Raw genomic sequence first — 56,898 nt, 5'->3', positions numbered from 1 at the left:
TTTCCGCAAGGCTGAATGCGCCTCGGACGATTCGCCTGCAGCCAGCACCAAGGCAACAGCTACAAAGCCGAAAACGACGGCAGCCGCCAATGATGATGATGGCGGCGGCCTCAGCATGAAAGAGTGCAGTGCCAAGTACCAGGCAGCAAAAAGCGCGGGTACGCTGGGCGGCATGAAGTGGAATGATTTCCGCAAGGCGCAATGCGCGGCGGGGACGGCGGCTGCGCCGGTAACGAAGACCAAGACGGCGAAGTCTCAAGCCAATGACAATGACGATGCGGGCGGTGGCCTGACGATGAAGGAGTGCAGTGCCAAGTACCAGGCGGCAAAGAGTGCAGGTACGCTTGGCGGCATGAAGTGGAACGATTTCCGCAAGGCCCAATGCGCCGCGGGTGCGTCGACTACAGCGGCCACGGCCGACAATGACGATGACAATTCGGGCGGCGGCCTGACCATGAAGGAGTGCAGCGCCAAGTACCAGGCGGCAAAGAGTGCCGGTACGCTTGGTGGTCTGAAGTGGAATGATTTCCGCAAGGCACAATGCTCTGCGAGCGCAACGGCTGCCAATGATGACGATGATTCGGCGCCAACCGTGGATAATGCCACCTATACGGATGATCCGCCCGCGCCCACGAGCGGGGCTCCGCGCGGCGTGGCTTTCCCGAGCGCCGTTGCTACCAAATACTCGACCGAAAGCCCGGGCAAGGCCCGGATGCATACCTGCCTCGACCAATATTATGCCAACAAGCAGAGAAATTCGCTTGGCGGCCTGAAATGGATACAAAAGGGCGGAGGATATTACAGCCTCTGCAATTCGCGGCTGAAAAGCTGATCAAAGCAGGAAAAAACGGGCCGGTTTCGGCCCGTTTTTTTGCGCGCTCGCCATATGTCAGGACGAAGTGAATCACCTTGCCTCCGGACAGGCTCACGGTTAGAGTGTTGTCACTGACAACATAGGGTGTGGCCATGGACGCCGTAGCAGAGTTCCGCAGCTTCAATCGTTTCTATACCAATGAGATCGGCCTGCTGGACAAGCACCTGCTGGCCAGCAATTTCTCCCTTGCCGAAGCGCGTGTTCTCTATGAGCTCGCCCAGGGCGGGAAGCAGACGGCCGCGGCGATCGGCCGGACGCTGAAGATGGACAAGGCGCATCTCAGCCGCATCGTCGCGCGGTTTGAAGCCCGCGGCATCGTGAATGTGAGCACTAGTCCCGAACATGGCCGGCAGCGGCTGATTTCGTTGTCGGCCGCAGGGAGGGCCGCATTTTCCGCGTTGGACAAGGGATCGCAGGAACAGATCGCGGCCATGCTCCTGCCGCTCGACGATGTTGCGCAGAACCAGCTGGTCGCATCAATGCGGCAGATCAGGAAGCTGATCGGCCGTGACGACGCGGATCCGGAACGCGTATCCTTCAGGAGCCTTCGGCCGGGCGATTGCGGCTGGATCATTCATCGCCAGACTGTGCTCTACCACACCGAATATGGCTGGGACTGGACCTATGAAGGGCTGGTCGCCGATATTCTCTCCCGCTTCATCGCCAATTACGATCCGGTCCGCGAGGATGGCTGGGTCGCCGAATATGACGGAGACGTCGTCGGATCGGTGTTCCTGATGCAAACCGCAGTCCCTTCGGTCGCAAAACTTCGTCTGCTCTATGTCGAGCCCAGCGCGCGTGGACTTGGCATTGGCCGCCAGCTGGTCGGCAGGTGCATCGAAAGGGCGAGGCAGTTGGGTTATGACCGACTGCAGCTCTGGACCAATGACGTGCTGGTATCGGCGCGCAGGATCTATCAGGCTGCCGGGTTCGAACTGGTCGGCGAGGAGAAGCATTACTCCTTCGGCAAGGACCTTGTCGGGCAGACCTGGGAACTGGCATTGAAGCCTTGATCGGCCGGACTCCGGCTGAAATTCCTATAGGATTTTTATTTCCGAACCGGGTCCATCATCTCGAATTCCTATGCGCATCGGCCGCATTATCCATCCCATCGGCGGCATGGCTTCGCGCCTGCCCGCCGTTTCATCCGTGCCGAAATGAAAGGCACGAGAAAAGGAGATGTCCCGATGGAGATACTCGTGCTCGCGATCGGTATTTTGTTTTTCATGCTCGCCTTGGCCTACGTCAAGATCTGCGAAATTCTCTAGGCGAAGGACGAGCCATGACCCTCGACTATATGCTTGGCGGCGCCGTGACGCTGCTCCTCATCGCCTATCTCACTTACGCCCTTATCCGCCCCGAGCGCTTCTGACGCGCTTGTGCAGGCCGAAGGCACTTCGAAAGCACTTTCATGACTCTCAATGGCTGGATCCAGATTCTCGTATTTTGCGGGATCATTGTCGTCCTTGTTAAACCCCTCGGCTGGTACATGACCCGCGTGTTCCAGGGCGAGAGGACCTTCCTTACCCCGGTTCTGCTGCCGGTGGAGCGCGCCTTCTACCGTATTGCCGGCACCGATGAGCGGGAAGAGCAGCACTGGACCACCTACACAGCGGCCATGCTGTTCTTCAGCCTCGCCGGGCTGCTCCTGCTCTATCTGCTCCAGCGGCTGCAGGGTTCGCTGCCGCTCAATCCAGCGGGAATGAGCGCTGTCGAGCCGACGCTGGCGTTCAACACTGCCGTAAGCTTCGTCTCCAATACGAACTGGCAGAGCTATGGCGGCGAAAGCACCATGTCCTATCTGGTCCAGATGGCTGGGCTGACGGTGCAGAACTTCGTTTCCGCAGCCACCGGCATTGCGATCGCGATAGCACTCATACGTGGCTTTGCGAGAACTTCCGGCAAATGCGTCGGCAATTTCTGGGTCGATCTGACGAGAAGCGTGCTTTATGTACTGCTTCCGCTCTGTATCGTCCTCACGCTCGCCTATGTCTATATCGGCGTGCCGCAGACGCTCGGGAGCTATGTCGAGGCGACGACGCTCGAAGGTGCGAAACAGACCATGGCCATCGGGCCCGTTGCGTCCCAATTGGCCATCAAGATGCTCGGCACCAATGGCGGTGGCTTCTTCAACGTCAATTCCGCGCATCCCTTCGAGAATCCGGACGCCATTTCCAATCTCATCCAGATGGTTTCAATCTTCGCGATCGGCGCCGCGTTGACGAATGTGTTTGGCCGCATGGTCGGAAACCAGCGCCAGGGTTGGGCGATCTTCGCCGCCATGGGAACTTTGTTCGTGGTCGGCGTCGCTGCCACCTACTGGAGCGAGGCCGCCGGCAATCCGCTGGTCCATGCGCTAGGGCTCGAAGGCGGTAACATGGAGGGCAAGGAGACCCGTTTCGGCATCGCGCTGTCGGCACTCTTTGCCGTCATCACGACGGCCGCCTCCTGCGGCGCGGTCAATGCCATGCACGACAGTTTCATGGCCATCGGCGGAATGCTGCCACTGATCAACATGATGCTCGGCGAAGTCATCATCGGCGGCGTGGGAGCAGGTCTCTACGGCATGTTGCTCTTCGTCATCATCGCAGTGTTCATTGCCGGCCTCATGGTGGGCAGGACGCCGGAATATCTCGGCAAGAAGATCGAGGCCAAGGAGGTCAAGATGGCCATGCTGGCCGTGCTCTGCCTGCCGCTCGCCATGCTGGGCTTCACTGCCATCAGCAGCGTGCTGCCGGCTGGCGTCTCCTCCATCGCCAATCCCGGCCCGCATGGGTTTTCCGAGATGCTCTACGCGTTCACCTCGGCAGCGGCGAACAATGGTTCGGCATTTGGCGGTCTCAGCGCCAATACCGCCTGGTACAACATCGCCCTTGGGCTAGCCATGCTGATGGGACGGTTCCTTGTGATCATCCCGGTCATGGCGATCGCCGGCTCTTTGGTGGTCAAGAAAACGGTTCCCGCATCCATGGGCACCTTCCCCACCCATGGTGGCCTGTTCATCGGCCTGCTGATCGGCGTGGTCGTGGTTATCGGCGGCCTGACATTCTTCCCTGCCTTGGCTGTCGGCCCGATCGTCGAACATCTCGCAATCGGCCTCGGCCAGACGTTCTGAGCGTGGCCATGTCCCCGCTGTCACGAACGGTCAATCGAAGCATGCAAGCCGGGGCGCTTGCCGCCCTTGCATGTCTTCCAATCCATCATTGGAGCTTCCCATGAGCCAGTCCGGTTCTACAAGTCTCATCGACTCGTCCATCCTCGTGCCCGCACTCGCCGGAGCATTCAAGAAACTCAACCCCTTCGTACTGGTCAAGAACCCGGTAATGTTCGTGGTTGCCGTCGTGTCGGCGCTGACGACCGTGCTTTTCGTAAAGGACCTGATCGTCGGCAGCGGCCAATCCGGCTTTTCGCTGCAGATCATCATCTGGCTCTGGTTCACCGTCCTCTTCGCCAATTTCGCCGAGGCGGTGGCCGAAGGGCGCGGCAAGGCACAGGCCAATTCGCTGCGCAAGGCAAAAGCCGATACGCAGGCGAAGCTCCTGAAGAGTGCCGAGGCCGCGGAGTTCACACTGGTGCCCGGCGCCTTGCTGAAGGTGGGCGATATCGTTCTCGTCGAAGCCGGCGACATCATCCCCTCGGACGGCGAGGTGATCGAGGGGATTGCTTCGGTCAACGAGTCGGCGATCACTGGAGAATCCGCGCCCGTCATTCGCGAGTCCGGTGGCGATCGCTCCGCGGTGACAGGTGGGACGCAGGTCCTTTCCGACTGGTTGCGGGTGCGGATCACCGCCGCCGCGGGCGAGACGTTCATCGACCGCATGATCGCGCTCGTCGAGGGAGCGTCGCGGCAGAAGACACCCAACGAGATCGCGTTGAACATCCTCCTTGCCGGCATGACGCTCATCTTCGTGCTCGCCACGGCGACGATACCTGCCTTCGCTGCCTATGCCGGTGGCTCTGTGCCCGTGGTGGTTCTGGTCGCATTGTTCGTCACGCTCATACCGACGACGATCGGTGCGCTTCTCTCCGCCATCGGCATAGCTGGCATGGACCGCCTCATCCAGTTCAACGTGCTTGCCATGTCCGGGCGGGCCGTCGAGGCGGCAGGAGACGTGGATACGCTGCTGCTCGACAAGACCGGAACCATAACGTTCGGCAATCGCCAGGCAACCGAATTGCTGCCCATAAAGGGCGTGACCGAGCGCGAACTGGCGGATGCCGCGCAATTGGCATCGCTCGCCGACGAAACGCCCGAGGGACGCTCCATCGTCGTCCTTGCCAAGGAGAAATACGGAATCCGCGCTCGCGACATGTCGAGCCTGAATGCGGTATTCGTGCCCTTCACCGCCCAAAGCCGGATGAGCGGCGTGGATGTGGAAGGTTCCTGCATCCGCAAGGGCGCCGTCGATGCGGTGCTCGAACATGCGAGCAGTTCCACGGCGTCGTCCCGTCCCGGCGGCGAAGCGGTCAGGGAACTGCAGTCCATCGCCGACAGGATCGCCAAGGGTGGCGGCACGCCGCTCGCCGTGGTGCGGGACGGAAAGCTCCTCGGCATCGTCGGCCTCAAGGACATCGTCAAGGGCGGCATTCGCGAAAGATTTGCCGAACTGCGCCAGATGGGCATCCGCACGGTCATGATCACCGGCGACAATCCGCTGACCGCGGCCGCCATCGCCGCCGAGGCAGGCGTCGACGACTTTCTTGCCCAGGCCACGCCGGAGAACAAGCTGTCGCTCATCCGGGAAGAACAGGCGAAGGGAAAGCTTGTCGCCATGTGCGGCGACGGTACCAATGATGCTCCCGCCCTGGCGCAGGCAGATGTCGGCGTCGCGATGAACACCGGCACCGTCGCGGCACGGGAAGCGGGCAACATGGTCGATCTCGACAGCGACCCCACCAAGCTCATCGAGATCGTCGGCATAGGCAAGCAGCTGCTCATGACGCGAGGTGCGCTGACGACCTTCTCGATCGCCAATGACATCGCCAAATATTTCGCGATCATTCCTGCGATATTCCTGGCTTTCTACCCGCAACTCGGCGCCCTGAACGTGATGGGCCTCGCGACGCCGCAAAGCGCCATTCTGTCGGCGATCATCTTCAATGCGCTCATCATCATCGCACTCATTCCGCTCTCGCTCAAAGGCGTGCGGTACCGGGCCGTGGGAGCAGGGGCCCTGCTGCGCCGCAATCTTCTGATCTACGGCATCGGCGGCGTCATCGTTCCCTTCCTCGGCATCAAGGCCATCGACATGGTCATCACCGGCATCGGCCTCGCATAAGGATACATCGCAATGTTAAAACAGATCAAACCGGCGATCGTCATGACGATCCTGCTTACAGTGCTCACCGGCCTTGCCTATCCACTCGGAATGACTGGCCTCGCGCAGGCGCTCTTTCCGCATCAGGCAAATGGCAGCCTCATCGTCGATCAGGGCGTCGTGACCGGCTCGCATCTCATCGGCCAGAATTTCACCAGCGACAAATATTTCCACGGCCGTCCCTCGGCCGCCGGAACCGGCTATGACGCGGCGGCCTCCAGCGGCTCCAATCTCGGACCGTCCAATGCCAAGCTGATCGACAGGATCTCCGCCGAAGCGGATGCGCTGAAGGCCGCCAACGGGCAGAGCAATATTCCCATCGATCTGGTGACGACATCGGCGAGCGGCCTCGATCCGCACGTCAGCCCGGAAAGCGCCTATTTCCAGATCGCCCGGGTGGCCAGAGCCCGCGGCCTGGAAGAAGCCGCGCTTCGCCGGCTGGTGGAGGGGAAAATCGAGCAACGGGAGCTCGGCTTTCTGGGCGAGCCCGTCGTCAATGTCCTGGAGTTGAACCGCATGCTGGATGGTCACTGAGCCATCGGCTGGTATATGGTCGGTGCAGTGTGCGGCCATTTGAAAGTTTTCGATGCCAGAACAAAGCCATCAGATGGATCGTAGGCCGAAGCCCGACGCCTTGCTGCAAAATGCAGGCAGCGAGGGGCGGGGACGGCTGAAAATATTCCTCGGCGCGGCGCCCGGTGTCGGCAAGACCTACGAGATGCTGACGGAAGGCAAGTCCGCTCTGGCCGAGGGGCGCGATGTCGTCATTGGAGTTGTGGAAACCCATGGCAGGAAGGAGACCGCGCAGCTTCTGAGCGGCTTCGAGATCGTGGGACGCGCTCCGATCCTCTACAAGGGGCATCGTTTCGAGGAAATGGACCTCGACGGCATCATCGCGAGGCGACCGTCACTGGTGCTTGTCGATGAACTCGCCCATACCAATGCGCCCGGCAGCCGCCACCCGAAGCGATACCTCGACGTCGAGGAACTCTTGGCGCGCGGTATCGACGTCTATTCCACGGTCAACATACAGCACGTCGAGAGCCTCGGCGATGTGGTGGAACAGATCACGGGCGTTCGGGTGAGGGAAACGGTGCCGGACACGATCATCGATCGCGCCGACGAAGTGGAAGTAGTCGATCTGACGCCGGCGGACCTGATCAAGAGATTGCATGAGGGCAAGGTCTATGTCCCGTCCAATGCCAAGCGCGCCATAGATAATTACTTCTCGCCCGGCAATCTTACCGCCCTGCGCGAACTGGCATTGCGGCGCACGGCACAGCGCGTCGACGAGCAATTGCTCACCCATATGCAGGCCAATGCCATATCCGGGCCATGGGCAGCCGGCGACAGGGTCCTCATCTGCGTGGACGAGCACGCTTCCAGCGCATCGCTGGTCCGGTACGGCCGGCGCTTTGCCGACCGGTTGCGCGCTCCCTGGGTCGCCGTCCATGTGGACATGGAAGGCTTCCGCGCGCCGTCGGAAGGGTCGGTGGATGCCATAGCATCCTGCCTGCGCCTTGCGGAGCAATTGGGCGGCGAGGCGGTGACATTGCTCGGCAAGAATGCAGCCGAGGAAATTGCCCGTTATGCGCGCGACAACAATGTCACCCACATCGTCGCGGGCAAGTCGGAAAAGCCGCGCTGGCGCGAATTCCTCATGGGTTCCGTCTCGCATGACCTGGTGCGCGTCGCCGGCGATATCAGCGTCCACCTGATCTCGGCCAATGATGCCGACCATGCGGCAAGGCCTGGGACGGCGGCCGCAGCGCCGCTCAATGCCAGCATGAAGCTCTCCTCCTACGCCCTGGCGGCAGGCACCGCCCTCGGCGCGCTGCTGTTCGGCCTGTTGCTCTCACGCATACTGGACGTGCGCAACATCGCGCTCGTCTTCCTGATGGCCGTCTTCACCACGGCAGTGCTTGCCGGCCTGTGGCCGGCCTTGTTTGCGTCGGTACTTGGCGCCTTGCTGTTCAACTTCTTCTTTCTCCAGCCGCTCTATACACTCGACATCGGCGATCCGGAGAGCGTGATCGCCCTTGGTTTCTTCTTCGGTGTCGCCGTGATCGCCAGCAATCTCGCGGCGCGGGTCCAACGCCAGGCAGCGGCGGCAAGGCAACGCGCGAGGACGACGGAAGACCTCTACCAGTTCAGCCGGAAACTGGCCGGAACGGGCGTTCTGGACGATGTTCTATGGGCGACGGCCTTCCAGATCGCCTCGATGCTGAAATTGCGCGTGGTGCTGCTTCTGCCCGAAGACGGCACCATCGCGGTGCGCGCGGGCTATCCTCCCGATGATACTTTGGACGATGCCGACATCGCCGCTGCGCGCTGGGCCTGGGAACATGACAGGCCGGCAGGCAGGGGCGCCGATACGCTGCCGGGCGCAAAAAGGCTTTATATCCCGCTGCGCACCGGGCGCGGGGCGGTGGGTGTCATCGGCCTCGACAGTGACCGTAACGGACCATTGCTGACGCCGGACCAGCAGCGGCTGCTCGACGCCCTGGCCGATCAGGCGGCCGTGGCCATCGAGCGCACGGAACTCGCGGCCGAGGCGGACCGGGCCAAGCTCGCCGCGGAATCGGACCGTTTGAGGTCTGCGCTGCTCACTTCGATTTCGCATGACCTGAAGACTCCGCTGGCCGCAGTGCTTGGCGCGGCGGGTACGCTCAAGGATTTCGATGGGGATCTCTCGCGTGAGGCGAAGGCGGAACTGATCACCACGGTGATAGACGAATCCGAGAGATTGAATCGGTTCATCGCCAATCTCCTCGACATGACGAGGATCGAATCCGGAGCGATGCGGCCAAATCTGGCACTGCACTATCCGGGCGACGTGATCGGCTCGACCTTGAACCGCGCCAGAAAGATCACGTCCCGGCATGAACTGGAGGTTGTCCTGCCGCAGGATCTTCCGATGGTGAACATCGATCCGGTCCTGCTCGAACAGGTCCTGTTCAATCTCCTCGACAATGCCGCGAAATATTCCCCTGCGGGCACGACGATCCGCATTCAGGCGTCCGAGGACAGGGAGCATGTGACGCTGCAGATCCTCGATGAAGGCAAGGGCATACCGCAGGCCGATCTTGAGCGCGTTTTCGACATGTTCTATCGCGTCGACAAGGGTGACCGCGTCACCGCCGGCACGGGCCTTGGCCTTGCGATCGCCCGCGGCTTCATAGAGGCGATGAACGGGACGATCGCCGCGACCAGACGGCCGGGTGGCCGCGGCACGGTCTTTACGATCAAGCTGCCGGTTTCGCCGGATTGGAACGAAGTGGAACATGTTTCATGACGAATAGCGCTGTGAAGATACTGGTCGTCGATGACGAACCTCCGATAAGACGACTGCTGACCGTCGGGCTTTCGGCGCAGGAATATGTCGTGGTGCAGGCCGCGAATGGTGCAGAGGCCAAGGAGGCGGTCCGCTCCGCCAAGCCCGACCTCATTCTTCTCGATCTCGGCCTGCCCGATATTTCCGGGCAGGAACTGCTCGCCTCGTGGCGTGAGGAGGAACTCGGCGTTCCGATCATCATTCTTTCGAGCCGGACCGACGAAAAAGGCATCGTCGCAGCCCTGGAGATGGGCGCCGATGATTACGTGACCAAGCCTTTCGGCATGAACGAACTGGCAGCGCGGATACGGGTTGCGCTGCGGCACCGGCTCCAGCAGCAGGGCGAAAAGCCGATCTTCGAGGCCGGTGGCCTCGCGGTGGATCTCGTCAAGCGGATCGTCAGGGTCGATGGCAAGGAAGTCAAGCTTTCCCCCAAGGAATATGACATCCTGCGGGTATTGGTCCAGCACGCCGGCAAGGCGCTCACCCACCGGTTCCTGCTGGCGCAGGTCTGGGGCGGCTCGACCGATGTGCAATATCTGCGCGTCTATGTCCGGCAGTTGCGGCAGAAGATCGAGAAATATCCGGACCAGCCGCAATATATCCTCACCGAGACGGGTGTCGGCTACCGGTTGCGGGAGGCCGATTCCTGACGCCGGCCCGCTATCGCACCCAGCACCAGCCGAAGACGCAACCCCTGATGACGACTTTCTGGGTTACGGCAAAGGGATGGTCTTCCGGCAACGCGATCCGGATCAGCCGGGATCGGTCGCGCGGCCGCAGCAGGTTCTGAAACTCCGCTGGAAGGGCATCGGCGATCGGCAGCACTCTTTCCACGGTTCCGGTCGAACGGTCGCTACCGCCATGCACCTCGATTCTTGTGCCTTTGGTAAGCGGAAACAGATACTCGTCAGGCAGATAGGCGAACAAATAGGCCTTTCCTCCATTGATCTGCAGCATTTCATCGCCGAGACGCACGACCTGGCCCGGCACAGGGATCTTGGAACCTACGACGCCCGTCACCGCGGCGACTATCCTGCCATCGCCATAGATCGCCTTCATCTTGCGAACCGCGTCGGACGCTATCTGCTGCGAGGTTTCGACGACCAGAAGCTCCTTTGCGGTGACTTGCGACTCGGCTTGAAGCTGGGCGTATCGTTCTGCAGCCCGGTAATTGGCGGTCAAAGCTTCATCCCTGCGGTTTGCGAGCACAAGTCCCCGCGTCGATACCCGATCGAGACGCAGGATCGCATCATTGCTTTCACGTGCCGAGCGCTCCGCCAGCGGCAACAAGGCCTGGTTCATCGCCAGCTTTCCCTGCAGTTCGCCGGCCCGAACCGCAAGCTCGCTCGTACGTACCGAAAGTTCGGCGATCTCCTTCACCATGTCGAACGAGGTAAGTTCGAGCAGCGGCGTCCCCTCCGGCACGGTATCGCCCTCGCTCACCAGCACCCTGTCGACGGTGGCAGGATAGCCGGCGGATACGATGTACCGCTCCGCCAGTACAATTCCATCGGCGGACAGGATGAACATGCCGCCGACAAGATAGTTTGCGAGCGAAAGCACCAGCACGCCCAGAATGAGAAGATAGATCGACCTGCTCAGCCGGCCCGATCCCTTTCGTTGCTGCCGATCCAGATTGTCGATGCGCAGGCGCTTGCGGATATACTTCATCGTTTCACCCCCTTACCATGCACGCACTTGGCGCACCTTTTCCGGCGTATAATTGTCGCGATGCGAGCCGAGGAAAAACCACTCGTCGATATAGGCCAGCAAGCGAACCGATCGCATGCCGTAGGACATGAAGATCGAATAACCCGGGAGGAACAGCAGATTGCGCCAGAAACTGGCGCGGCCCGTGGTCCAGCAAGCCAAGGCGAGCATGAACGCGTCCAGAACCAGCAGCGCGATCTGCATCGCAATCAGTATCGGAATGGCAAGCGTGCCAAAATTGATTACGAGCCAGGCCATGTAGATGGGGAAAATCACCGCGCTGGCGACGCTGAAGGCGAGAAAATCGCACTGGTGAAAGGCTTCAGCCGCGCTGAACCTGCGGTCGAACGGATTGAGCAGCCGCCGGTGTTTCCTGAAGCGTATCCAGACCGCATCGCGCTCCCAGCGCAGCCGCTGCCTGATATAGGCGTAGAAGGTCGCCGGCACGTCCGTATAACACACGGCACCCGGAACATACCCGATGCGCCAGCCGGCCCTGCGCAACCGCAGCGTCACATCGAGGTCCTCGCCGCCACCGACATCCAGCCCGCCAACCTCGTCGAGCGCCGTCCTGCGAAAGGCGCTGAAGGCGCCGGATGCGCATGTTATCTGGCCTATCGCCGCGCTGAAACGCTTTCCGACCGAGATGGATTCCAGATACTCGATTTCCTGAAACTGAGTGACGAGACTGACCTCCGCATTGCGTGGCGCGATGTCGCCGCAGGCTGCTCCGATGCGCCCGTCGGCGAAGGGTTCGAGCAGACGTTCGATGGCGAAACGATCGAACGAACAGTCGCAGTCGATATTGATGATGATGTCACCGCGGGCAACCTCGCAGGCGAGGTTGGTCCCGCTCGCTTTGCCGCCGCGGATTCCCGTAGAGAGAATGCAGGTTCCGAGGCCATTCTTGACCATTTCCCTGGCGATCCTGTTCATTCCGTCCGTCGAGCCGTCGCTGACGATGACGATCTCGAAGTCGAGAAACGACTGCTCCATCAGGGAGTTTACGCATGCCCCGATCGAGTCGGCTTCGTTATGGCCGATAAGCACGACGCTGACGCTGGGTGATTTGCAACGGGCAGGGGTGCCAGTGCCGTTATCGAGACGTCGCAGGCTCACCGCGGCAATCACAAACGGCACGACATATCTCGGGATGTCGAATATCAGCGTATACCAAAAGACGGTGGCCAGGCTCGATCCGGTTTGGGCAAGTAGAAACGACAGGCCGAATTCAAGGTCGTTCACGGCAGCGCGTCTTCTCGTGTGCCCCACAGGACGAGCAATGTGGGGTTCAACTTGTCCGACAGAACGGATTCGGCATGGTCGAGGGCCTCGCGCAAATAGGCAGTGAAGCCGGCGACGTCGCGCCCCGGAAACAGCACATATTCCCGCTCCGGCGAGGAATAGACGGATGCCACGTCGCCAAGGACGCCCTGGAGATTGTCCGCAAGCAGCTTGCGCATCGAAATGAGATTGATCTCGCCGCGAGCCTTCAGCACCTGTTCGCGGCTGCCATATTGCACCTCCACCAGCATGAAATCCGCGGCAGGTCCGCTCAGGGAAGCAAGCTCGGTGATCCGCCTCTGCAGTTCCTCCGGAAGATAACGCATCTGTGCAATCGGAAACCGATTTGCGTCCTCGCTATCATTGGCAAGCAGAATGTTGGCCTGATGCGACAGGGAATAGGAGAAGACGTCCGATATGCTGACCGCGTCTCCGCCGACATGCATCCCGCAATCCTGGCAGAGAAAACCGATGGAAGGCTCGGAAGTGGTGTTACTGCACCGGCCGCATAGCTGAACATGGCCCGGCTTGTCGTAATCCTTGCCGTAATGGCGCAGTTGCTGGCTGCATTTGGGGCATATGAGCGCCGTTCCGCGACGGAAGCCCGCCTCGGGACTGAGCTGGGCGCAGCTATAGTGATGGATCAGATCCGCTTCCGATAGTTGCGGCGATTGGCAGGTCGGACATTCCTCCCTTACCGTCAGGCGATGGGACTGGCATCCATCGCACTTGTAGTATCGGTCGAAGAAGTTGCGCTCGAGCCAACCCTTGTTGGCAAGCGCTTCGGCCACCATCGTCGCAGAGGCTGTATTCGAGAAGCCTCTGTAGACGTAATAATAGGGCGAGTTCGGCTGCCTGATCGGCACAAAATCTTCCCCGGAGACGAAAAGATAGGCCAGCATCCGCACTGCTGGTGTGGTAGGCGACTGAAACCTGCTCGATAGCCGGGCTCGCTGGTCCCGGTATCTGCTGAGGCAACTGGCGGTTTGGACCCATGATTTGGGACTGGCCAGGTTGAAGTCCACGTCAGCAGCCAGGCACGGCTTGCCGGAAACATTCACCACCGGCACAAGAAACAAGCCCCGTGCGCTTCGAAACTTCTCAAGGCTGGACGACTGCCGCTCACTGGTCAGCAGAATCGCATCGATGTCACCATTGTCGACGACCGAGAACACATCCCGGAGGTAGCGCGAATGAGGGATGACCGTATCGGGATAGGCTGCTACCCGAGGCGTACGCAGATTGAATTGCTGCCATATCGACTGGCATCGGTCCACGACCGGATGAGGTTCTGTGAGCGGCCGGCTGTCCTGCGGCGCAGTATTTTCCAGCAGGGATATGTTGCTGTTCGACACGACACACCTTTTTATGCTTTGGCGAGCCAAAGGAAAGTATAATATGATGTATAAGCGAAATTATTCTTACTCAACTACCTTGAATAAATAAGCGCCCGCTCAAAGTCTGTGTCAAGCGGCATGTGGCAGAGTCAATATATTTGTGCATCGACTGTAGTAATTAGTCATTACGCTATTGATGATGCTTGGGTATCGTTAAATCGCGCGATTGAAATGCCAGATGAGCAAACGGCCGAGGGCGCGGGGGAGAAGCCTGGAAAGCTACTCCCCCGCTGCTTCGTTCAGGGCCAGCTGTGTCCAACTCTTGTCAGGCAAAGAGGAAATCTTCGGCCGTCAACCCGGTCTCGTGGACCTGGATAGAGTCGTCGTCGCTCAAGGCAATCTGGGTGTAGTCATCGGTGACGGTGATCCTGCCTTCCGCCTCGAGCTGTGCGAAGCCCGAGAATCCGTAATCGGCGATGTCGAGGACGTCGCCGCTTCCCGCCTGAAAGCCGACGACGCTGTCATTGCCGCTGCCGGAAGCGAAGACGAATTGGTCGATGCCGCCCGTGAGGTCATCGCCGCCATTGCCGGTGATCCTGTCATCGCCGGCTCCGCCTGTCAGAATGTCGGCGCCGTTCGAACCGACGAGGGTATCGTCGCCGGCTCCCCCAATAAGAGTATCGGCCTCGTCCGAGCCGGTGAGATTGAAGCCGATGCTGGCATTGGTCGAGGCGCCGGCATCGAATGTGGCGCTGCCGTGGCTGGAGTAGACGATGGTCCGAAGGCCGGATTCCGCCAGGTCGCCGGAGACAGTGATGTGGTCGCCCTGCCCCGTGCCGTCAATGCTGATGCTCTCGATATTGCTGACGCGGGCGCCGTCGATATCGATCGAGGAACCGTTCCCCGTAATCGTGGTATTGAGGGCATATATGCTCCCAAATTCCAATTCATCGGTGCCGCCACCGCCGTCGAGCACATCCCTGCCGTCGATTGGCATCAGGACAATCCGGTCGTCTCCACCGCCGCCGAGGAAGGTGCCGTGACTATCAAAACTTGCAAATTCGATATTGACGCCGACGGCGTTGCTGGCATCCACGTCGAAGCTGGCTGGCGGAGGAGCATTGCCGCCCTCCCTGTCGATCGAGATCGTATTGACGCTTCCGAGCGAAAAGTCACCGGCGATCGTCACCCCGGCATCCTCGTGGAAAGCAAGGTCAATGAGCTCGACCGACTGCAGGGTGGCTCCGTTGACAATGGTAGCCTGTCCAGCGGCAGTGATATCGAAGGGTGGAAATTGAAACGTTTCGTAATACGTGTCAGTCAGATAGCCGCCGATGACGTGATCGCCCGGGCCGACATCGTCCAGGCTGAACCGGTTGATGGCCCATTGGCCGCCGATCAACGTGTCATCGCCGCCATTGCCTCCCCTCAAATGATTATGGTGAGGCTCGCCATCATTGCCGTTCAGCGTGTCGTCGCCGCCAAGGATGATATCATCGCCGTTCCCGCCGGAGAGGTCGTCAGAGCCGTCGCCGCCATCGATCGTGAAGTCGCCATAGCTGCCGTAGTTACTGGCGCCGACGTTATCATCACCGGCGCCAGTGTATATGTGGCCGTTTGCCCATCCGCGAGTGGCTTCGCCGTCGCCGGTATAATCCCGGTGGGCGCTTACGATATCGACGTAGTCGTCGCCCGCCCCGGTGTCGATGCGTATCTCGTTGCTCCAATCACCCGTATTGCTGTCGATGCCGAGCCTGATATGGTCATCGCCGCCGCCGGTCGTCACCTCGGCCCGCTTCACACCGTCGATATCGATGTCGCGGTCGGCATCGCCAGTCAGGTGCACCCACGCATCGACGAAGTTGGAGACCCTGAGCGCCGAGCCCGAGAACTCCGAAATCTCGATGTTCTTGATGGTATTCCAGGCCCGGTTCAGCGCGATATCGACGCTGTCGTCGTCCTGCCAGTCGATGCTGATCGCCGAAGCGCCCGTGTCGGGATCTTCGCCGACCTGGGTTTCAGGAAACTCGACAAGGCCGATCTCGGTGTCGCCCGCGTCGGAATCGAAACTGCCTTCGGCCGATCGAACCGGGTTCGGATTGACCGCCGTCGTATAGGTATAGCTTGTGGCGAAATCCCTCCAATAGGCACTATGTGAAGTCTCGTCGGGTATCCACCCCGGCCTCTCGGACGTTGACGACAGGTTGAGTTCTATCCTGGCCATGAAATCCTCCTCCCGGATCTGATCAAGTCAAAATCATTCCTCCGCCGCATGCCGCCAGATATCGCTGCCGTCATATCCAGCAGAAATTGGCGGCGTTTTCAAAATAAATGCGGATATCTATCCGTAGTGAACTACAAAAATCAGGATCGGCCAATCAATATCTTTATACATATATTGTCGGCAAAGTATCCATAATATGCTTTGAAATTTTATCTTGGTTGAGCTGCTGGACCTATGTCGAAATTATGAATGTGTACAATCGAGATTTCAGTGCTAACTTGATTAATCTGTAGACGCCGGTTCCATTTCACGAGCTCAATGTTCACTGAGGAGAATGAACAATGGTCGCTTTACCGAAAAATTCCCCGTCGACCGATTCCTACCTGATGGATGCCAATCCGACCGACGACCGTTGGTGGGAAGCTCAATTTGGCCTGTCATCGACCTTTGCAAGGACCAGTACTGCCGCGCCGGCTGCAATCATCGACGGCACCGAGGGAGACGACTCTCTTGTTGGCACCGCTGGCGAAGACACGATCAATGGCTTCGGCGGTGACGATTTCCTGGATGGCGGCAGCGGCGACGATGCGCTTTATGGCGGAGACGGCGACGATTGGCTTACAGGCGGACGCAATCAGGAGGGCGAGGGTGACCTGCTCGATGGTGGCGCAGGCAATGATACGATCCTTGCCGGCTATGGCACGCTCATCGGTGGTGCCGGCGACGATATCCTGATCAGCGGGCAGACGTCACTGACCGGCGGCTATATTCCGGGCAATGAGCGGGGCGCCTCTATTTCCGGTGATGAAGGCAATGATCTGATCATCGGAACTGCCGTCGATGACGAACTCGAGGGCGGGGAGGGCGATGACATTCTGCTTGCCGGCGCGGGGTATGACAATCTCGAGGGTGGCGCAGGCGCAGACGTGCTCGACGGCGGCGAAAGCGACAATGATCGCGCCATCTACAGCAACTCAACGGCGGGCGTGCGGGTCGACCTGGCGACAGGGACCGGCCACGGCGGCGAGGCGGAGGGCGATTCCCTTCGCAATATCGAACGGGTGCGCGGCAGTAGCTTCGACGACACACTCATCGGCAACGACAAGGGCGTCGTTCTCGATGGTGAGGATGGCAACGACTTCATCCGCGGTGGGGCCGGTCACGACGGATTATATGGCGGATACGGGGACGATTTCATAGAAGGCGGAGCCGATGACGACCATATCGATCCCGGTGTCGGCAGCGACACGATCGACGGCGGTAGTGGCAGCGACACGATCCGGATTCTCGGCTTCTATTCGATTCCCGGCGAAGAGGCGATCCAGCATGGCGGCGTAACCGTGGATCTTGCCGCCGGCACCGTCATGCGCGGCAATTTCCTGGAAGATACGATCAGCAATGTGGAAAACGTTGATGCCACCACGTCCGTCGCTGATACACTGATCGGCAATGCGAGCGACAATACATTCTGGGGCGGCGAAGGGGCCGACTATATCGACGGCGGCGCTGGCGTGGATACAGTCCAATATTCCGGTGACTCGTATAATGAGCGTGGAGTGGTGGTGAATCTCAATAGCGGCCTCACCATGGGCGCAGACGCCGAGGGAGATATACTTGTCGGCATCGAGAATATCCTCGGTAGCCCCTTTGACTATGACAGCCTGGTGGGCACGGATGGGGCCAACTATCTCTCGGGCAATACGGGGCGTGACGAACTGACCGGACTCGGTGGGAACGACAGGTTGGAGGATTCCAATGGCGGTGACTATCTCAATGGCGGCGACGGGGCCGATACTTTCGTGTTTGCCTCCAATTGGAACAAGGTGAGCACGATTGAAGACTTTCATTCCGCCGAGGGCGACAAGATCGACCTCAGCGGCTTTTATGGTCACTACACCAATGACGAGCCTCTCGACCTGACTTTCGTCGGATATGGCGGTCTCAGCGGCAATGCCGGTGAAGTTGCCCTCGTGATAGAAAAGACCATGACCACTGTCATGATCGACGAGGACGGCGATGGCGCATCCGATTTCAATATCTGGCTCAGTTCCATCCTCGAACCGACGATCACCGAGGGTGATTTCATCTTCTGACGCCTGTCACCTCCGAGGGAGCGAGCGGTGCCGCGTCAGTTAGAGCGCGTGCCCGCTCTCATCGTCGAACACGTGGACGAGGTCCGGATCGATCGTCACGGCAAACGGCGTTCCCACCCGCAAGGCGGTGTCTCCGCTTACCAGGGCGGTAACCTTGCTTGCAGCCATGTCGAAAAGGACATGGGTGTGTGCCCCCGTGGGTTCCACCAGCAAGGTCTCGCCGCGCAAGACGCTGCCTGTGCCGGACAGCGACAAATGTTCCGGACGAAGGCCGACCTTGACCGATCGTCCGCGCGCCAGCCCTTGTTTTGCGGCTACGCCTATGACGGTTCCGTCGCTCAGGCGCACGCATGGCGCGCCGTCGACGCCCTCGACCACACCTTTCAATACGTTCATCGAAGGCGAGCCGATGAAACCTGCGACGAAGAGGTTGGCGGGGTTGCGATAGAGGTCGATCGGAGCGCCCTGTTGTTCGATGCGCCCATGATTGAGCACGACGATCCGGTCTGCCAGGGTCATGGCTTCGATCTGGTCGTGCGTGACGTAGATCGATGTCGTCTGCACCTTCTGGTGTAGCGACTTGATTTCGGCGCGCATCTGGACGCGAAGCTTGGCGTCGAGGTTGGAAAGCGGCTCATCGAACAGAAAAACCTCGGGATCGCGCACCACGGCACGGCCCATGGCAACCCGCTGGCGCTGCCCGCCGGACAATTGGGAGGGCTTGCGGTCAAGCAGGTTTGTCAGATCGAGCATGCGCGCCGCCTCGGCCACCCGCGCGCTGATCGTTGCGGCCGATTCGCCTGACATTTTGAGGTTGAAGCCGATGTTCTGCGCCACCGTCATATGCGGATAGAGGGCGTAGGACTGGAACACCATCGCGATATTGCGCTCGCGCGGCGTCAAGCCGTTGACGATCTTGCCGCCAATCAGGACATTTCCGCTCGTGATTTCTTCAAGCCCGGCGATCATGCGAAGCAGCGTGGACTTGCCGCAGCCGGACGGGCCGACCAGCGCCACGAACTCGCTATCCTCTATCGAAAGCGAGAGGTCATGGATGACATCCAGCGTGCCGTACGCCTTTCTCAGATTGTGAAGTTCAACGGATGCCATGGGCGATGCTCCAACGATTGTCGATCATGATTTGACGGCGCCGGCAGTGAGCCCGGCAATGATGTGCTTCTGCGCGATGAAGAAGACGATAATCGTCGGGAGGATTGTCAGCGTGATGAACGCCAGCGCGAGCTGCCAGTTCGTGCCGTATTCGCCGCGATAGACCATGATCCCGAGCGGCCACGTGTATTTGTTTTCGGAGTTCAGCATGATCAGCGGCAGGATGTAGCTGTTCCAGCTGCCAACGAACGATATGATGCCCACGGTGGCGATTATCGGCCGGGCGAGGGGCAGCGAGATGTACCAGAAGAAGCGGATATAGCCGCAGCCATCGACGAAAGCCGCCTGGAACAGTTCCTCAGGCAGGTTCCTGAAATAGTTGCGGAACAGGAGGATGCTCATGCCAAGCCCGAACGCGACCTGGGGAAGTACGACGCCCCAGTAGGAATCGAGCAGTCCGAGGTCGCGTATCCGGATAAACAGCGGCAGGATTGCGGTCGCAGCCGGGAACATCAGCCCTATCAGAAAATAGTTGAGTAGAAAGCCCGAGCCGAAGAACCGGACATGGGCGAAGGTGAAGGCCGCCATCGCCGAGACGACAAGCGTGAGAAATACAGTCAAGACGGCAATGATCAACGAGTTGACCATCTGCCGCCAGTAGCGATCGCCGAACAGGATGTCCGTATAGTTCGACCAGTACCAGGTTGACGGCAGGCCGAACGGATTGGTGCGCAGTTCTCCGAGAGACTTGAAACCGCCGAGCGCTGTCGTGAGCAGCGGCACCAGCACGAGGACCGCAATGACCGACAATGCCACATAAAGATAGAGCTTGGTTGCCGTGCCTGGGCGTGTGGAGGAGGTAAGGTCAGTCATTGCGCATGAATATCCGTTTGTAGCCGAAGGCGAGGGTGACGCAGATGACGAAGAGCACCACGCCGACTGCGCTGCCGAGGCCGACCTGCATGCGGGTAACGCCATAGGTGTAGAGGAACGTCACCATGGTCTGCGTGGAGTTGGATGGTCCGCCGGCCGTCAAGGGCATGATCATGTCGAACAATTGCAATGAGCCGATCACCGCGAAAAATACCGAAAGACGCACAGTCGAGCCAAGGAGCGGCAGGGTGATGTGCCGAAACTTCTGCCAGCCTGTCGCCCCGTCGATCTCCGCAGCCTCGAGTACGCTCTTGTCTATGGACTGAAGGCCGGCGATGAACAGCATCATGTGAAAGCCGAAATATTTCCACACGATGACGGCCAGAACCGCATAGATCGCGAGATTGCGGTCAGCGAGCACATAGGGCGTTGCGATGCCGAGAAATCCCGACAGGGCGGCGAACAAGCCGTAATCTCCATCATAGACAAAGCGCCAGATGAGGCCTGCCGCCACATCAGCCAGCACGTATGGCAGGAAGAAGATGAGGCGGAAGACCACGACGCCGGCAATGCGGTGGGCCAGCATCATGGCCAACCAGATCGCCAGCGGTATCTGGATCAGTACCGAGACGAGGATGATGGTGCCGTTGTTCCACAAGGCCTGCGTAAAGGCGGCATTGTTGAACAGGACCTGGAAATTGCGGAACCCGACATATTGCTGCGGGAGCCCATAACCATTCCAGCGATACAGGCTGTACCATGCCGCTTCGCCCATCGGCAGGATGACGAAGATCGTGAACAACAGGATGGCCGGCGGCAGAAACACCACGAGCACGGGCAATCGGCCGCGCGCCAGCGGGTTTGCCGCCTTTCCCGTCTTTGGCAATGCCGCTGAAGGCAGCAATGTCGTTGATGCACGCAGTTCAGTCATGCTCATCCTACCTTTGGACATGTCGTCAGTCATGTTGCGACAGAGGGCAGATGCTGAATCAGAACTTCTCCAGTTCGAATGCGTCCTGGATCATCTGGGCGCCTTCTTCCGATGTCATCTGGCCGGATGTGATTTCGACCGAAACGTCGTTGACGACGCGGCCGACGGACGGGCCAAGGTCTTGGTCAAAGAAGTTCTGGTGCCAGGTCGAGGCGCCCAATTGTTCTGCAGATTGCCGCACCAGCGGATTGACGACGCCGTCCTCCGCTCCTTTGGCCACGGGGATGAGCATTCCTGCCTTGGCCATGACGCGCTCATTGTCGACATTCGTAAGGTAAGCCAGGAAATCGACGGCTTCCTGTGGTGCGTCCTTCGAAACGGCCCAACCATTGAGGCCACCAAGCGTGTCGGTTGCCGCGCCGGCGCCGCCTTCGACGACAGGAAATGCGAAGCGGCCGATGTTTTCCGGGTTAAGCCCCTTGCCATCGCCTGCATTGTTGCGCTGGTTGGCCTCGGTATTTTCGAAACCGAGGATCATTGCAGCCTTGCCGTCGCCGAAAAGGCCGAGCGCCTGGGGCCAGGTCGTGCCGAGATAGCCGGGCTGGAATGGCTCGAGCGCGCCGAGTTCGGCAAGCTGTTCGCCAGCCTTTATGATGGCGGGGTCGAGAAAGCCCTCTCCCTCGCCATTCTTGGCGGCGGTAAACACTTGCTGCCCGCCATTCCGCATGACGAGGTAGCTCCAGTAGAAATGCAGCGGCCATTTTTCGCCGCCACCTCCTGCAATCGGGACGATGCCGGCGGATTTGATCTTCCTGACCGCGTCGAGCAGGTTGCTCCAGGTCTTGATGCCTGCGGCATCCACACCGGCCTTGGCGAACTTCTCCTTGTTATAGAAGAAGCTGACCGTGCCCATTTTCATTGGCACTGCCCATATCTTCTCATTGAAGGTGAGGCCCTGCACAGCGGAGGGATTATACGTCTTCTCCCAGGCGGCGTCCTCGGCCTTCATCGAGGGCGTCAAATCCTTGAGCGATCCGGTTTCGGACTGCTGCTTCAACACGCCGCCACCCCAAGTGTAGAATATATGCGGTGCGTCTGGCGATTGCAGGAGCGTCGGCAGCTTTGCCTTGAATGCCTCGTTCTCCAGGAACTGCATCTGGATATCGACATTTGGATGTTCGGCTTCGTATTTCTTGGCGATGTCGTCCCAGATCGCCACATAGCGTGGGTCTATTTCGAGATGGAGCCACTTCACGACGGTCTGGGCGTTGGCCGCCGCGGAGGCCAAGAACAACGCCAATCCTGCTGCCGCAGCGCGCACGACTACACGCTCGCCCTTGCGGGCGATGCTGATCATCTTATTCATAACTTCTCCTCCCGAGAAATCAGATAATTTTTCCGTAGTGCGGATTAATTCAAAGCAATAGGCGTTGGTTGTCAACCTTAAATTGTCACAAATGGCTTAAACTGCTTGACAGGCAGCAGAGGGGTCCTGCTATTTATTCCGTAATGCGGCAAAAATATACCGATGCCGGATACTCCTCAACTGCCTGGTAGTTCCATGAAAACCGCCGATCCCGAACTTATGCGAGCGATCAATCGCTTCACGATATTGGATACGATTCGCCGCTTCGGACCGATATCCCGCATCGAAATCAGTGAGAGAAGCGAGCTGTCGACGACGACGGTGTCGGCGATTACGGCATCGCTCCTGGATGACGGACTCATCCTGACGCGCCATGAAGGCGATCTGCGGGATGCCGCCGTGCGTGGCCGGCCAAGGGTCATGCTCGAGCTCAATCCGGACGCAGCGCGCGTCGTGGGGGCCAAGATCGCATCGAACCGGATGACATTCGTCGTAACGAACTTCAAAGGTGAGGTGCTTTCGACATTGACGCTGGACCTGCGGGTCGATCGGCAGCCGATCGGTGTGATTGCCGACCTGATCGAGGATGGCGTAAGGCGATGCGTGGTCGATGCCGGCCTGTCGCTGGATGAGATCGATTCCGTATGTATAGGGTTGCCCGGCGTCATCGAGCATCGCACCGGCCGCGTGCTGACGAGCCCGGTGTTTCGGGATATCGATGTCGACTTCGCCTCCGAGATGACCGAGCGCTTGCGAACGGCGACCATCGTCGAAAGCGACGCCCACGCCATAACGCTTGCCCATCACTGGTTCGGCAAGGCGCGCGATCTGGACGATATGGTGCTGGTTTCGCTGGAGCGAACCCTTGGCCTCGGCGTGCTGCATCAGGGGCAATTGTTCCGGGGCGCCGGCGGTTTGAACCACAATCTCGGTGACCTTGTCGTCGGTGTCGGCCCCGGTGGACCAGTGCGATTGTCCAGCAAGGCGGGCGAAAGCGCCATTCTGGCAGCGCATCCGGCGGCAGGACGTTTTGCCGAGGCCATACAATTGGGGCGCGGAATGCACCATGCCCAGACTCTCATAGAAGCGGAAGATGACGCACTCGTGCGTGCCGCGGCCAGCGCTGGCGAGGCCGTGGGAACGGCGCTTGCCAATATCGTCACTCTGTTCGCGCCACCGCTCATCATCGTGGTCGGATCGAGCCTCGCATTGGGCAAGCCGTTTCTGCAGAGCCTGAGCGCCGCCTATATCCAGGCCATTCCGCCATCGCTCAAGAATGTGGCGGAACTGGTCTTCGATCATTCGCCAGAGGAAATATGGGCTCAAGGCGCCGCCGTTGTCGCGCTGTGCGAACTTTATGAATCGCCCTGGGGGACCACAGGCCCCGCACAGGGACTCTGATCTGTTCAGTTGTATCGGGAGGATATTGAGTGAAACCCATTGGTATCGGCATTATCGGCTGCGGCAATATTTCGAGCGCCTATCTGAAGGCGATGGCGTCCTTTCCGGTCCTGAACATCGTCGGTCTGGCCGACCTCAATGAGGATCTGGCGCGCAGCCGCGGTGCGGAATTCAACATTCCTGCCACGACGGTCTCGGCATTGTTGGCGGATCCCGATGTCGAGATCGTCGTCAATCTCACCGTTCCGAAAGCGCATGTCGCGGTCGCGCTGCAAGCATTGGACGCGGGAAAGCACACCTATTCGGAAAAACCCTTGGGCATCAATTTTGCCGAGGGCAAGCGCCTCGCTGACGCTGCCAAGGCCAGGAACCTGCGTATCGGCGCGGCGCCGGACACTTTTCTTGGTGGCGCGCATCAAACTGCGCGCGCGATCCTCGACGAGGGGGCAATCGGTCAGCCGGTCGGCGGTACGGCCACCTTCATGTGCCCGGGCCATGAGCGCTGGCATCCCAATCCGGACTTTTATTACGAGGTAGGTGGTGGCCCGATGCTGGATATGGGGCCCTATTACATCACCGATCTGGTCAACCTTCTGGGGCCCGTCAAGCAGGTTGCCGGCTTTGCATTCTCGCCCCGCAGCGAGCGCATCATCACCAGTGAGCCGCGCAAGGGCGAGCGCATACCCGTGCAGGTGCCGACCCATGTGGCAGGTGTCATGGCGTTTGCCAACGGCGCGATCGTGCAGATCGGCATGAGTTTCGATGTCGCCGGCCACAAGCATGTGCCGCTTGAGATCTATGGCACGGAAGGAACGTTGATCGTTCCGGATCCCAATCATTTCGGCGGGCAGATCGAATATCTGAAAAAAGGTGGAACCTTCGAGAACAGGGATACGCAACATCCCTACTCGGATGGCAATTACCGCTCGCTCGGCGTGGCCGATATGGCGCATGCGATCCGGTCCAACCGGCCGCACAGGGCGAGCGGATCGCTGGCGCTGCATGTCCTGGAGGTCATGGAGGCGTTTGAAAGAGCTTCACAATCGGGCCAGGCGACAATGATCAGTACCACGACGGAACGCCCGGCGCCGCTCGCAGATTCATTGATCGATGGAAAGATCGCGATCTAGCATTTCAGGAGGAAACACATGCGCGAAGCACTTATTGTCTGGGGTGGATGGAGTGGCCATGAGCCGCAGGAATGCGCCGAAATCATCAGGGAAATGCTGGAGACGGATGGTTTCAAGGTCTATGTCGAGCATAGTACCGAAGCATTTGCCGACCCTTCGATTCACGACCTCAGCCTGATCGTACCCATCATGACCATGTCGAAGATAGAAAAGGAAGAAGCCAAGAACCTTGCCGAGGCGGTAGAGAAGGGCGTCGGCATAGCCGGATATCATGGCGGCGCCGGAGATGCCTTCCGCGAATGTGTCGAGTATCAATTCATCATCGGCGGCCAATGGGTCGCGCACCCCGGCAACATCATCGACTACACGGTCAATGTGACGAAGCCGGACGATCCTCTGATGCAGGGGATCGGCGATTTCCCCTACAAGTCTGAACAATATTACATGCATGTCGATCCTTCCAACGAGGTCCTCGCAACGACGACGTTCAAAGGCGATCATGCCTACTGGATCGACGGCGTCGTCATGCCTGTGGTGTGGAAGCGCAAATATGGCAAGGGCAGGGTGTTCTATTCGTCGCTCGGACACGTCGCCAAGGAATTCGAAGTGCCCCAGATGCGAACCATATTCCAGCGCGGAGCGAACTGGGCCGCCCGCTGAAGCAGACGCAGCGAGGTGTGTCGCCGGGATCCCATTTCGGCTGTGATATCAGAAGGTTGTCGGGCCAGCATGGCGCGACACGAACACAGCCGAAATATTGTCTGGCGACCGCTACGCAAACGTCAAAGACTATGTGTTTCTTACGCTGCCTGGTCCTATCGGTGTTGCCTCATACACCGGGAACTTAGTCCTTATTGTTGCTTTCGTCTTCGTATGTATGTTGTTGGGCCACGCGCTGGAGCTTTACTGTGCAAGCGTGACGCGCAACCTCGGCTGCACGAGCGCGGTGGGAGTTTCCTTGGCCTATCTATTCGTACAGATGGGCTTTCCCTGGACCCTGTTTATCTATTGCGTTGAACTTTTTCTGACCATTAGCGTCATTGCCCTTTTAAGACTCGCGCTGCTGAAGTTTGCAGTCAACGATAGAAAAGTCCTGCCCGCGCAAGCGTAATACAAACAGCAAGGCCGCGTTTGCTCCATAATGATTGTGGGCGGGAGATAAGAGCTTTCATGAGGCGCTTGAAGGCCGTCGATGGTCGTCCCGATTTGAAATGGATGATTGACGAAAGTAGGTTGGCATTTGCGTAAGCTGCCCTGCGGTAACGGACCAAGTGCGGCTGAGAAAAAACCGACAGCGGACCACCGACAATATCCAGCGGTTCTTCAGCGCGATCAATGCTCACAGGCCTATAGCTTGCCGAGGCATCGTGAATACGAAAACAAGCCAGAGGTTCGGGCAGATGCAAAAACTTGCCAAGGGACGCCAACCTGAAAAAAAACTCCAGATCGGGCATTTGTCTCAGATCGGCTCGCCATGGCCCCACGCGCTCATAGGCCTCACGCAAGAAGAATGCCCCGGGTCCGGGCAGGCAGTGCAATTGCGCATACAGCTCAATTTCTGAATAATCGGGTGGCGTCACCAGTCCGGTGGTTTCTCCCTGGGCGCTCAAGATGTAAAAATCCGGATAAACAAGCACCGTGCCAGCATGGGTGAGCAACGCATCTACACAAAGTTCCACCGCCTTTGGCAATAGACGATCATCGGCGCTCAGGTAGGCCAGAATCGAACCGGAGGCAGCAGCCCAACCATTCTTCAAGGCAACACTTTGTCCCTGATTGGTTTGCCTGATGACCTGGACTCTGTCGGGAAATCCGGCCGCTATTTCATGTGAAGAATCGGTAGAGCCATCGTCAACGACGATGATCTCTACGTCGGTATAGGTTTGTTCGAGCAGGCTTGTTATTGCTTCGGCAAGATATCGTTCACAATTATAGACCGGGACCACGATACTCACTTTTGGTCCGCTCATTTAACATGCTCCGCAATCGCAACCAGATCATCGGCGATTGCACTCCAGGAATAGTTTCTCAGTACATATGCCTGCCATCGCCGGCCTTGTTGCCTGCGCTGGCTGCTTCCCAGCATTATCACCAGAGCATGCGCGATTGAAACAACCTCGCAATTACAAATCAGGCCGGCATCGACCTCTTCAATCGCGGACAAGCCACATTGATCGGTGGCAACAACAGGGATGCCTGCCGCCCCCGCCTCCAAAGCGACGAGCGACATTGCCTCGGCACGGGACGGAACGACGAGAAAGCTCGCTCCCCGATAGAGCTCCGTACGTTGCTGTTCATTGACAAAGCCGAGGAACCGGATGCGGTTGTTCAGCCCCAATTCTCGACTGCGAGCTTCGAGCGACGCCTGGAGCCCCAAGTCGGGCCCGGCCAGCAGCAGAGTGATCTCAGGATACTGCGGTGCCACTATCCCGAAAGCTTCGACAAGAAGATCAGGACCCTTTATATGCGCAAGACGCCCCATGAAGAGGATGTAAGGGGTCGCAGGGCTTTCCGCGGCCGGAGTTTCGGCGAGAGCAATGTTGCTGGCAATTGCACCATTCGGCAAAACTGATACGCGGTCTGCCGGGAAGTGGAAGCGGGCTAAGAGCTGTTGTTTCTCAAGCTCGGTAATGGCAATGATTTTCGCAGCCTTACCAAGCAGTAACCAGCCAAACAGTCGGTGGAAGAGCTTCGCCACATGGCGGGGCTCGTTTAAGAGGGCTAGTTCACCGGCAGCGCATAACAGGAACGGCCTGTTGCCTACGAAAGCGAAAAAGGCAGTCAGGACTGATAGCAGGTTCCAGTATCCCAGGATATGAACCACTTCGGCATTTCGCACCAAATTCCAAAGGCGCCACGGAGATACGAACGGTATCGTGAACTTCAGGCGCGTCGAACCCGTCACGTAGATCGACGCTCCAATCCCCGTCAGTTCTTTGACCAGCGAACCAGAATCGATCGTCGCGATGGAGCATTGATACCCTGCAGCAACCAAGGCTCTAGCCAATTGCCGAGTTCTTTCCGCTGTCCCCGCACCGCGCTCGCTGTCCAGTGAAACACAGGTAAGCAACAATTTCATTGGACAGCCCTGAGCGAGAGTTTCTCAAGGTACAGATCAAGCTCTGTCCCAAAATCGGGCCGCTTGATTCCAGCTCGATCCAATAGGTCGGCGGAGAAGCGTCGGCTGGGCAGGATTGTTGATTGGCCTCGCACTTTCAAAGCTAAACTTAAGCAAAATAGCGGAAGCTCGGGCACATTGCTTAAATCCGGCCTATTGCAGAAGCGCAGGATTTTTTCATTCATATACGCGAAGTTGTTGCGCTCGTCGTCGTCATCGGTGACGAGAAGCGTGCCGCTCTCGCTTGTAGGCGCCAACGCATACGCCACTGCAGACAGAACGGATGCCGCGCTGACCAGATGCATGCGGCGTCGGCCATAAAGCGCTTGTCTCAATCCGAGTTTCAATAAGGGCGCTTTTTGAGCCTCGTTGAAAAATGAAACGACGTTGCGTCCTCCATCACCGAAAACGGCACCCAATCGTAATACGGAGAGAGTAAGTGGAGATGCTCGAAGCAAATCCTCGATCTGACAGTGTTCTCGAGCGTAGGCGTTGTCCGGCATCGGCGCAGTATGCTCATCGATAAATTTGGCGGTGCTTCCGTTGTAGATATCGATGGAACTAAGATGAACGAAACGTTCGATGCCCGTCTTCGTCAAGGCGGACAGGGCAGATTTCGTGTAATCGAGGCACCAACCGCTGCCATCGGGCCGCAACATGTTGATGGCAACGTCAAGACTTTGCATCTTCGGCAGAGCCGAAAATGTATGTTCCTCGCGAGCATCAATTATGTTTACGGAAGCAGCCTCCGCCAGCCAGTCTGGTCTCGTTCTGTGAACGAGGTAGTGCAGCTCATAGCGGTCATCTGACGAGAAATGGGCAGCGAAAAGTCGCCCTAGAAACCCGGATCCTCCGAGCACGAGAATCTTGCATTTGGATGATTGGGTCATAGTGAAAAGACCCGCGCCGCGCCGCGTATAGGACGGTGTAGTCCCAGCACTGTGGGATCAATACCGAAATGCAGCCGTGCTCGATATGCAAAGGCCAGCATCTGCAGGATATTGCCTGCCGCCATAGCTGCCGCTAGGCCTCCCACGCCCAAATACTCCAATCCCAGGACGCCCAGTATAATTGTGAGAAAGCCTGCACCGAGAGTAATCCGCATGGCCGTAAGCTGTTGTCCGCCCGTCATCAGCAACACGCCCGCCGCACCACAAGCTGCGTGAATAACCTGGCCAAATCCGAGGATCGCAAAGATATAATATGCTTCTATGAAAGCGGGATTCCAAAAATCGATCAGAGGATAGCCGATCAGCAGAAAAGCGGAATAGCCTGCACCGGCCAGTAAAGCACTCGTTCTTGCCGTTGATGAAACCAGGTCGCACAATTCGCCGTTGCGCTCAGCTACCCTGTGTTCCACGGCCACCGGCGCCAAGGCGGAATTCGCAATGGCTAGTGGAAAAAGCAACAATGCGGAGATACGGGTTGCAATGCCATAGACAGCAACCTCCTGCGCGCCGTACCAGTGCGAGAGTAGGATTATATCCGCCTGCGACATCAAGAAGAGCACCAGCGAGCTCAAGAGATTGGGGAGCGACTTGGCTGTAAATGTGACAATTCTCTTCTTATGGAATGCTTTTCTTGGAAATCTTATGACTTTTTGATACACCAAAAGGATAGAAAGCATAAATACACCGGTTGAACCCACCAGTCCGCAGTAAAGCACTTTTTGAATCGAAGAATGCTCTAATCCGAAATATACTATAGAAACATATATTGGCACGAACAGACCTGATGACGTCATGATGATGTTCGCAGCGCCATATGATCGCAACGCCCGCAATATCTCACAGGAAATAGCGCTTTGAGCATTGAAGGCCGCGGTGAAGAATACACACGTCAAGATGGTATGTTCGGCTGGGCCGAGATCGCCGTAATAGAGAAAAATGGAATAGAGCCCTGTCAGTAGCGCAGATGTGAGAATTGAAACCGTAATGATTGAGGCGATAAAAAATCGTGCCTCCGCGAATTTGCTCTCTGCCACATATGCAGAGAGAAACTGCGGAACGGTGAACGTGAAACCGAGCTGAGCAATGGTGGACAAGGCTGCAATCGCGACTTGAGCTTGGAAAAATAGTCCTACTGCCGAACGCTCCAGAACCAGAGGCAACAGCAAGGAATTTGCAATTCCGCCGACAAGCAAAGCGATCCTGCTCGCAGCGACTGCTCCACGCGATTTGGTGAAGCTCAAGTCTTTCAAGCCGGCGTCGATCGCTGGAGATTTTTCTGATGTCATCGATCAGGATACTTCCACCGGCTGTACCGATTTTCGACCAGCCTCCTCGAGGATTTGTTCCAGGCGGTCCACGATGCGGGTGAAATCGAATTCAGCCTCGCTATATGCGCGCCCGGCTGCACCCATCTGCAATCGCCTGTCGCGCGGCATCGCCATGAGATTGCTAACAGCTTCAGCAAGTTTTGCGCTATTGCCGGCTGGACATGTAATCCCTGCACCGGCATCGCGAATGATACGAGCGCCCTCGCCATCGAGCATTCCAAGCAAAGGCACACCAGCAGCCAGATAAGCCTGAACCTTGCTCGGAACCGTCAGCGAGAGCAATGGCTGGGCCTTTAGCGAAACGAGGAGAGCATCGGCGGCGCGATAGAAGCGAGGCATCGCTTCCAAGGGATGACTACCCAGCATGCTCACCCTATGCGTCAGATGACGTTGTTCCAACTGTTGCTTCAACCAATCGGCCAATCTCCCGTCACCGACGAAATTCCAGTGCAGATCGTCACGATGAGCCAGGGACGAGATTGCATCAATTACGGTAGGGAAATCTTGTGCGTCACCGATATTGCCTAGGTAATAGACCTGAAAGACGTTTTTTCCCGCCTCTCTACCTGCATCTACGGCTCCATCCGCGGCCGGCGCCCAATTTGGCAGATAACTCACCGGCACATTGGCAGGCACTTGTTGCCTCAGGCGGGGTAGAATGGCTTGCGATTGGCCAAGCACATGGTCCGTGTGCCGATAAACCCAGGAAAGAAAGAGATCAACCCAGCGTAAGACCTTCTGCGATCGGACCACACCCATCGCCGCCAGCGTATCCGGCCACAAATCCTGAACCCAGAACACTGTGGGCGCACGCTTCAACCATCGTAGTATGACACTTGGCAATCCGATGGTCGCTGGCGACACCTGATAGACCAAAACCGCATCGAAAGGACGCCCCCGCAGCTTCCAGGCGCCGAGCATGGCTGCCGACATGGCAAAACTGAGATAGTTGGCGACGAGGCTGATCGAATGGCGACCCCGCGGCACAAGAGGCACTCTGACAATATCGACATCGCCAAGCTTGTTCCATTCATGCGGAGATTTCCGGAACCCGGCGAAAACCTTGCCGTCGGGATAGTTTGGCAGGCCGGTCAGAACGCATACGTCATGTCCCCGCCGTTCCAGTTCGACAGCGAGTTCATTGATGCGAAAATTCTCAGGCCAGAAATATTGGCTGAGGATCAGGAGGCGCATGCCTTCATCCCTTTCGCCAGACGTAGTTGTTCACATAACTCGTATAGCTGTGCAGAATGCGCAGCACCTTCTGCGAGACATTGTCCACGTCATAGTCGCGTACGAGACGTAGCGATCGCCTCTCTCCCGCGGGTTGCCGTTCCAAGATTGCCAGCCCTTGAAGCACCCGATCCAGATTCAGTCCGACCATCATGACTGTTCCTTCTTCCATGCCTTCCGGGCGCTCGTGGGCCTCACGCAGGTTGAGCGACCGCAGATTGAGGAGGGAAGTTTCTTCGGTGATGGTGCCGCTGTCAGACAGGATCGCTGTCGCGTTCATCTGCAACCAGACATAATCCAGGAATCCAAGCGGCTTCAACAGGCGCACGTTTGGCGCGAATTTGAGCTCTAATTCCTCGATGCGTTTGCGCGTGCGCGGATGAGTCGAGACGATGACTTTACACTCAAGCGCCAGATGATTGAGGATTTCCGCAAGACGGACCAGTTGGCGCGGATTATCGACATTCTCTTCGCGATGCGCACTGACCAGATAGAATTCACCGGCTTGCAGGTCCAGATCCTGCAGCACGGTAGAGGCTTCTATCCGTTCGCGATAATGGTTCAGCACCTCGCCAAGCGGGCTACCTGTCTTGATGACACGGTCGGGTGGCGTGCCTTCGCGCAGAAGATACTCACGCGCAATGTCGCTATAGGTGAGATTGATATCCGAAATTTGATCGACAATCCGACGGTTGATCTCTTCGGGAACTCTTTGATCAAAACTGCGATTGCCGGCTTCCATATGGAATATCGGAATCTTGCGTCGTTTGACCGCAATGGCTGCAAGAGCACTGTTCGTATCGCCGAGAATCAAAACAGCTTCGGGCATTTCCTTCTCCAGCAACGGGTCGATCGCGGAAATCACCCGGCCTATCGTCGCCGCAGGCGTTTCGCGGGCTGCGTCAAGGAAATGATCAGGCCTTCGCAATTGTAATTGCTGGAAGAACACTTCATTCAATTCGTAATCATGATTTTGACCCGTATGCACGATAGTGTGGTCGCAGAACTCATCAAGCAGCGGAATGATGCGGGATAGTCTGATGATCTCGGGCCTGGTGCCCAGGATTGTCATCACCTTGAGTTTCTTCATTGCTACGACACCGCCTCTTCGCGAACAGCGCTGTAGTGCCGAATGTAGTCTGAATGCATGTCTGCGATCAGCTTTTCCCAGCTAGGCGGACTATAGTTCAGTTCGTGTCGAAGGGGTTCCGAGTTCAGCGAGCGGTCCAGGCGGGGATGGTCACTGCGCAAGACTTGCGTTTGACGGCTGTAGGCAGACGCAATCAATCGAAGTAAGCGGTCCTTGTCGATTGGCGCGGCACTTAGGTGATAAAGACCGCACAAATCATCATGCGGTAAAATATAATTTTGGATTATATGTGCGATCTCGATCGTGGGAAGTCCCGAAAAGACAACTTGAGCATAACCTGAAACAGGTGCCTTGGCGCCGAGGAACCAGTCCACGAGACTTAGATGATTGGTCAACTCATGCCCGATCAGCGATGTCCGTATGGTCAGATGCCTGCCGTAATTTACTTCTCCGAGATATTTGGACCGGCCGTACAGATCGTCCGCATCGGCGTGGTCGGCTTCCCGGTAATCGCCGCGATCGCCCGCAAAGACACAATCCGTTGAGAAGTGGATCAGGCGTGAACCATGTGCGTTGCACCAACCCGCCAATTGATGAGGCAACAAGGCATTGATCGCGATAGCCTCCTCCACATTCAAGGACGATTCTCGCTGCTTGATAAGACCAACACAATTCAGAATGACTTCTGGTCTTATCGCATCGAGCGTAGCCAGGAGCGTTCCGCGGTCGAGAACATCAACATGGCCGTGCAAGGTGTCCACCCCATGCAAGGTCGCCGTATGGCTATCGGGCATGGTCGCACCCCCCCGGACCGTGCCATGAACCTCATATGTTGTATTCATGGCCAGGTGGCGGAAAAGTGTATGGCCGAGCATCCCACCGGCGCCCAGAACGAGAATTCTGGTCATGCAGCATCATCCATCGCTCTGAATTCACCCTTCAAAGCTTTTCTGACGACACTCAGCTTCAAAAGGAGGGACTTGGTTTCCTCCACGCTGAGTTGATCCGTGTTATCGGAACTATAGTCATCGGCACGGGTAATCTCCGAGTGCCCCTCTTCGAAGAATTTTGCATAATTCAGATCGCGGTTGTCCGGCGGGATCCGATAATATTTGCCGAGATCTTCCGCCAGGGCCATTTCCTCCCGGCTTAGAAGCGCTTCACTCCGCTTCTCGCCATGTCGCGTGCCCATTATCTTGTGCGGATAATTTGGCACGTCGAACAATTCGCACAAAGCTCGTGCGAGCGTGGCTAATGAGGCCGCCGGCGCCTTCTGCACGTAGATGTCTCCGTTCGAACCGTTCGTAAATGCGAACATGACCAGTTCGACCGCTTCTTCGAGCGTCATCATGAAGCGCGTCATGCTCGCATCGGTTAGCGTCAACGGTATTCGCCGTCGTATCTGGTCGATAAACAGAGGAATAACTGAACCGCGCGAGCCCATGACATTCCCATAACGGGTTGTGCAGATCATTGTCGCGGAATCGCCAAGCTCTCTTGCCTTGGCGCTTGCGACCTTCTCCATCAGGGCCTTGGAGATACCCATCGCACTTACGGGGTACACCGCCTTATCCGTACTCAGACAGACTACTCTGCGTACGTTACAGGTCTGAGCGGCATTGATCATGCACTCCGTGCCCAACACGTTCGTGCGCACCGCTTCCATCGGGTAGAATTCACAGGATGGAACCTGTTTGAGAGCTGCGGCGTGAAAAACGTAGTCCACGCCCCGTAGCGCTCCTACCAGACTGCCGTAATCTCGAACATCACCCAGGTAAAACTTGAGCTTTGGGTTGGCGTACCGAAGTCTCATGTCGTTCTGCTTCTTTTCATCACGACTGAAAATTCTGATTTCACCCAGGTCGCTGTGCAGGAAGCGGTCAAGCACCGCATTGCCGAACGACCCAGTGCCCCCCGTAATCAGCAAACACTTCTCTGCTAACATCGTCGCACCGATCTTATTAGACTTTATTCCATATATCACATTGTAAAATCATGCAGTTTTATACGTCTGCTGCAATAGCGTGTAAAAGTAAAAATGGCAACTGTCATAAACAAAAAATTATATTATTACATAATATATCATAAGTTGCATTGCATTGTGTCCACATCGTTACATTGTGGGATAATATACTTTAGTCTAAATAGATCGAGCGTCATGACCTGGACCAATCATGGGTAGTTCGTTGAAAATAGGCTTGGTGAGGACGATCAGAAGCAAGCAATTTACCAATCCGGGCGTCGTTGATGCCGCCATCGACGGCGCCCGTACGGCGCCCGATACAGAAAATTTCTGCCTTGCCGATAGAGTGGGGCGGCCCCCTGCCTGGGAGCGGATCGCCTCTGCGAGCATGCGCTGTCCGGCAAAATCATGGCGCACGCGGCGACCAAGGCTTGCCGAGCGGGAGACAGCTTCCTGCCCATGGCTTGATATAAATCTGTCAGGGGAAAACTTAACTGGCGGAGAGAGCGGGATTCGAACCCGCGTTACGCTTTTGACGTAAACACACTTTCCAGGCGTGCGCCTTCAACCACTCGGCCACCTCTCCACACTTCGCTCGGCATATATTTGCCAGGCGGGTCGACTTTCGGATATCTCCGCCAAAGGAGCACCGTCAACCACGAATGCTCTTGATATAAGCACGTAAAAATATGCCGCAATGGTTAGTCGGCGGCAGCCCGTGCGGCGCGCACTATAGCCAGAACACTCAACTGTTCAACTCTTATTTCAAATATTTTTGTAAGCTCGATGGAAGCTGTGTTCCGGCGGATGGCGAGGTTGGGTAAACCGCCAAAAACCGGTTCATTCGCCATGGATGAAGCGATAGGATAGAAGGCGTTGCCGCGCGGCGGTCATCGATCGGAGAGCATCAAGTGTTGCGACTGTTTCTAAGATTCCTTGCCTATATCAGCCTGAGCCTGGCGATCATCGCCGCTGTCCTCGATGCGGCCCGCTCCGTCGGTGCCTCGCATCTGGTGGTGACGCCGCTGCAGGAGAGCTGGCTTTCCATATCGGCGCCGTCGCTGGCCCTTGTGGAAACTGCGGTCAAGACCCATTTAAGTGCCATGATCTGGGACCCGGTAATGCTGGCATTGCTGCAAGTGCCGACGGTGGTCGTTTTTGCGTTCCTTGCCCTGCTTTTCTACATGGCAGGGTATCGTCGCACCGATAGCGTCGGACGGTTTGCCCGCTAGGTCCGGTTCCATCAACCCAACGGAGGCCGTCATGTCACTACTCAGCATGTTCGACAAGAAAACAGCAATACCGACGGCCGAACAGGCCTTGCCCGGCAAGGATACGCCGATCGCCACGGCGCAGCATCATTTCGTCAACGGCCGGCCGCTGAAGGGGCCATGGCCTGAAAATCTCGAAGTCGCCATGTTTGGAATGGGCTGCTTCTGGGGCGTGGAGCGCCTGTTCTGGCAGGTTCCGGGCGTATATGTGACGGCGGCGGGCTATGCCGGCGGCATCACCCCCAATCCGACCTATCAGGAGACCTGCACCGGCCTGACCGGGCACAATGAGGTCGTCCTTGTGGTATTCGATCCCGAAATCGTCTCCTATGACGAACTTCTGACGCTGTTCTGGGAAGAACATGATCCGACGCAGGGCATGCGGCAGGGCAATGATATCGGCACCACCTATCGCTCCGGCATCTATACGTTCAGCCCGGAGCAGCATGCGGCGGCGCTCGAAAGCCGTAATGCCTACCAGCAGGCGCTTTCGGCAAGCGGCCGTGGCCGGATCACGACCGAGGTCCTGGAAGCTCCGGAGTTTTTCTATGCCGAGGACTATCATCAGCAATATCTGGCGAAGAACCCCAACGGCTATTGCGGACTGCGCGGCACGGGCGTTTCCTGCCCCATCCCGCAGGGCGTGTCGCGCGCGATATGACGGGCGGCTCGCCGCCCCGACCGTTTTTTGACCGATTAGCAAAATTCCGCGTGAATTCTACACCTGGTCGTGCCAGATTGCATTCTGGCGCGAGAGCAATGGTGTGCCTCGGCTGAAATGCGATGCGAAAAGCACGCGCACTCAACAAAATGCAGAGGGGTTGCTCTCCAATGAAGCCTATTGTCCTTGGTCTCCTGGCCGCTACGGCCCTGTCTTTCCCGGCTTTCGCCGCGGATGACAAACCCGCCGTCATCTACGATCTCGGCGGCAAATTCGATAAGTCCTTCAACGAGGCGGCATTCAACGGCGCGGAAAAATATACCGCCGATACCGGTGTGAAATATCGCGAGTTCGAGATCCAGAACGAAGCCCAGCGCGAACAGGCGTTGCGCAAGTTCGCCTCGGACGGAAATTCGCCCATCGTCATCGCCGGTTTCTCGGCCGCTGCGGCGATCGAGAAGGTGGCCGGGGAATTCCCCGAGACCAAGTTCGTCATCATCGACGCCGAAGTCGACAAGCCGAATGTACGGTCCGTCGTCTTCAAGGACAATGAAGGTTCCTACCTCGTCGGCGTCATGGCGTCGAAGGCGTCGAAATCCGGCACCGTAAGCTTTATCGGCGGCATGGACGTTCCGCTCATCCGCAATTTTGCCTGCGGCTATGTCGGCGGCGTCAAGGCGACGAATCCTGATGCTAAGGTCATCCAGAACATGACCGGCGACACGCCTGCGGCCTGGAACGATCCGGCAAAGGGCGGCGAAATCGCCAAATCACAGATGGACCAGGGTTCGGACGTGATTTTTGCGGCGGCTGGCGGCACCGGAATTGGTGTGCTGCAGGCGGCGGCCGACGCGGGCAAGCTCGGCATCGGTGTCGATTCGAACCAGAATGGTCTCCATCCGGGCAAGGTTCTCACTTCGATGCTCAAGCGGGTCGATGTTGCCACCTATAATGCCTTCAAGGATGCCGCTGACGGCAAGTTTACCGCCGGTGCGAGCTATCTCGGGGTGAAAGAGGCCGGCGTCGACTATGCCGCCGATGAAAACAATGCGCCGCTTCTGACCGATGAGATCAAGAAGGCTGTCGAAGCGGCCAAGGCGGATATCGTCTCCGGCAAGGTCCAGGTGCACAGCTATTTCACCGATAATTCCTGCCCTTACAAATAAGGTCTGGCGCGCCGCGTGTTCTTGCAGGCGGCGCGCTTTTACAGGCAGCGGCGCATGACGCACGCGCCTGCTTCCTCGGCGCCGAGTTCCTCCAAGCGCTCCCAGCCCAGTCTTTCGTAATATTCGGGCTGGCTCGAATAAAGATAAAGCACATCTTCGCCCTGTCGGCGGGCGCTGTCTTCCACGGCTCTTGCCAGCGCTGTGCCGGCTCCCATCAGGCGCATTTCCGGCGCCACGAAAAGACTGGCGAGCCAGGGACGCAGATGGCGATGCGTCTCGAGGTCGCTTTCGATGAGCAGGCACAGGCCGGCCGGCGCGCCGGCGACGAGTGCGACGAAGGCCTGCTCGCGGCTCGAGGAGTCGAGCATGGCCATGAAACTGTCGATGGTCTCTTCCATGCTACGGCCCGCATCCCGGCCCCATGCCTCGTAATTCCAGCGCGCGCAGAGCGGAACGAGTTCAGGGTGATTTGCCAGACGATCGACTTTCACTAGGCCCATGGCGCTCGAACCTTCAGTAGTGGGGTGGCCGGGTGATGGGAATATCGGGCGCCGCCTGTTCCTCGAGGGCGAGAAAACGGTCGGTGAGGGCGTCGAGCTTGCGCTGCATGCCTTCCAGCAGCTTCCACTGATCGGCGATCTGCCCGGACATTTCCTCGATCGTGCGCTCTTGCTCGGTCACCAGGACTTCCAGCTGCGTCAGCCGTTCGCGATCATCCGCCAATTCCCTACCTCCCTGTGCAGCGGTTGGAATTCCGCCTTTCGCACGAGTTGACACGAGTTGCGCGATAGCATCAAGAGGTGCTAGCGGCAATCGGCGAATGAGGCGCGAAGATGCCTCGGCCGGGCCTGCGTCCAATCTTTTGTTTCTTGGGTGGAAAGAAAAATATCACGTGCTAGGGTCATCGCATCTTGGATAAGAAAAAGGCTGATCTACAGCGGATGGGGAAATGAGCGTTTCTGCTATTGAACTCATTGGAGTCGATAAGCGCTTCGGGGCTGTTCACGCCAATAAAGACATTCATCTGCGCGTGGAAAAAGGCACGATCCACGGCATTATCGGTGAAAACGGCGCCGGAAAATCGACACTCATGTCGATCCTCTATGGGTTTTACCAGGCCGATGCCGGGGAGATCCGCATCAACGGAGTGCCAGCGAAGATCACCGATTCCAATGCTGCCATAGCGCTCGGCATCGGCATGGTGCACCAGCACTTCATGCTCGTGGACAATTTTACGGTGCTCGAAAACGTCATGCTCGGCGTCGAGGGCGCGCCCTTGCTGACGAAGGGCATCGCCAGGACCCGCGCCGAACTCAGGCGGCTCGAGGAGGAGTATGAGCTCGACGTCGATCCCGATGCGCTGATCGAGGAACTGCCGGTGGGATTGCAGCAGCGTGTCGAGATACTCAAGGCGTTGTACCGGCAGGCGGATATACTCGTGCTCGATGAGCCGACGGGCGTCTTGACCCCGGCCGAGGCCGATCATCTGTTTCGTATCCTCGTGCAGCTGCGCGACCAGGGCAAGACCATCATCCTGATCACCCATAAACTGCGGGAGATCATGGCGGTGACCGACAATGTCTCGGTGATGCGGCAGGGCGCCATCGTGGCGACGCGCAAGACCGCGGAGACTTCGGCGGAAGAGCTTGCGGAACTCATGGTCGGCCGCCGCGTCCTGCTCCGGGTCAACAAGGGCGAGGCGAAGCCCGGCGATGTCAGGCTGTCGGTGGAAAACCTGACGGTGCGCGACAGTCGCGGCGTCGTCATGGTCGATAATGCGTCGTTCCAGGTGCGTGCGGGCGAAATCGTCGGCATTGCCGGCGTGGCAGGCAATGGCCAGTCGCAGCTCATCGAAACGATTGCCGGCATCCGCACGGCAGTCTCGGGGAGGGTGCTGCTGAACGGCCAGTCGATCGATGTCACCGGCGCGGCCGATCCTGCCGAGCTGCGCGATCGTGGCCTGGCGCATGTGCCGGAGGACCGGCACCATATGGGCCTGGTGCTGGCGTTCGAGGAATATGAAAATTCCATCCTTGGCTATCATGACGATCCGCTTTATCTGAACGGACCCTTCCTCGACATCGATGCGATCCAGGCGGATGCGCGCAAGAAGATCGAAAAATACGATATCCGCCCTTCCGACCCGGAAATGAAGACCGCCAATTTCTCCGGCGGCAACCAGCAGAAGATCGTTCTCGCGCGCGAGATGGAGCGCAATCCGGATGTACTCATCATCGGCCAACCGACGCGCGGCGTCGATGTGGGGGCGATAGAGTTCATCCATAAGCGGATCATCGAAATGCGCGATGCCGGCAAGGCCGTCCTGCTGGTATCCGTCGAACTCGATGAAATACGTTCGCTGTCGGACAGGATCCTCGTCATGTTCGCCGGACGGATCGTCGGCGAGCGCGATGCGGAGGCGGATGAGGCCGAATTGGGCTGCCTGATGGCAGGTGTTGAACAGTTGGAGGCGGCGGAATGACGACGCAGGCGTTGATCGTGATTGATGTTCAAAAGGCGATCGATGATCCGAAATGGGGCCGCCGGGGCCAGCCCGAGACGGAAGCCAATATCGGCCGTCTGCTGGCGGCTTGGCGCGCGCGGCGCTTGCCGGTCATCCATATCAGGCATGATTCAACCGACCCGTCCTCGCCCTATCGACCGGGCAGCGAAGGCAATGACTTCAAGAGCGAAGTCGAGCCCATTCTCGGTGAACCCGTGGTGGACAAGCGCACGAACAGCGCCTTCATCGGCACCGATCTCATGGATGTGCTGGACGAATTGCAGGTGCGCAGCCTCGTCGTGACAGGCGTCCTCCTCGAAAACTCGGTCGATGCGACCGTGAGGATGGCGGCCGGGCTTGGTTTCGAGGTGCTCATACCGGAGGACGCCGTCGCCAGTACCGATCGCACGGACCGGAGCGGCAAGGCCTGGAGCGCCGAGGAAGTGCACGCGCTGTTTCTTGCCGTTCTCGACGGCGAGTACGCCCGTATCACCACAGCCGATGCCGCCATCGAGGCGCTGCCATGAGCCAGCCATTCGCCAAACTGCCCGCCTGGGCCGATTACGGCCTTCTTCCGCTCATCAATCTCGTCGTAGCCTTTCTCGTTGCCGGGCTTGTGGTCCTTCTCGTCGGCGAAAGCCCGATCGACGCGGCCATACTGATGGTCAAGGGCGCATTCGGTTCCGGCGATGGCGTCGGCTATACGCTCTATTACGCCACCAATTTCATCTTCACCGGCCTTTGCGTCGCCATCGCCTTTCACTGCGGCCTGTTCAACATCGGCGGTGAGGGCCAGGCCTATATTGGCGGGCTCGGCGCGGCGCTTGTCGGCCTCAGCCTCGGCGACGTGCTGCCGTGGTGGCTTGCCTTTCCGCTGGCCATTGCCGCCTCCGCCATCGCCGGCGCCCTGTGGGCGCTGATCCCGGCATGGCTGCAGGCGAAACGCGGCTCGCACGTCGTCATCACCACCATCATGTTCAATTTCATCGCCGCCAGCATCATGGTGTCGATCGTGGTCAATTTCCTGCGGCCGGCCAATGTGCAGGCCCCCGAGACCAGGGTCTTCGGCGAAGGCGGGCAATTGCCCGGGCTTGGCTGGCTTCTCAACGGCATAGGGCTCGACATGCGGTCGGCGCCGCTCAACATCAGCTTCCTGCTGGCGCTGCTGGCGGCGTTTCTCGTCTGGGTGCTGATCTGGCGCACAAAGCTCGGCTACGAGATCCGCACGATGGGTTTCAGTCCCAAGGCGGCGCGCTATGCCGGCATCGGTGAAATGCGCATCATCATCATTGCCATGCTCATCTCTGGCGCCTTGGCCGGCATGATGGCACTCAACCCGGTCATGGGCGCCCAGCATCGCCTTCAGCTTGATTTCGTCGCCGGCGCAGGGTTCGTCGGCATTGCGGTTGCGCTCATGGGGCGCTCCCATCCGTTCGGCATCGTGCTTGCGGCCATCCTGTTCGGGATGCTCTATCAGGGCGGCGCCGAGATAGCCTTCGACATGCCCAATATCTCGCGCGACATGATCGTCATCATCCAGGGGCTGGTCATTCTGTTCGCCGGGGCGCTCGAACACATGTTCCGGCCAACGCTGCAGCGGATATTCCATGCTTTTGGACCGAAGGCGACGCCCATACAGCCCAATGCTGCCGCACCGGGGAGGCAGTGATGGAACTTTTCATCACGTTCATACAGCTTTTCGACATGACCATCCGCCTGTCGGCGCCGCTGCTGCTCGCCTGCCTGGCGGGGCTTTATTCGGAGAGAGCCGGCGTATTCGACATCGGTCTTGAGGGAAAGATGCTCGCAGGCGCCTTCGCCGCGGGTGCCGTCGCCACATGGTTCGGCTCCGCGCCTCTCGCTCTGGCGGCGGCGGTCGTTGTTTCCATTGCCCTCAGCCTCGTCCACGGATTCGCGTCGATCACCCATCGCGGCAATCAGATCGTTTCGGGCGTGGCGATCAATTTCATCGCGGCAGGCACGACGGTCATCCTGGGGCAGGCCTGGTTCCACCAGGGTGGACGTACGCCTTCGCTCCCCAACAGCGCCCGTTTCACGCCGATCAATCTGCCCGGGGCGGAGGCGGTGCGCGACGTCCCGATACTCGGGCCGATCTATTTCGAGCTCATTTCCGGGCATTCCATCCTCGTCTACCTGGCATTTCTGCTCGTGCCGTTCACATGGTGGGTGTTGTTCCGCACACGGTTCGGCCTGCGGCTGCGCGCCGTCGGCGAGAATCCCGCCGCTGTAGACACGGCCGGCATCTCCGTCTCCTGGCTGCGCTATCGTGCGGTGATCTGCTGCGGGCTCCTCTGCGGTGTCGCCGGCGCCTATCTGGCTGCGGCGCAGGGCGCAGGCTTTGTCAAGGACATGACGGCCGGCAAGGGCTATATCGCACTCGCGGCATTGATCTTCGCCAAATGGCGGCCGGTGCAGGCCATGTATGCCTGCCTGCTCTTCGGCTTTCTGGATGCGCTCGGCATCAGGCTCCAGGGGCAACCCCTGCCCTTGATCGGCGAGGTGCCGGTGCAATTGATGCAGGCCTTGCCCTATGTGCTCACCATCATTCTCCTGGCGGGCTTTATCGGCAAGGCGATCCCGCCGAAAGCGGGCGGCGTCGCCTATGTGAAGGAAAGGTGATCATGAGCAAGGATCTGTTCGACGCGGCCTATGCGGCCATGCAGAAGACCCATTCTCCCTATTCGCAATTTCCGGTTGGCGCCGCCTTGCGCACGCGCGATGGCCGCGTCTATTCCGGCTGCAACATCGAAGTGATTTCCTATCCGGAAGGCTGGTGCGCCGAAACGACGGCGCTTTCGCACTTCGTCATGGGCGGTGGCGGCGAAATCACCGAGATTGCGGTCGTCGCCGAAAAGAAGGCCAAGTGCACGCCATGCGGAGGCTGCCGCCAGCGTCTGGCCGAGTTTGCCGGACCCGAAACACTGCTGCACCTTTGCGACAATGACGGCATCGTCGAAACCTTGCGTTTGCGCGATATCTTTCCCTATGGGTTCGAAGCCGACGTGCTCGGGAAAGGCGCCGCATGATTTCGGCGGCAACCGGACATCTCATACAGAAATTGAATGGACTGGCGCCCCGGATAGCACTGGTGCTTGGTTCAGGGCTGGGCTCGCTGGTCGATGCAGTGGATGATGCCGTCCGCATTCCCTATGCGGAACTGCCGGATTTTCCGCATAGCGGCGTTTCGGGTCATGCGGGCGAGGTGGTCGCCGGTTATCTTTCCGGCAAGCCGGTGCTCATGCTCGCCGGACGCTCGCACTACTATGAAAATGGCGATGCTGCAGTCATGCGGCCGGTGATTGCCAGCCTCGCCGATCTCGGTATTGAAATGCTGCTGCTCACCAATGCGGCAGGCTCGGTGCGGCACGATCTGATGCCGGGAAGCGTCATGCTGGTCGATGACCACATCAATTATTCCGGCCGCAACCCGCTGATCGGCGAGGCGACCGACCAGCGGTTCGTCGGCATGACCACCGCCTATGACCGCAAATTGAGGGATGCGTTGCTGCTGGCGGCCGGCGATGTCGGCGAAAGGCTGGAGCAGGGCGTCTATATGTGGTTTTCGGGGCCGTCCTTCGAAACGCCGGCCGAAATCCGCATGGCCCGCATTCTCGGCGCCGATGCCGTCGGCATGTCGACCGTGCCGGAGGTGATCCTTGCCCGCTTTCACGGCCTGCGGGTTGCCGCCTGTTCGGTGATAACGAATTTTGGCGCCGGCATGACAGGCGATGAGCTCTCGCACGAGGAGACGAAGGACATGGCGCCCATTGGCGGAGCCAGACTGCAGAAGATAATCGCTGCATTCGTCCGGGACATGGGTTAGCCGCGGATGGTCCTGCCCCAGGAGATCATACGGCGCAAACGCGACGGCCATATGCTGGAGGCGAGCGCGATAGCCGCGTTCGTCGAGGGGCTGGGCTCCGGCCGCGTCACGGAAGGCCAGGTTGCCGCCTTTGCCATGGCGGTGTTCTTCCAGGGCATGCGGCGCGAGGAAACGGTGGCGCTGACGCTCGCCATGTTGCGCTCCGGCGATGTGCTGGACTGGTCGCATCTGCCCGGGCCGGCGGTGGACAAGCATTCGACCGGCGGCGTCGGCGACAATGTTTCGCTGATGCTCGCACCCATTGCCGCTGCCTGCGGCGCCTATGTGCCGATGATTTCGGGCAGGGGGCTGGGGCACACCGGCGGTACGCTCGACAAGATGGATTCCATTCCCGGATATCGCAGCCAGCCCGACAATGCGCTGTTTCGCAACGTCGTGCGCGATGTCGGCTGTGCGATCATCGGCCAGACCGCCAATCTCGCTCCGGCCGACAAGCGTTTCTACGCCATCCGCGATGTAACCGCGACCGTCGAATCCATTCCGCTGATCACCGCCTCCATACTCTCGAAGAAGCTGTCGGCCGGCCTTGGCGCGCTGGTCATGGACGTCAAGGCCGGAAGCGGCGCCTTCATGGCCCGAAAACGCGATGCCGTGACGCTCGCCGAAAGCATCGTCGCCGTCGCCGAGGGCGCCGGGCTGCCGACCACTGCCCTGCTCACGGATATGAACGAGCCACTGGCGCTTGCCGCCGGCAACGCCGTCGAGGTGCGCAATGCGGTGCGGTTCCTGACCGGCGAGCGACGCGATGCGCGACTGGAGACGGTGACGATTGCGCTGGTTGCCGAAATGCTGCTCTCGGCAGGGCTTGCATCGACGCAGCGAAACGCCTCCGCTATGGCGCAGGAGGCATTGAACAGCGGCAAGGCCGCGGAAATATTCGGCCGCATGGTCGCGGCGCTCGGCGGCCCGGCTGATTTCATCGAGCGGATGGATCATCATTTGCCACAGGCGCCAGTCCTCCAGGAGGTGAAAGCGCCTGCCGGGGGCTATGTCGCCGCCATCGATACGCGTGCTCTCGGCATGGCCGTCGTCCAACTTGGCGGTGGGCGGACCCGCCCGCAGGACCCGGTGGATCATGCGGTGGGCATCACCGCCCTCCAGCCGATCGGAGCGCGGATGGAAAAAGACGAGCCGATCGCCCTCATCCATGCGCGCAGCGAGGATGACGCCAGGCTGGCCGTTGCGAAAGTTCTTGCCGCCTATGGCTTTGCCGAGCGCAAGCCGCGATCGACCAGCCCGATATTGCGCCGGATATCAGCGGCGACGTAACGCGGCGTCGCGCTATTTCGTGCCGTACATCCTGTCGCCCGCATCGCCGAGCCCGGGGACGATATAGCCCTTCTCGTTGAGATGGCTGTCGATGGCCGCCGTGAACACCGGCACGTCCGGATGGGCCGTCGTGAAGCGCTCGATGCCTTCCGGCGCTGCCAGCAGACAGAGGAAGCGTATGTTGCTTGCGCCGCGATCCTTCAGTTTCTGGATGGCGGCGATGGCCGAATTGGCGGTCGCCAGCATCGGATCAACGACGATGATGAGGCGATTGACGATATCCTCGGGCGCCTTGAAGTAATATTCCACCGGCTGAAGCGTTTCATGGTCGCGGTAGAGGCCGATATGGGCGACGCGGGCTGCCGGCACCAGATCGAGCATGCCCTCAAGCAAGCCGTTGCCGGCGCGCAGGATGGAGGCAAAGACGAGCTTCTTGCCTTCGATGACCGGCGAATCCATCTCGACCAGCGGCGTCTGGATGCGGATATTGGTCAATTGGAGATCGCGGGTGACTTCGTAGCAGAGCAGGAGCGAGATTTCCTTGAGCAGGCGGCGAAAGCCTGCGGTCGACGTGTCCTTGTCGCGCATGATGGTGAGCTTGTGCTGCACAAGCGGGTGGGAAACGATTGTCACGCCCATTGAAAATCCCTCACTCTGAAATCAGTCCGACCTTAGCGATTGCTTGCTCCCGGCGCAAAGCATGCGTCGGCGGGACGCACAGTTTTGTCGCGCAGGAGGCAATAGCCTTCTGTTGATCAATCCTCTATGGTTCGCCGCGATAGCATTTCAGCAGGTGGAAGATGAACCAGCAACGCACCGGCGCCCATGGCGGCATGGAGACCTCGTTCGGCTTTCAGAACGTGCAGGACGGCGAAAAGCAGTCGCGCGTCAATGACGTATTCCACCGCGTGGCCAAGCGCTACGATTTGATGAACGATCTCATGTCGGGGGGGCTGCACCGCGTCTGGAAGGATTCCATGATCGCCTGGCTGTCTCCTTCGCGGACAGCGCAATGGAAGGTGCTGGACGTCGCCGGCGGTACCGGCGATATCGCCTTCAGGATCATCGAGGCATCGCAGCGAAACGCCCATGCCACGATCCTCGACATCAATGGTTCGATGCTCGAGGTCGGCCGCGACCGCGCCGAGAAGCAGGGATTGGCCGACAATACGCGCTTTGTGGAGGCGAATGCCGAAGAACTCCCGTTCGAAGACGGCATTTTCGATGCCTATACGATCGCTTTCGGCATCCGCAATGTGCCGCATATCGATCGCGCACTGGCGGAAGCCTATCGCGTGCTCAAGCCGGGCGGGCGCTTCCTCTGCCTGGAATTCTCCGAGGTCGAACTGCCTGTCCTCGACAAGATCTACGATGCCTGGTCGTTCAATGCGATCCCGAAGATCGGCAAGGCCGTGACCGGCGACGCCGACAGCTATCAATATCTCGTGGAATCCATCCGGAAGTTTCCGCGCCAGGCGGATTTCGCCGAGATGATCCGCCAGGCCGGATTCGAGCGGGTTACATGGCGTAATTTCACCGGCGGCATTGCCGCGCTGCATTCCGGCTGGAAATTGTGATCGTTGAATGAGTAGTTTCGCCGCAATGTTCCGGCTCGTGCGAGCTGGCTGGATATTGACCCGGGAAGGCGTGATCGCGGCCTTGCCCGCCGAAGGCCTGACCGGCCTGCCGGCATTCGGCCACCGCGTCGCCGGGCTCCTGGCAAGGCGCCGGGCCCGCACTGCCCGCAGGTCGGAACGTCTGTCGCGCGCGATCAACAAGCTCGGCCCGTCCTATGTCAAGCTCGGCCAGTTCCTGGCCACGCGTCCGGATGTCGTCGGTACCGAGGTCGCGGATGATCTGGCGCTGCTGCAGGACCAGCTCGATTTCTTTCCCATGGCCGCATCCGTGCGGGCCATCGAATCCTCGCTCGGGCGGCCCGCCGGCGATCTCTATGCTTCCATCGGAGATCCGATAGCGGCCGCTTCGATCGCGCAGGTTCATCCGGCTTTCATCGATACGCCGGAGGGGCAGCGCAAGGTGGCGGTGAAGGTGGTACGGCCGGGCGTGCGCCAGCGCTTCACCAACGACCTCGAAAGCTTCTTCCTGGTGGCGCGCTGGCAGGAACGCTACATGCCGTCTACGCGGCGCCTGCGCCCCGTGGAAGTCACCCGGACGCTGGCGCAGACGACCCGCATCGAGATGGATTTGCGGCTCGAGGCCGCGGCGCTGTCCGAGATTGCGGAGAACACCGCCAATGATCCCGGCTTTCGCATTCCGACCGTCGATTGGGAGCGTACCGGGCGCGACGTGCTCACGCTCGAATGGATCGACGGCGTCAAGATGTCGGATATCGATGGCCTGGTCGCCGCGGGCCATGATCTGTTCAAGCTGGCGGAGACGCTCATCCAGTCCTTCCTCAGGCACACATTGCGGGACGGCTTCTTCCATGCGGACATGCATCCCGGCAATCTGTTCGTCGATGCGACCGGCAATATCGTGGCCGTCGATTTCGGCATTACCGGTCGTCTTGGCAAAAAGGAACGCCGTTTCCTGGCGGAAATTCTCTACGGCTTCATCACCCGCGACTATGTGCGTGTCGCTGAAGTGCATTTCGAGGCCGGCTATGTGCCGCACCATCATGATGTGGCGAGTTTTGCCCAGGCCATCCGCGCCATAGGCGAGCCCATTCACGGCCAGCCGGCCGAAACGATCTCCATGGCCAAGCTTCTGACGCTGCTCTTCGAGGTTACCGAACTCTTCGACATGCAGACACGGCCGGAACTCGTCATGCTGCAAAAGACGATGGTCGTGGTCGAAGGCGTTTCGCGCACGCTGAACCCGCATTTCAACATGTGGAAGGCCGCCGAACCGGTGGTTGGCGACTGGATCCGGCGCAATCTCGGCCCGCAAGGCATATATGTCGATGCGCGCGAGGGCGTCGGCGCGGTGATGCACCTGGCACGGCAGCTGCCGGAACTGGTGGCTCGGGCGGATCGCCTGTCCAAGGAACTGGACCAGATGGCGCAACATGGCCTGCGTTTCGACGCGCCGACTGCCGAAGCCATCGGCCGCGCCGAGGCTCGCCATACGCGGTCGGGCCGTGTCGCGCTATGGGTGATTGCGGTTTGCAGCATCCTGATCACCTATTCGCTTTTATTCTAGGCAATTATCCCTTAGATTGATTGCATTGATTGCATAATCGCAATCACGAGCAGGAAAGTGCAATCAATGGCCAGCATCACTATCCGAAATCTGGACCCCGCGAGCAAGGAGCGGCTGCGCCGGCGCGCCGCTGCAAATGGCCGATCCATGGAGGAAGAGGCACGGCTGGTTCTCGGCGGGCTGGAAAGCGATCCCGTTCCGGCACATGCCGTTTCGCCGGCGGCGGGCAGTCTTGCCGGCAAGCATGTTCTTCTTATCATCGGCGGCGGCATCGCGGCCTATAAATGTCTCGACCTCATTCGCCGCCTGCGCGAGAAAGGCGCACGCGTCCGGCCGGTCCTGACGAAGGCGGCACAGGAATTCGTCACGCCGCTGGCGGTTGGCGCGCTCGCGGCAGACAAGGTGTTCAGCGAGCTTTTCTCCCGCGAGGACGAACATGATGTCGGCCATATCCGGCTGTCGCGCGAGGCAGACCTCATCGTCGTCGCGCCTGCAACGGCCGATCTGATGGCCAAGATGGCCAATGGACTGGCTGACGATCTCGCAAGCGCCGTCCTGCTGGCGACGGACAAGCGCGTGCTTGTTGCACCCGCAATGAATCCGCGCATGTGGGATCACCCCGCGACACGGCGCAATCGGGCCAGGCTGGAACAGGACGGCGTGTTCTTCGTTGGGCCGAACCGCGGTGAAATGGCCGAAAGCGGCGAGCGCGGCACGGGCCGGATGGCGGAGCCGCTGGAAATTCTCGCCGCCGTCGAGAACCTGATCGAGGATCGTTCGAAACCGCTCGCCGGCATGTCCATTGTCATGACCTCGGGGCCGACGCATGAGCCGATCGATCCCGTGCGCTATATTGCGAACCGTTCGTCCGGCAAGCAGGGCCACGCCATTGCCGCCGCGCTGGCGCGTCTCGGCGCGACCGTGCATCTGGTCTCGGGCCCGGTCTCCATTCCCGACCCGCTGGGCGTGGAGGTGACGAAGGTGGAAACCGCGCGCGAGATGCGCGATGCGGTGGAGCGTTTTCTGCCGGCCGATGCCGCAATCATGGTCGCGGCCGTCGCGGATTGGCGTACGGCGGACGCCGCCGGGGAAAAGATCAAGAAACAGCCAGGCCAGGCCGCACCCGCCCTGCAAATGGTGGAGAATCCGGACATATTGGCCGGTGTCGGCCACCACAGGCAGCGTCCGCGACTGGTTGTCGGCTTTGCGGCCGAGACGCAGGACCTGTTGTCGAATGCGCGCAGGAAGCTCGACAGGAAAGGCGCCGACTGGATCGTTGCCAATGATGTCAGCCATGAGACCGGAATCATGGGAGGCGACCGGAACATGGTCCGCATCATCACCCGCACGGGCGTGGAGGAATGGCCGGATCTGAGCAAGAAGGACGTTGCCGAACGTCTGGCGGCAAGGATCGCAGAAGCGCTGCAGACGGTGGAAGTCTAGCGCGTCTTCCGGCAATGCCGATGACTTCACAGCTTTGGATATCAACTTCAGACCAGGATTGCGCCATGAAGGAAACGCCGATTATCGAGACTGAAAGGCTTGTGCTGCGTGGCCACAGGCGGGATGACCTGGAACGGCTGCACGAGCTTTGGAGCCATCCGGTCGTCTATCGTCACATCTCTGGAGAGCCATCGTCGCCCGAACGCTCCTGGGGCAGGCTGCTGCAATATATCGGCATGTGGCAGGCGATCGGCTATGGCTTCTGGGCGATGGAGGAGAAGGCGACCGGCAGATATATCGGCGATGCCGGCTTCGCCGATTTCAACCGCGTCATGGAGCCCGCCTTCGGCGAGGTTCCGGAGATGGGATGGGTGGTCTCGCCGGAGGTCCACGGCAAAGGCTATGCCGTGGAGGCCTTGACCAAGATGCTGGAATGGGGAAAGGCCAATCTTGCCGCCAGAAGTGCGCGCTGCATCATTTCTCCCGACAATTCCGCTTCCATCAAGCTCGCCCGCCGATGCGGGTTCGAACCGATCGCCGAGACGAACTATCTCGGCGAGCCGGTCCAACTGTTCGAGCGTCCCTTGGAAGGCGTCCCGCTCAATCGACGATAGTCTGTCTGTATTGTGCCTCGACCTCGGCCAGCTTCTTCCAGAAGCCATCGACCTTCCGGCCGTTCAGCACGTCGATGAGGGCTGCCAGATGGCTGTGCCAACCACCGGATACACTGATCATCGCATCCCTGTGGGCGAGCCGGCTATGGGTGATGGTCAGCAATGTGTCCGTGCCCGAGGCGGCAAGTTCGAAGGTCACCTCGGAAGGCTCGCCCTCGCCCTGGGGCCAGGTCATGCTGAGCAGATGCGGCGGTTCATAACGCAATATCCTGCACCGGTTGACGTGTTTCTCATACTGCTTGTACTTGTCCGGCACCGTCTCGTCGGATATTTCGCCATTGTGGAAGGTCAGCACGACATCGCCGCCCACATGATCTGCCATGGGTCCCTCGGCCAGCCATTTCTTCCGCTTTTCCGAATTGACGATATAAGACCACACCCGATCCACCGGTCCCGGGAGCAGCCGTTCGATGCGAACGGTGCGCGGGGCGACCACGGCACCAAGCCGGTCATTTTCAACATAAGCGTCCATCTTCTGCTCCTATTTCTTGGGGTTCTGTGGCACCTTCGGTACCGTGGCATCTTCCTCGCGCAATAGAGCTTCGAGGTCGTCGAGGCGTTCGCTCCAGAAGCGCCTGTAGGTCGCAAGCCAGCGCTCGGCATCGGCAAGCCGGGCCGCTTCGAGTCGGCACAGATGCGTCCGCCCCTCGATCCGCCGCCGCACGAGGCCGGCGCTTTCGAGGACCTTGATGTGTTTCGACGCGCCCGCCAGCGACATGTTGAAGGGCGTCGCGAGGTCGCTGACGCTCTGCTCCCCCGGGATGAGCCGGTGCAGCATGGCTCGCCGCGTCGGATCGGCAAGCGCGTGAAAGATGACATCGAGATGAGGTGTGTTATATTCAACCATATGGTTTATTAACATGGCATCACCAGTTAGTCAACCGTTCGGTTTAATGTTCAGACTACCAGGAAGCCGCCGCCGAGCGGATCGTCTTCTTCGACGATGAATTCCGCTTTTCCGCTGTAATAGGCGTGACCGGAGACTCGGGCGGTAATCGCATCATGGGGTCCGGCTCTGGTCGTCGAGGCAACCATGCCGACAAAGCGTGAACCGACGATGCTTTCGAAGATGCGTGCCTGGCCCTCATAAATCTGTCGCTTGGCATTCATGGCGGCGAGGCGGGCGGTAACGCCGGAGCCTGTGGGCGAGCGATCCAGTTGCGCATCGGCGAAGATGCAGACATTGCGCGTAGGGCCCTCGTTCCAAACGTCGTTGCCGTCGGTGAGGATCGTACCATAGAGGAAGGCGAGGTCCGCATGGTCGGGATGGTCTAGCGGCACTGCCTCCCTGACGGCTTCGGTCACGGCGGTCGCACATTCGGTAAAGGTCTTGGCCGAACCCTCGCTGAATTCGAACCCGAACTGGCGGCAATCGGCCAGCGCGTAGAAGGCCCCGCCATAGGCGACATCGACGACAATTTCACCATGGCCCGCAACGTTGACGCGTATATCTTGCGCAAACAGGAAGGCCGGCACGCTCTCGAACGAGACGCTGCCCGACTTCCCATCCGCGACGGCAACCGAGGCGACGACCATGCCGCAGGGGCATTCGATATTAACCGTCGTTACCGGTTCCACCTTCGGAACCAGACCGTTGTCGACGGCGTAGCGGCCGAGCGCAATCACCGCATGGCCGCACATGGTGGAATAGCCTTCATTGTGCATGAACAGCACGGCAAGGTCGGCGCCGGGGAGATTTGGCTCGACCAGCAAGGCGCCATACATGTCGAAATGCCCGCGCGGTTCGAACATCAGGATCTTGCGCAGATGGTCGAGTTCCGCCTGCGCATAGGCGCGCTTCTCGAGAATGGTGCCCTTCGGCAGTTCCGGATAGCCGTCGACGATGATGCGCACCGGTTCGCCGCCGGTATGCATGTCCACGACCTTGAGCGGCTTGGTCAGCATCATGCGAGGCCCAGCAGGGACGGCAGTTTGCGCATGTCGTCGAAGAGAATGCCGCCGGCCTCCGCAAGTCCTTCGCGATCGGCATGCTCGTCACCGCAATAGGAATAGACCTTCATGCCGGCGGCGATGCCCGCATGTGTCCCGGCGACGCTGTCTTCGATCACCACGCTCTGCGCCGGGGCGAAACCCATCTCGCGGGCGGCATGCAGGAAAAGATCCGGAAAGGGCTTGCCGCGCGGTACCATCGAGGCGCTGTAGAGCACGTCCTCGAAGTAGCGGATCAGCCCGGTCTTGCCGAGCGTGACATGCATCTTCTCGACATTGGCGGACGAAGCTACGCAATAGCGCAGCCCTGCGCTCCTCACGGCGCCGATCACCTCTTCGATATGGGGTATGGGCTCGACGCCGTTCTCGAACATCACCGGTATGGCATCATACCAGCGCTGGACGAAATCATCGCCAAGCTGGAAACCCTGCGCCTCGACCTTCTCCTTCACGGCACGCATCGGCATGCCGCAATAGGACTTCCGAACCTCGGCAAAAGTCGTCTCGAAGCCCCTCTCGGCGAGCATCTTGACGAGGTGGTTGTTCCCGATCGTTTCGGTATCGACGAGAACGCCGTCGCAATCGAAGATCACCAGTTCCGGCTGTGGCATGTCTAGCTGTCCCCGTTCCGGGAGAAGAGGCCCTGCAATTCCGAATAGGCCACGCCTGAGCGGTTGAATTCGAACGTACCCTTGTCCAGCATCTCGCGGGCGGCGGTGTGCAGCGCGGTGAAGGCGGCCGTCGTCAGGCGCGAGCCGAGCGAGAGGCGGCTTATACCGATCTCTGTGAGTTCAGGCACGCTGAGCCCCGCAGGCGCAATCGTGCTGACGGGTTTCGATACGGCAGCACAAAGCTCGCGCAGGCGGGCCGGATCGGAAATGCCCGGTGCGAACAGCACGTCCGCTCCGGCTCGTTCGAATGCCTGCAGGCGCTTTACCGTAGCGTCGAAATCCGTGATGCCATGCAGGAAATTCTCGCAGCGCGCCGTGAACACGAAATCGCCCTTGAGGGCGCGTGCCGCCTCGGCTGCCGCCGCAACCCGCTCCACCGCGTGGTCGAAATCATAGATCGGCTTCGCCGCGTCGCCGGAAAAGTCCTCGATTGAACATCCGGCAAGCCCGGCTGCCTCCGCGGCGAAGATCGTCTCCGCGGCGCTGTCGGCGCTGTCACCCTTGCCCTTTTCGAGATCGGCGGAAATCGGCAGGTCGGTCGCCGCAACCATCTCGCGGCAGTGCTGCATCATGGCATCGAAGGGCACGCCGCCATCGGGCAATCCGCGCGAGAAGGCAAAGCCCGCGCTCGTGGTGGCGAGGGCCTTGAAACCAAGCGACGCGAGGTATTTCGCGGTGCCCGGATCCCACGGATTTGGCATGATGAGAATATCGCGCCCCTCATGCAGGAGCCGGAACGTCTTGCCTTTGTCCATGTGGGTTCCTCCCGACGATGATATTTACGAAGTCCCCGTAGAGCCGAAGCCTCCGCTACCGCGCGCCGTGTCGCTGGCATATTGACGTTCTTCGGTCTCGAGCTGCACGACCGGGGCAAGCACGATCTGGGCGATGCGCATGCCGCGTTCGATGTAGAATTCCTCGTCGCCATGATTGATCAGCAGGACCTTCACCTCGCCGCGATAGTCGGAATCTATGGTTCCGGGCGTGTTCAGGCAGGTGATGCCGTGTTTCAGGGCAAGGCCGGAGCGAGGGCGGACCTGCGCCTCGAATCCTTCCGGAATCTCGAAAATGAGGCCGCTCGGCACCAGTGCCCGCCGTCCGGGCAGCAACAGCAGCGGCCGATCCTCGGGGACGGCGGCGCGCAGATCCATGCCTGCGGAGCCGGCGGTTTCATAGCTGGGAAGGTCGAGGCCCGCGCCGTGCGGCAGGCGGACGAGACCGAGGGGTGGGCGAGTGGAATCGTTTGGCTGGGACATGGGACGAGCTTTTTCACCAGAGAGAGTTTCGGTCAACCGGCAAGTGGGCGCAGGATCGTTCTTTGCACATAATCTCTTTTTAACCGCTGATCGCTCCGACGGCGATTCCAAAATGCGGAATTCCGTTACCTCGGCACCGGATGATTCAAAGGTCGACGCCAGCACCCCCGCCTGATAGAAGGCGCCAAACCTTTTCCCATTGATCGAGCCGCCTTCATGTCCACTGCCGAGCATCCCGTATCCCGTCGCCGTACCTTCGCAATCATCGCCCATCCCGATGCCGGCAAGACCACGCTGACTGAAAAGCTGCTGCTTTTCGGCGGAGCGATCCAGCTCGCCGGCGAGGTCAAGGCCAAGAAGGATCGCATCCAGACCCGCTCCGACTGGATGAATATCGAACGCGACCGCGGCATTTCCGTGGTCACCTCGGTCATGACCTTCGAATACAAGGATTGCATCTTCAACCTTCTCGACACGCCCGGCCATGAGGATTTCGCCGACGATACCTATCGAACGCTGACGGCCGTCGACAGCGCGGTCATGGTGATCGATGCCGCCAAGGGCATCGAAGCGCGGACGCTCAAGCTTTTCGAAGTCTGCCGCATGCGTGATATTCCGATCATCACCTTCATCAACAAGATGGACCGGGAGAGCCGCGATCCCTTCGAGATATTGGACGAGATCGAGCAGAAGCTGGCGCTGGACACCGCACCCATCAACTGGCCGATCGGCCGCGGCAAGAGCTTTGCCGGAACCTATAATCTGCAGGACAATACGGTGCGGCGCCGGGACGAGGAAGTAGCGGCGACCAAGGTCAACGGTCCGGAAGCGGACGCTGCCTCCGGCCTCCTGCCGGCCAATGAACGGGAAGCCTGGATCGAGGAAGCCACCCTCGGGCGCGACGCGTGCAATCCCTTCGACCTGCAGGCCTTCCGCGAGGGCCATCTTACACCGGTCTATTTCGGCTCGGCCCTGCGCAATTATGGCGTGCGCGAACTGATCGATGCGTTCTGCGATTACGGCCCGAGCCCGCGCGCACAGGACGCCGACACGCGCAAGGTGGAAGCCACCGAGGAGAAGATGACCGGCTTCGTGTTCAAGATTCAGGCGAACATGGACCCCAATCATCGCGACCGTATCGCATTTCTGCGTGTCTGCTCGGGCAAGCTGTCGCGGGGCATGAAGGCGAAGCTGGTGCGGACGGGCAAGCCCATGGGACTTTCGGCGCCGCAGTTCTTCTTTGCCCGCAGCCGCCAGATCGCCGACGAGGCCTGGGCCGGCGACGTGGTCGGCATTCCCAATCACGGCACGCTGCGTATCGGCGATACGCTGACGGAGGGGGAAGACCTTCTGTTCCGCGGCGTGCCCAATTTCGCGCCGGAAATCCTGCGCCGCGTTCGGCTCGACGATGCGATGAAGGCGAAGAAGCTGCGCGAGGCGCTGCAGCAGATGGCGGAAGAGGGCGTTGTCCAGCTGTTCCTGCCGGATGACGGATCGCCTGCGATCGTCGGTGTCGTCGGCGCCCTGCAGATCGACGTCCTCACCGAGCGCCTGAAGGTCGAATACACTCTGCCCGTCGGTTTCGAGCCGGCGCGCTTTACCGTGGCCCGCTGGATATCGGCGGATGATCCGGCCGAGTTGCAACGGTTCATCAACACGCATCGCGCCGACATCGCGCATGATCTCGACAATGATCCGGTGTTCCTGGCGCAGAACTCGTTCTCGCTGTCCTACGAGGCCGAGCGCTGGAAAGCCATCCGCTTCGCAGCGGTCAAGGATTATCAGGTGCGCGAAAAGGCCGCCTGAATGGGCGCATCGCTGTCCGGCAGCGATGCGCTCCAAGCCTACCGCAATTCGCGCCGGAGGATCTTGCCGACATTGCTCTTCGGCAGTTCATCGCGGAATTCCACGGCCTTGGGACGCTTGTAATTGGTCAGCCGCTCGGCGCAGAACGCCTTGACCTGTTCCTCGGTGAGGGACTTGTCCTTGCGCACGATGAAAAGCTTCACCGCCTCGCCCGAATGTTCGTTGGGAATGCCGACGGCGGCAGCCTCGGCGATGCCGGGATGTTCCATCGCCACTTCTTCGATCTCGTTCGGATAGACGTTGAAGCCGGAAACCAGGATCATGTCCTTCTTGCGGTCGACGATCTTCGTGTAGCCGCGCTCATCCATATATCCCATGTCGCCGGAGCGGAAATAGCCGTCATCGGTCATGGCGCGCGCTGTCTCGTCGGGCCGGTTCCAGTAGCCGGCCATGACCTGCGGACCCTTTATGCAGATTTCGCCCACTTCGAGC

General features: G+C 59.4%; 53 protein-coding genes and 1 tRNA gene (2 of these 54 cut by a window edge). 27 read left to right on the top strand and 27 right to left on the bottom strand.

Annotation, left to right across the window (positions count from 1 at the left end; translation table 11 throughout):
* The 8 genes from M8997_RS08040 to M8997_RS08005 all read left to right on the top strand — a co-directional run.
* Positions 1-832, top strand: the 3' portion of a protein-coding gene (locus M8997_RS08040) for a hypothetical protein (RefSeq protein WP_371929537.1). 152 nt of this gene lie to the left of the window's left edge; 832 of the gene's 984 nt are visible here — the last part of the coding sequence; its start codon lies off the left edge, out of view; its stop codon occupies positions 830-832.
* 134 nt (positions 833-966) lie between these two features.
* Positions 967-1,887, top strand: a complete 921-nt coding sequence (locus M8997_RS08035; RefSeq protein WP_250018998.1) for a helix-turn-helix domain-containing GNAT family N-acetyltransferase — start codon at positions 967-969, stop codon at positions 1,885-1,887.
* A gap of 269 nt (positions 1,888-2,156) precedes the next feature.
* Positions 2,157-2,246: a K(+)-transporting ATPase subunit F gene (locus M8997_RS08030; protein WP_250018997.1), complete on the top strand. Its 90-nt coding sequence runs from the start codon at positions 2,157-2,159 to the stop codon at positions 2,244-2,246.
* 39 nt (positions 2,247-2,285) lie between these two features.
* A complete protein-coding gene (gene kdpA, locus M8997_RS08025) occupies positions 2,286-3,989 on the top strand; it encodes a potassium-transporting ATPase subunit KdpA (protein WP_250018996.1) in 1,704 nt (567 codons plus the stop codon).
* Between the two features lie 100 nt (positions 3,990-4,089).
* Complete coding sequence (kdpB, locus tag M8997_RS08020) at positions 4,090-6,153, top strand: potassium-transporting ATPase subunit KdpB (RefSeq protein ID WP_250018995.1); 2,064 nt, start codon at positions 4,090-4,092, stop codon at positions 6,151-6,153.
* 12 nt (positions 6,154-6,165) lie between these two features.
* Positions 6,166-6,726, top strand: a complete 561-nt coding sequence (gene kdpC, locus M8997_RS08015; protein WP_250018994.1) for a potassium-transporting ATPase subunit KdpC — start codon at positions 6,166-6,168, stop codon at positions 6,724-6,726.
* A 52-nt stretch (positions 6,727-6,778) separates the two neighbouring features.
* Positions 6,779-9,487, top strand: coding sequence for a DUF4118 domain-containing protein (locus M8997_RS08010; RefSeq protein WP_371929536.1), 2,709 nt, complete (start codon positions 6,779-6,781; stop codon positions 9,485-9,487).
* Positions 9,484-10,179: a response regulator transcription factor gene (locus tag M8997_RS08005; RefSeq protein WP_250018992.1), complete on the top strand. Its 696-nt coding sequence runs from the start codon at positions 9,484-9,486 to the stop codon at positions 10,177-10,179. Before M8997_RS08010 ends, M8997_RS08005 begins: the two co-directional genes overlap by 4 nt.
* Positions 10,180-10,189: 10 nt before the next feature.
* On the opposite strand, the gene M8997_RS08000 is transcribed toward M8997_RS08005, so the two are convergent.
* From M8997_RS08000 to M8997_RS07985, 4 genes are all read right to left on the bottom strand, one after another.
* Complete coding sequence (locus M8997_RS08000) at positions 10,190-11,200, bottom strand: HlyD family secretion protein (RefSeq protein ID WP_250018991.1); 1,011 nt, start codon at positions 11,198-11,200, stop codon at positions 10,190-10,192.
* A 12-nt stretch (positions 11,201-11,212) separates the two neighbouring features.
* Positions 11,213-12,484, bottom strand: coding sequence for a glycosyltransferase (locus M8997_RS07995; RefSeq protein WP_250018990.1), 1,272 nt, complete (start codon positions 12,482-12,484; stop codon positions 11,213-11,215).
* Positions 12,481-13,548, bottom strand: coding sequence for a hypothetical protein (locus M8997_RS07990; protein WP_371929558.1), 1,068 nt, complete (start codon positions 13,546-13,548; stop codon positions 12,481-12,483). The genes M8997_RS07995 and M8997_RS07990 overlap by 4 nt, the downstream gene beginning before the upstream one ends.
* A gap of 637 nt (positions 13,549-14,185) precedes the next feature.
* Positions 14,186-16,084 carry a calcium-binding protein gene (locus tag M8997_RS07985; RefSeq protein WP_252597194.1) on the bottom strand — a complete coding sequence of 633 codons (1,899 nt, stop codon included), beginning with the start codon at positions 16,082-16,084 and terminating at the stop codon, positions 14,186-14,188.
* Positions 16,085-16,425: 341 nt separating this feature from the next.
* Between M8997_RS07985 and M8997_RS07980 the strand changes: the two genes are divergently transcribed.
* The gene (locus tag M8997_RS07980; RefSeq protein ID WP_250019475.1) at positions 16,426-18,177 is read left to right on the top strand and encodes a calcium-binding protein; all 1,752 of its coding nucleotides are present in this window, start codon (positions 16,426-16,428) and stop codon (positions 18,175-18,177) included.
* A gap of 39 nt (positions 18,178-18,216) precedes the next feature.
* Here M8997_RS07980 and M8997_RS07975 read toward each other — a convergent pair whose 3' ends face one another.
* From M8997_RS07975 to M8997_RS07960, 4 genes are read right to left on the bottom strand one after another with little or no spacing between them, the layout of a single operon-like run.
* Positions 18,217-19,287 carry an ABC transporter ATP-binding protein gene (locus M8997_RS07975; protein ID WP_250019474.1) on the bottom strand — a complete coding sequence of 357 codons (1,071 nt, stop codon included), beginning with the start codon at positions 19,285-19,287 and terminating at the stop codon, positions 18,217-18,219.
* A 24-nt stretch (positions 19,288-19,311) separates the two neighbouring features.
* Positions 19,312-20,160: a carbohydrate ABC transporter permease gene (locus M8997_RS07970; protein WP_250019473.1), complete on the bottom strand. Its 849-nt coding sequence runs from the start codon at positions 20,158-20,160 to the stop codon at positions 19,312-19,314.
* The gene (locus M8997_RS07965; protein ID WP_250019472.1) at positions 20,153-21,091 is read right to left on the bottom strand and encodes a carbohydrate ABC transporter permease; all 939 of its coding nucleotides are present in this window, start codon (positions 21,089-21,091) and stop codon (positions 20,153-20,155) included. The genes M8997_RS07970 and M8997_RS07965 overlap by 8 nt, the downstream gene beginning before the upstream one ends.
* 58 nt (positions 21,092-21,149) lie before the next feature.
* Positions 21,150-22,457: an ABC transporter substrate-binding protein gene (locus M8997_RS07960; protein WP_250019471.1), complete on the bottom strand. Its 1,308-nt coding sequence runs from the start codon at positions 22,455-22,457 to the stop codon at positions 21,150-21,152.
* Positions 22,458-22,652: 195 nt separating this feature from the next.
* Between M8997_RS07960 and M8997_RS07955 the strand changes: the two genes are divergently transcribed.
* From M8997_RS07955 to M8997_RS07945, 3 genes are read left to right on the top strand one after another with little or no spacing between them, the layout of a single operon-like run.
* On the top strand, positions 22,653-23,858 hold the full coding sequence (locus tag M8997_RS07955; protein ID WP_250019470.1) for an ROK family transcriptional regulator: 1,206 nt from the start codon (positions 22,653-22,655) through the stop codon (positions 23,856-23,858).
* Positions 23,859-23,887: 29 nt separating this feature from the next.
* Positions 23,888-24,988, top strand: coding sequence for a Gfo/Idh/MocA family oxidoreductase (locus M8997_RS07950; protein ID WP_250019469.1), 1,101 nt, complete (start codon positions 23,888-23,890; stop codon positions 24,986-24,988).
* Between the two features lie 18 nt (positions 24,989-25,006).
* Positions 25,007-25,648, top strand: a complete 642-nt coding sequence (locus tag M8997_RS07945) for a ThuA domain-containing protein (RefSeq protein WP_250019468.1) — start codon at positions 25,007-25,009, stop codon at positions 25,646-25,648.
* Positions 25,649-26,064: 416 nt separating this feature from the next.
* Here M8997_RS07945 and M8997_RS07940 read toward each other — a convergent pair whose 3' ends face one another.
* The 9 genes from M8997_RS07940 to M8997_RS07900 all read right to left on the bottom strand — a co-directional run bounded on the left by M8997_RS07940 (position 26,065) and on the right by M8997_RS07900 (position 35,256).
* Positions 26,065-26,958, bottom strand: a complete 894-nt coding sequence (locus tag M8997_RS07940; protein ID WP_250019467.1) for a glycosyltransferase — start codon at positions 26,956-26,958, stop codon at positions 26,065-26,067.
* Complete coding sequence (locus M8997_RS07935; protein WP_250019466.1) at positions 26,955-28,067, bottom strand: glycosyltransferase; 1,113 nt, start codon at positions 28,065-28,067, stop codon at positions 26,955-26,957. The genes M8997_RS07940 and M8997_RS07935 overlap by 4 nt, the downstream gene beginning before the upstream one ends.
* Positions 28,064-28,996, bottom strand: coding sequence for an NAD(P)-dependent oxidoreductase (locus M8997_RS07930; RefSeq protein WP_250019465.1), 933 nt, complete (start codon positions 28,994-28,996; stop codon positions 28,064-28,066). The genes M8997_RS07935 and M8997_RS07930 overlap by 4 nt, the downstream gene beginning before the upstream one ends.
* Positions 28,993-30,342, bottom strand: a complete 1,350-nt coding sequence (locus tag M8997_RS07925; RefSeq protein ID WP_250019464.1) for an oligosaccharide flippase family protein — start codon at positions 30,340-30,342, stop codon at positions 28,993-28,995. The genes M8997_RS07930 and M8997_RS07925 overlap by 4 nt, the downstream gene beginning before the upstream one ends.
* A 3-nt stretch (positions 30,343-30,345) precedes the next feature.
* Positions 30,346-31,578 carry a glycosyltransferase family 4 protein gene (locus tag M8997_RS07920; protein WP_250019463.1) on the bottom strand — a complete coding sequence of 411 codons (1,233 nt, stop codon included), beginning with the start codon at positions 31,576-31,578 and terminating at the stop codon, positions 30,346-30,348.
* Positions 31,579-31,582: 4 nt separating this feature from the next.
* The gene (gene wecB / locus M8997_RS07915; RefSeq protein ID WP_250019462.1) at positions 31,583-32,707 is read right to left on the bottom strand and encodes a non-hydrolyzing UDP-N-acetylglucosamine 2-epimerase; all 1,125 of its coding nucleotides are present in this window, start codon (positions 32,705-32,707) and stop codon (positions 31,583-31,585) included.
* Between the two features lie 2 nt (positions 32,708-32,709).
* The gene (locus M8997_RS07910; protein ID WP_250019461.1) at positions 32,710-33,615 is read right to left on the bottom strand and encodes an SDR family oxidoreductase; all 906 of its coding nucleotides are present in this window, start codon (positions 33,613-33,615) and stop codon (positions 32,710-32,712) included.
* Positions 33,612-34,652 (bottom strand): polysaccharide biosynthesis protein, encoded by a 1,041-nt coding sequence (locus M8997_RS07905; protein WP_250019460.1) that lies wholly within the window; start codon positions 34,650-34,652, stop codon positions 33,612-33,614. Before M8997_RS07905 ends, M8997_RS07910 begins: the two co-directional genes overlap by 4 nt.
* A 513-nt stretch (positions 34,653-35,165) precedes the next feature.
* Positions 35,166-35,256: transfer RNA gene (locus tag M8997_RS07900), tRNA-Ser, on the bottom strand.
* A 325-nt stretch (positions 35,257-35,581) separates the two neighbouring features.
* Between M8997_RS07900 and M8997_RS07895 the strand changes: the two genes are divergently transcribed.
* From M8997_RS07895 to M8997_RS07885, 3 genes are all read left to right on the top strand, one after another.
* Positions 35,582-35,902, top strand: a complete 321-nt coding sequence (locus M8997_RS07895) for a hypothetical protein (RefSeq protein WP_250019459.1) — start codon at positions 35,582-35,584, stop codon at positions 35,900-35,902.
* Between the two features lie 31 nt (positions 35,903-35,933).
* Positions 35,934-36,602: a peptide-methionine (S)-S-oxide reductase MsrA gene (gene msrA, locus M8997_RS07890; RefSeq protein ID WP_250019458.1), complete on the top strand. Its 669-nt coding sequence runs from the start codon at positions 35,934-35,936 to the stop codon at positions 36,600-36,602.
* A 170-nt stretch (positions 36,603-36,772) separates the two neighbouring features.
* Positions 36,773-37,768, top strand: coding sequence for a BMP family protein (locus M8997_RS07885; RefSeq protein WP_250019457.1), 996 nt, complete (start codon positions 36,773-36,775; stop codon positions 37,766-37,768).
* A 38-nt stretch (positions 37,769-37,806) separates the two neighbouring features.
* Here the strand turns inward: M8997_RS07885 and M8997_RS07880 are convergent, their stop codons facing one another.
* Positions 37,807-38,268, bottom strand: a complete 462-nt coding sequence (locus tag M8997_RS07880; RefSeq protein WP_250019456.1) for a GNAT family N-acetyltransferase — start codon at positions 38,266-38,268, stop codon at positions 37,807-37,809.
* A gap of 13 nt (positions 38,269-38,281) precedes the next feature.
* Positions 38,282-38,491 carry a SlyX family protein gene (locus M8997_RS07875; protein WP_250019455.1) on the bottom strand — a complete coding sequence of 70 codons (210 nt, stop codon included), beginning with the start codon at positions 38,489-38,491 and terminating at the stop codon, positions 38,282-38,284.
* 226 nt (positions 38,492-38,717) lie between these two features.
* Here M8997_RS07875 and M8997_RS07870 point away from each other — a divergent pair, with 226 nt between their 5' ends.
* The 7 genes from M8997_RS07870 to deoA are packed head-to-tail and all read left to right on the top strand — an operon-like array spanning position 38,718 to position 45,444.
* On the top strand, positions 38,718-40,250 hold the full coding sequence (locus tag M8997_RS07870; protein ID WP_250019454.1) for an ABC transporter ATP-binding protein: 1,533 nt from the start codon (positions 38,718-38,720) through the stop codon (positions 40,248-40,250).
* A complete protein-coding gene (locus M8997_RS07865; protein WP_250019453.1) occupies positions 40,247-40,798 on the top strand; it encodes a cysteine hydrolase family protein in 552 nt (183 codons plus the stop codon). The genes M8997_RS07870 and M8997_RS07865 overlap by 4 nt, the downstream gene beginning before the upstream one ends.
* Entirely contained in the window at positions 40,795-41,940 is a 1,146-nt protein-coding gene (locus M8997_RS07860; RefSeq protein ID WP_250019452.1) for an ABC transporter permease, read from the top strand. Before M8997_RS07865 ends, M8997_RS07860 begins: the two co-directional genes overlap by 4 nt.
* Entirely contained in the window at positions 41,940-42,911 is a 972-nt protein-coding gene (locus tag M8997_RS07855) for an ABC transporter permease (protein ID WP_250019451.1), read from the top strand. The genes M8997_RS07860 and M8997_RS07855 overlap by 1 nt, the downstream gene beginning before the upstream one ends.
* A gap of 2 nt (positions 42,912-42,913) precedes the next feature.
* A complete protein-coding gene (locus M8997_RS07850; protein WP_250019450.1) occupies positions 42,914-43,318 on the top strand; it encodes a cytidine deaminase in 405 nt (134 codons plus the stop codon).
* Positions 43,315-44,115 (top strand): purine-nucleoside phosphorylase, encoded by an 801-nt coding sequence (locus M8997_RS07845; protein ID WP_250019449.1) that lies wholly within the window; start codon positions 43,315-43,317, stop codon positions 44,113-44,115. The genes M8997_RS07850 and M8997_RS07845 overlap by 4 nt, the downstream gene beginning before the upstream one ends.
* Before the next feature lie 6 nt (positions 44,116-44,121).
* Positions 44,122-45,444, top strand: a complete 1,323-nt coding sequence (deoA, locus tag M8997_RS07840) for a thymidine phosphorylase (protein WP_250019448.1) — start codon at positions 44,122-44,124, stop codon at positions 45,442-45,444.
* 12 nt (positions 45,445-45,456) lie between these two features.
* Here the strand turns inward: deoA and upp are convergent, their stop codons facing one another.
* Positions 45,457-46,083: a uracil phosphoribosyltransferase gene (gene upp / locus M8997_RS07835; protein ID WP_250019447.1), complete on the bottom strand. Its 627-nt coding sequence runs from the start codon at positions 46,081-46,083 to the stop codon at positions 45,457-45,459.
* A 161-nt stretch (positions 46,084-46,244) separates the two neighbouring features.
* Here upp and ubiE point away from each other — a divergent pair, with 161 nt between their 5' ends.
* The 4 genes from ubiE (at position 46,245) to M8997_RS07815 (ending at position 50,663) form a co-directional block, all read left to right on the top strand.
* Positions 46,245-47,021: a bifunctional demethylmenaquinone methyltransferase/2-methoxy-6-polyprenyl-1,4-benzoquinol methylase UbiE gene (gene ubiE, locus M8997_RS07830; protein ID WP_250019446.1), complete on the top strand. Its 777-nt coding sequence runs from the start codon at positions 46,245-46,247 to the stop codon at positions 47,019-47,021.
* A 7-nt stretch (positions 47,022-47,028) separates the two neighbouring features.
* Positions 47,029-48,606, top strand: a complete 1,578-nt coding sequence (gene ubiB / locus M8997_RS07825; RefSeq protein ID WP_250019445.1) for a 2-polyprenylphenol 6-hydroxylase — start codon at positions 47,029-47,031, stop codon at positions 48,604-48,606.
* Between the two features lie 66 nt (positions 48,607-48,672).
* Positions 48,673-50,049, top strand: coding sequence for a bifunctional phosphopantothenoylcysteine decarboxylase/phosphopantothenate--cysteine ligase CoaBC (coaBC, locus tag M8997_RS07820; RefSeq protein WP_250019444.1), 1,377 nt, complete (start codon positions 48,673-48,675; stop codon positions 50,047-50,049).
* Between the two features lie 65 nt (positions 50,050-50,114).
* Positions 50,115-50,663 (top strand): GNAT family N-acetyltransferase, encoded by a 549-nt coding sequence (locus M8997_RS07815; RefSeq protein ID WP_250019443.1) that lies wholly within the window; start codon positions 50,115-50,117, stop codon positions 50,661-50,663.
* On the opposite strand, the gene M8997_RS07810 is transcribed toward M8997_RS07815, so the two are convergent.
* The 6 genes from M8997_RS07810 to dut are packed head-to-tail and all read right to left on the bottom strand — an operon-like array spanning position 50,650 to position 54,600.
* The gene (locus tag M8997_RS07810; protein ID WP_250019442.1) at positions 50,650-51,195 is read right to left on the bottom strand and encodes an SRPBCC family protein; all 546 of its coding nucleotides are present in this window, start codon (positions 51,193-51,195) and stop codon (positions 50,650-50,652) included. The genes M8997_RS07815 and M8997_RS07810 overlap by 14 nt on opposite strands.
* A 9-nt stretch (positions 51,196-51,204) precedes the next feature.
* Complete coding sequence (locus M8997_RS07805; protein ID WP_250019441.1) at positions 51,205-51,570, bottom strand: helix-turn-helix transcriptional regulator; 366 nt, start codon at positions 51,568-51,570, stop codon at positions 51,205-51,207.
* Positions 51,571-51,620: 50 nt separating this feature from the next.
* The gene (locus M8997_RS07800) at positions 51,621-52,631 is read right to left on the bottom strand and encodes a proline racemase family protein (protein WP_250019440.1); all 1,011 of its coding nucleotides are present in this window, start codon (positions 52,629-52,631) and stop codon (positions 51,621-51,623) included.
* Complete coding sequence (locus M8997_RS07795) at positions 52,628-53,284, bottom strand: HAD family phosphatase (RefSeq protein WP_250019439.1); 657 nt, start codon at positions 53,282-53,284, stop codon at positions 52,628-52,630. The genes M8997_RS07800 and M8997_RS07795 overlap by 4 nt, the downstream gene beginning before the upstream one ends.
* 2 nt (positions 53,285-53,286) lie before the next feature.
* Positions 53,287-54,099 carry an isocitrate lyase/phosphoenolpyruvate mutase family protein gene (locus M8997_RS07790; protein WP_250019438.1) on the bottom strand — a complete coding sequence of 271 codons (813 nt, stop codon included), beginning with the start codon at positions 54,097-54,099 and terminating at the stop codon, positions 53,287-53,289.
* Between the two features lie 24 nt (positions 54,100-54,123).
* A complete protein-coding gene (dut, locus tag M8997_RS07785) occupies positions 54,124-54,600 on the bottom strand; it encodes a dUTP diphosphatase (protein ID WP_250019437.1) in 477 nt (158 codons plus the stop codon).
* A 216-nt stretch (positions 54,601-54,816) separates the two neighbouring features.
* On the opposite strand from dut, the gene M8997_RS07780 reads away from it, so the two are divergent.
* Complete coding sequence (locus M8997_RS07780) at positions 54,817-56,406, top strand: peptide chain release factor 3 (RefSeq protein WP_250019436.1); 1,590 nt, start codon at positions 54,817-54,819, stop codon at positions 56,404-56,406.
* A gap of 38 nt (positions 56,407-56,444) precedes the next feature.
* Here the strand turns inward: M8997_RS07780 and M8997_RS07775 are convergent, their stop codons facing one another.
* Positions 56,445-56,898 carry the end of a long-chain-fatty-acid--CoA ligase gene (locus tag M8997_RS07775; RefSeq protein WP_256473213.1) on the bottom strand. The gene runs 1,619 nt beyond the window's last position, so only the last 454 of its 2,073 coding nucleotides appear in the window; the start codon falls outside the window, past its right edge; it ends in the stop codon at positions 56,445-56,447.

This window comes from Phyllobacterium sp. 21LDTY02-6, from assembly GCF_023554255.2.
Classification (GTDB): domain Bacteria; phylum Pseudomonadota; class Alphaproteobacteria; order Rhizobiales; family Rhizobiaceae; genus Phyllobacterium.
Note: the sequence above shows the minus strand (reverse complement) of the source record. Positions and strands in the feature narration are given on the sequence as shown.

What these genes read in the sequence shown, in the direction of transcription:
- kdpC (WP_250018994.1), top strand. Translation starts at nt 6,166, where the DNA reads ATGTTAAAACAGATCAAACCGGCGATCGTCATGACGATCCTGCTTACA.
- kdpA (WP_250018996.1), top strand. Translation starts at nt 2,286, where the DNA reads ATGACTCTCAATGGCTGGATCCAGATTCTCGTATTTTGCGGGATCATT.
- M8997_RS07795 (WP_250019439.1), bottom strand. Translation starts at nt 53,284, where the DNA reads ATGCCACAGCCGGAACTGGTGATCTTCGATTGCGACGGCGTTCTCGTC.
- deoA (WP_250019448.1), top strand. Translation starts at nt 44,122, where the DNA reads ATGGTCCTGCCCCAGGAGATCATACGGCGCAAACGCGACGGCCATATG.
- coaBC (WP_250019444.1), top strand. Translation starts at nt 48,673, where the DNA reads ATGGCCAGCATCACTATCCGAAATCTGGACCCCGCGAGCAAGGAGCGG.
- M8997_RS07870 (WP_250019454.1), top strand. Translation starts at nt 38,718, where the DNA reads ATGAGCGTTTCTGCTATTGAACTCATTGGAGTCGATAAGCGCTTCGGG.
- M8997_RS07925 (WP_250019464.1), bottom strand. Translation starts at nt 30,342, where the DNA reads ATGACATCAGAAAAATCTCCAGCGATCGACGCCGGCTTGAAAGACTTG.
- wecB (WP_250019462.1), bottom strand. Translation starts at nt 32,707, where the DNA reads ATGAAGAAACTCAAGGTGATGACAATCCTGGGCACCAGGCCCGAGATC.
- msrA (WP_250019458.1), top strand. Translation starts at nt 35,934, where the DNA reads ATGTCACTACTCAGCATGTTCGACAAGAAAACAGCAATACCGACGGCC.
- M8997_RS07965 (WP_250019472.1), bottom strand. Translation starts at nt 21,091, where the DNA reads ATGACTGAACTGCGTGCATCAACGACATTGCTGCCTTCAGCGGCATTG.
- M8997_RS07780 (WP_250019436.1), top strand. Translation starts at nt 54,817, where the DNA reads ATGTCCACTGCCGAGCATCCCGTATCCCGTCGCCGTACCTTCGCAATC.
- M8997_RS07960 (WP_250019471.1), bottom strand. Translation starts at nt 22,457, where the DNA reads ATGAATAAGATGATCAGCATCGCCCGCAAGGGCGAGCGTGTAGTCGTG.
- M8997_RS07865 (WP_250019453.1), top strand. Translation starts at nt 40,247, where the DNA reads ATGACGACGCAGGCGTTGATCGTGATTGATGTTCAAAAGGCGATCGAT.
- M8997_RS07880 (WP_250019456.1), bottom strand. Translation starts at nt 38,268, where the DNA reads ATGGGCCTAGTGAAAGTCGATCGTCTGGCAAATCACCCTGAACTCGTT.
- M8997_RS07945 (WP_250019468.1), top strand. Translation starts at nt 25,007, where the DNA reads ATGCGCGAAGCACTTATTGTCTGGGGTGGATGGAGTGGCCATGAGCCG.
- M8997_RS08000 (WP_250018991.1), bottom strand. Translation starts at nt 11,200, where the DNA reads ATGAAGTATATCCGCAAGCGCCTGCGCATCGACAATCTGGATCGGCAG.
- M8997_RS07800 (WP_250019440.1), bottom strand. Translation starts at nt 52,631, where the DNA reads ATGATGCTGACCAAGCCGCTCAAGGTCGTGGACATGCATACCGGCGGC.
- ubiE (WP_250019446.1), top strand. Translation starts at nt 46,245, where the DNA reads ATGAACCAGCAACGCACCGGCGCCCATGGCGGCATGGAGACCTCGTTC.
- M8997_RS07955 (WP_250019470.1), top strand. Translation starts at nt 22,653, where the DNA reads ATGAAAACCGCCGATCCCGAACTTATGCGAGCGATCAATCGCTTCACG.
- M8997_RS08030 (WP_250018997.1), top strand. Translation starts at nt 2,157, where the DNA reads ATGACCCTCGACTATATGCTTGGCGGCGCCGTGACGCTGCTCCTCATC.
- M8997_RS07855 (WP_250019451.1), top strand. Translation starts at nt 41,940, where the DNA reads ATGGAACTTTTCATCACGTTCATACAGCTTTTCGACATGACCATCCGC.
- M8997_RS07985 (WP_252597194.1), bottom strand. Translation starts at nt 16,084, where the DNA reads ATGGCCAGGATAGAACTCAACCTGTCGTCAACGTCCGAGAGGCCGGGG.
- M8997_RS07940 (WP_250019467.1), bottom strand. Translation starts at nt 26,958, where the DNA reads ATGAGCGGACCAAAAGTGAGTATCGTGGTCCCGGTCTATAATTGTGAA.
- M8997_RS08010 (WP_371929536.1), top strand. Translation starts at nt 6,779, where the DNA reads ATGCCAGAACAAAGCCATCAGATGGATCGTAGGCCGAAGCCCGACGCC.
- M8997_RS07885 (WP_250019457.1), top strand. Translation starts at nt 36,773, where the DNA reads ATGAAGCCTATTGTCCTTGGTCTCCTGGCCGCTACGGCCCTGTCTTTC.
- upp (WP_250019447.1), bottom strand. Translation starts at nt 46,083, where the DNA reads ATGGGCGTGACAATCGTTTCCCACCCGCTTGTGCAGCACAAGCTCACC.
- M8997_RS07980 (WP_250019475.1), top strand. Translation starts at nt 16,426, where the DNA reads ATGGTCGCTTTACCGAAAAATTCCCCGTCGACCGATTCCTACCTGATG.
- M8997_RS07815 (WP_250019443.1), top strand. Translation starts at nt 50,115, where the DNA reads ATGAAGGAAACGCCGATTATCGAGACTGAAAGGCTTGTGCTGCGTGGC.
- M8997_RS07970 (WP_250019473.1), bottom strand. Translation starts at nt 20,160, where the DNA reads ATGACTGACCTTACCTCCTCCACACGCCCAGGCACGGCAACCAAGCTC.
- M8997_RS07805 (WP_250019441.1), bottom strand. Translation starts at nt 51,570, where the DNA reads ATGGTTGAATATAACACACCTCATCTCGATGTCATCTTTCACGCGCTT.
- M8997_RS07930 (WP_250019465.1), bottom strand. Translation starts at nt 28,996, where the DNA reads ATGACCCAATCATCCAAATGCAAGATTCTCGTGCTCGGAGGATCCGGG.
- dut (WP_250019437.1), bottom strand. Translation starts at nt 54,600, where the DNA reads ATGTCCCAGCCAAACGATTCCACTCGCCCACCCCTCGGTCTCGTCCGC.
- M8997_RS07850 (WP_250019450.1), top strand. Translation starts at nt 42,914, where the DNA reads ATGAGCAAGGATCTGTTCGACGCGGCCTATGCGGCCATGCAGAAGACC.
- M8997_RS08035 (WP_250018998.1), top strand. Translation starts at nt 967, where the DNA reads ATGGACGCCGTAGCAGAGTTCCGCAGCTTCAATCGTTTCTATACCAAT.
- M8997_RS07790 (WP_250019438.1), bottom strand. Translation starts at nt 54,099, where the DNA reads ATGGACAAAGGCAAGACGTTCCGGCTCCTGCATGAGGGGCGCGATATT.
- ubiB (WP_250019445.1), top strand. Translation starts at nt 47,029, where the DNA reads ATGAGTAGTTTCGCCGCAATGTTCCGGCTCGTGCGAGCTGGCTGGATA.
- M8997_RS07905 (WP_250019460.1), bottom strand. Translation starts at nt 34,652, where the DNA reads ATGTTAGCAGAGAAGTGTTTGCTGATTACGGGGGGCACTGGGTCGTTC.
- M8997_RS07810 (WP_250019442.1), bottom strand. Translation starts at nt 51,195, where the DNA reads ATGGACGCTTATGTTGAAAATGACCGGCTTGGTGCCGTGGTCGCCCCG.
- M8997_RS07845 (WP_250019449.1), top strand. Translation starts at nt 43,315, where the DNA reads ATGATTTCGGCGGCAACCGGACATCTCATACAGAAATTGAATGGACTG.
- M8997_RS07860 (WP_250019452.1), top strand. Translation starts at nt 40,795, where the DNA reads ATGAGCCAGCCATTCGCCAAACTGCCCGCCTGGGCCGATTACGGCCTT.
- kdpB (WP_250018995.1), top strand. Translation starts at nt 4,090, where the DNA reads ATGAGCCAGTCCGGTTCTACAAGTCTCATCGACTCGTCCATCCTCGTG.
- M8997_RS08005 (WP_250018992.1), top strand. Translation starts at nt 9,484, where the DNA reads ATGACGAATAGCGCTGTGAAGATACTGGTCGTCGATGACGAACCTCCG.
- M8997_RS07975 (WP_250019474.1), bottom strand. Translation starts at nt 19,287, where the DNA reads ATGGCATCCGTTGAACTTCACAATCTGAGAAAGGCGTACGGCACGCTG.
- M8997_RS07935 (WP_250019466.1), bottom strand. Translation starts at nt 28,067, where the DNA reads ATGAAATTGTTGCTTACCTGTGTTTCACTGGACAGCGAGCGCGGTGCG.
- M8997_RS07910 (WP_250019461.1), bottom strand. Translation starts at nt 33,615, where the DNA reads ATGACCAGAATTCTCGTTCTGGGCGCCGGTGGGATGCTCGGCCATACA.
- M8997_RS07920 (WP_250019463.1), bottom strand. Translation starts at nt 31,578, where the DNA reads ATGCGCCTCCTGATCCTCAGCCAATATTTCTGGCCTGAGAATTTTCGC.